Annotated in this window: 42 protein-coding genes (1 of these 42 running past the window's edge); 25 read left to right on the forward strand and 17 right to left on the reverse strand. The window is 46.0% G+C overall.

The window, feature by feature from the left end:
- Positions 1-288: 288 nt before the first annotated feature.
- On the reverse strand, positions 289-1404 hold the full coding sequence (locus tag JHD69_RS03645; protein WP_199137508.1) for a PD-(D/E)XK nuclease family protein: 1116 nt from the start codon (positions 1402-1404) through the stop codon (positions 289-291).
- Between the two features lie 144 nt (positions 1405-1548).
- On the opposite strand from JHD69_RS03645, the gene JHD69_RS03650 reads away from it, so the two are divergent.
- From JHD69_RS03650 to JHD69_RS03695, 10 genes are all read left to right on the forward strand, one after another.
- Positions 1549-2097: a helix-turn-helix domain-containing protein gene (locus JHD69_RS03650; RefSeq protein WP_199137510.1), complete on the forward strand. Its 549-nt coding sequence runs from the start codon at positions 1549-1551 to the stop codon at positions 2095-2097.
- Between the two features lie 105 nt (positions 2098-2202).
- Positions 2203-3363 (forward strand): serine hydrolase domain-containing protein, encoded by a 1161-nt coding sequence (locus JHD69_RS03655; RefSeq protein ID WP_199137512.1) that lies wholly within the window; start codon positions 2203-2205, stop codon positions 3361-3363.
- A gap of 420 nt (positions 3364-3783) precedes the next feature.
- Complete coding sequence (locus JHD69_RS03660; RefSeq protein WP_199137514.1) at positions 3784-4152, forward strand: hypothetical protein; 369 nt, start codon at positions 3784-3786, stop codon at positions 4150-4152.
- A 144-nt stretch (positions 4153-4296) separates the two neighbouring features.
- Positions 4297-4509 carry a hypothetical protein gene (locus tag JHD69_RS03665; RefSeq protein ID WP_199137516.1) on the forward strand — a complete coding sequence of 71 codons (213 nt, stop codon included), beginning with the start codon at positions 4297-4299 and terminating at the stop codon, positions 4507-4509.
- 174 nt (positions 4510-4683) lie between these two features.
- Complete coding sequence (locus JHD69_RS03670; protein ID WP_199137518.1) at positions 4684-6264, forward strand: Na+/H+ antiporter; 1581 nt, start codon at positions 4684-4686, stop codon at positions 6262-6264.
- 326 nt (positions 6265-6590) lie between these two features.
- Positions 6591-6818, forward strand: coding sequence for a hypothetical protein (locus JHD69_RS03675; protein ID WP_199137520.1), 228 nt, complete (start codon positions 6591-6593; stop codon positions 6816-6818).
- 242 nt (positions 6819-7060) lie between these two features.
- Positions 7061-8911, forward strand: coding sequence for a tetratricopeptide repeat-containing sensor histidine kinase (locus JHD69_RS03680; RefSeq protein ID WP_199137522.1), 1851 nt, complete (start codon positions 7061-7063; stop codon positions 8909-8911).
- Between the two features lie 137 nt (positions 8912-9048).
- The gene (locus JHD69_RS03685; RefSeq protein WP_199137524.1) at positions 9049-9951 is read left to right on the forward strand and encodes a winged helix-turn-helix domain-containing protein; all 903 of its coding nucleotides are present in this window, start codon (positions 9049-9051) and stop codon (positions 9949-9951) included.
- 200 nt (positions 9952-10151) lie between these two features.
- Positions 10152-11036: a PorP/SprF family type IX secretion system membrane protein gene (locus JHD69_RS03690; RefSeq protein WP_199137526.1), complete on the forward strand. Its 885-nt coding sequence runs from the start codon at positions 10152-10154 to the stop codon at positions 11034-11036.
- Positions 11037-11137: 101 nt separating this feature from the next.
- Positions 11138-11419 (forward strand): iron chaperone, encoded by a 282-nt coding sequence (locus JHD69_RS03695; protein ID WP_233165675.1) that lies wholly within the window; start codon positions 11138-11140, stop codon positions 11417-11419.
- Between the two features lie 89 nt (positions 11420-11508).
- Here the strand turns inward: JHD69_RS03695 and JHD69_RS03700 are convergent, their stop codons facing one another.
- From JHD69_RS03700 to JHD69_RS03710, 3 genes are all read right to left on the reverse strand, one after another.
- Positions 11509-12687 (reverse strand): MFS transporter, encoded by a 1179-nt coding sequence (locus JHD69_RS03700; protein ID WP_199137527.1) that lies wholly within the window; start codon positions 12685-12687, stop codon positions 11509-11511.
- A gap of 85 nt (positions 12688-12772) precedes the next feature.
- Complete coding sequence (locus tag JHD69_RS03705) at positions 12773-13486, reverse strand: LytR/AlgR family response regulator transcription factor (protein ID WP_199137528.1); 714 nt, start codon at positions 13484-13486, stop codon at positions 12773-12775.
- Positions 13483-14502 carry a sensor histidine kinase gene (locus tag JHD69_RS03710; protein WP_199137529.1) on the reverse strand — a complete coding sequence of 340 codons (1020 nt, stop codon included), beginning with the start codon at positions 14500-14502 and terminating at the stop codon, positions 13483-13485. Before JHD69_RS03710 ends, JHD69_RS03705 begins: the two co-directional genes overlap by 4 nt.
- A 183-nt stretch (positions 14503-14685) precedes the next feature.
- Here JHD69_RS03710 and JHD69_RS03715 point away from each other — a divergent pair, with 183 nt between their 5' ends.
- Together JHD69_RS03715 and JHD69_RS03720 are read left to right on the forward strand one after the other, a co-directional pair.
- Positions 14686-15483 carry a DUF3108 domain-containing protein gene (locus tag JHD69_RS03715; protein WP_199137530.1) on the forward strand — a complete coding sequence of 266 codons (798 nt, stop codon included), beginning with the start codon at positions 14686-14688 and terminating at the stop codon, positions 15481-15483.
- A gap of 6 nt (positions 15484-15489) precedes the next feature.
- Positions 15490-16908 carry a hypothetical protein gene (locus tag JHD69_RS03720; RefSeq protein WP_199137531.1) on the forward strand — a complete coding sequence of 473 codons (1419 nt, stop codon included), beginning with the start codon at positions 15490-15492 and terminating at the stop codon, positions 16906-16908.
- Positions 16909-17010: 102 nt separating this feature from the next.
- Here the strand turns inward: JHD69_RS03720 and JHD69_RS03725 are convergent, their stop codons facing one another.
- On the reverse strand, positions 17011-17763 hold the full coding sequence (locus tag JHD69_RS03725; protein ID WP_199137533.1) for a LolA family protein: 753 nt from the start codon (positions 17761-17763) through the stop codon (positions 17011-17013).
- A 208-nt stretch (positions 17764-17971) separates the two neighbouring features.
- Here JHD69_RS03725 and JHD69_RS03730 point away from each other — a divergent pair, with 208 nt between their 5' ends.
- The 7 genes from JHD69_RS03730 (at position 17972) to JHD69_RS03760 (ending at position 32524) form a co-directional block, all read left to right on the forward strand.
- Complete coding sequence (locus tag JHD69_RS03730; protein WP_199137534.1) at positions 17972-21133, forward strand: glycoside hydrolase family 2 TIM barrel-domain containing protein; 3162 nt, start codon at positions 17972-17974, stop codon at positions 21131-21133.
- 25 nt (positions 21134-21158) lie between these two features.
- Entirely contained in the window at positions 21159-22340 is a 1182-nt protein-coding gene (locus JHD69_RS03735) for a glycoside hydrolase family 27 protein (RefSeq protein WP_199137535.1), read from the forward strand.
- A gap of 143 nt (positions 22341-22483) precedes the next feature.
- Complete coding sequence (locus JHD69_RS03740) at positions 22484-23998, forward strand: M60 family metallopeptidase (protein ID WP_199137536.1); 1515 nt, start codon at positions 22484-22486, stop codon at positions 23996-23998.
- A gap of 6 nt (positions 23999-24004) precedes the next feature.
- Positions 24005-26275, forward strand: a complete 2271-nt coding sequence (locus tag JHD69_RS03745) for a glycosyl hydrolase family 95 catalytic domain-containing protein (protein WP_199137537.1) — start codon at positions 24005-24007, stop codon at positions 26273-26275.
- Between the two features lie 9 nt (positions 26276-26284).
- Positions 26285-28327, forward strand: a complete 2043-nt coding sequence (locus tag JHD69_RS03750; RefSeq protein ID WP_199137538.1) for a sulfatase-like hydrolase/transferase — start codon at positions 26285-26287, stop codon at positions 28325-28327.
- 107 nt (positions 28328-28434) lie between these two features.
- Entirely contained in the window at positions 28435-29679 is a 1245-nt protein-coding gene (locus JHD69_RS03755) for a 6-bladed beta-propeller (protein ID WP_199137539.1), read from the forward strand.
- Positions 29680-29686: 7 nt separating this feature from the next.
- Positions 29687-32524 (forward strand): outer membrane beta-barrel protein, encoded by a 2838-nt coding sequence (locus JHD69_RS03760; protein ID WP_199137541.1) that lies wholly within the window; start codon positions 29687-29689, stop codon positions 32522-32524.
- 195 nt (positions 32525-32719) lie between these two features.
- On the opposite strand, the gene JHD69_RS03765 is transcribed toward JHD69_RS03760, so the two are convergent.
- The 4 genes from JHD69_RS03765 to JHD69_RS03780 all read right to left on the reverse strand — a co-directional run bounded on the left by JHD69_RS03765 (position 32720) and on the right by JHD69_RS03780 (position 38558).
- Entirely contained in the window at positions 32720-34420 is a 1701-nt protein-coding gene (locus tag JHD69_RS03765; protein ID WP_199137543.1) for a sodium:solute symporter family transporter, read from the reverse strand.
- Between the two features lie 155 nt (positions 34421-34575).
- Positions 34576-35907: a xylose isomerase gene (gene xylA, locus JHD69_RS03770; RefSeq protein ID WP_233165677.1), complete on the reverse strand. Its 1332-nt coding sequence runs from the start codon at positions 35905-35907 to the stop codon at positions 34576-34578.
- 20 nt (positions 35908-35927) lie between these two features.
- The gene (locus JHD69_RS03775) at positions 35928-37409 is read right to left on the reverse strand and encodes a xylulokinase (protein ID WP_199137545.1); all 1482 of its coding nucleotides are present in this window, start codon (positions 37407-37409) and stop codon (positions 35928-35930) included.
- A 129-nt stretch (positions 37410-37538) separates the two neighbouring features.
- Entirely contained in the window at positions 37539-38558 is a 1020-nt protein-coding gene (locus JHD69_RS03780) for a LacI family DNA-binding transcriptional regulator (protein WP_199137547.1), read from the reverse strand.
- 191 nt (positions 38559-38749) lie between these two features.
- On the opposite strand from JHD69_RS03780, the gene JHD69_RS03785 reads away from it, so the two are divergent.
- Entirely contained in the window at positions 38750-40309 is a 1560-nt protein-coding gene (locus tag JHD69_RS03785) for a sulfatase family protein (RefSeq protein WP_233165679.1), read from the forward strand.
- Here the strand turns inward: JHD69_RS03785 and JHD69_RS03790 are convergent.
- Genes JHD69_RS03790 through JHD69_RS03825 form a run of 8 tightly spaced genes read right to left on the reverse strand, consistent with a single transcriptional unit; the run spans position 40306 to position 52671 of the window.
- Positions 40306-41511, reverse strand: coding sequence for an AGE family epimerase/isomerase (locus tag JHD69_RS03790; protein ID WP_199137549.1), 1206 nt, complete (start codon positions 41509-41511; stop codon positions 40306-40308). The genes JHD69_RS03785 and JHD69_RS03790 overlap by 4 nt on opposite strands.
- Before the next feature lie 3 nt (positions 41512-41514).
- Positions 41515-42732 carry a glycoside hydrolase family 130 protein gene (locus JHD69_RS03795; RefSeq protein ID WP_199137551.1) on the reverse strand — a complete coding sequence of 406 codons (1218 nt, stop codon included), beginning with the start codon at positions 42730-42732 and terminating at the stop codon, positions 41515-41517.
- Positions 42733-42740: 8 nt separating this feature from the next.
- Positions 42741-44567: a sodium:solute symporter family protein gene (locus JHD69_RS03800; protein ID WP_199137553.1), complete on the reverse strand. Its 1827-nt coding sequence runs from the start codon at positions 44565-44567 to the stop codon at positions 42741-42743.
- Positions 44564-45697, reverse strand: a complete 1134-nt coding sequence (locus tag JHD69_RS03805) for a glycoside hydrolase family 26 protein (protein WP_199137555.1) — start codon at positions 45695-45697, stop codon at positions 44564-44566. Before JHD69_RS03805 ends, JHD69_RS03800 begins: the two co-directional genes overlap by 4 nt.
- Positions 45698-45708: 11 nt before the next feature.
- Positions 45709-46794 (reverse strand): phosphoglyceromutase, encoded by a 1086-nt coding sequence (locus JHD69_RS03810; protein WP_199137557.1) that lies wholly within the window; start codon positions 46792-46794, stop codon positions 45709-45711.
- A gap of 7 nt (positions 46795-46801) precedes the next feature.
- Positions 46802-47827 (reverse strand): IPT/TIG domain-containing protein, encoded by a 1026-nt coding sequence (locus tag JHD69_RS03815; protein WP_199137559.1) that lies wholly within the window; start codon positions 47825-47827, stop codon positions 46802-46804.
- 35 nt (positions 47828-47862) lie between these two features.
- Positions 47863-49479: a RagB/SusD family nutrient uptake outer membrane protein gene (locus JHD69_RS03820; RefSeq protein WP_199137561.1), complete on the reverse strand. Its 1617-nt coding sequence runs from the start codon at positions 49477-49479 to the stop codon at positions 47863-47865.
- An 18-nt stretch (positions 49480-49497) separates the two neighbouring features.
- Complete coding sequence (locus JHD69_RS03825) at positions 49498-52671, reverse strand: SusC/RagA family TonB-linked outer membrane protein (protein ID WP_199137563.1); 3174 nt, start codon at positions 52669-52671, stop codon at positions 49498-49500.
- Between the two features lie 226 nt (positions 52672-52897).
- Between JHD69_RS03825 and JHD69_RS21440 the strand changes: the two genes are divergently transcribed.
- The 5 genes from JHD69_RS21440 to JHD69_RS03850 all read left to right on the forward strand — a co-directional run.
- Complete coding sequence (locus JHD69_RS21440) at positions 52898-53773, forward strand: AraC family transcriptional regulator (protein ID WP_370583449.1); 876 nt, start codon at positions 52898-52900, stop codon at positions 53771-53773.
- 1 nt (position 53774) lies between these two features.
- Positions 53775-54848: an SGNH/GDSL hydrolase family protein gene (locus JHD69_RS03835; RefSeq protein WP_199137566.1), complete on the forward strand. Its 1074-nt coding sequence runs from the start codon at positions 53775-53777 to the stop codon at positions 54846-54848.
- The gene (locus JHD69_RS03840; RefSeq protein WP_199137568.1) at positions 54842-56044 is read left to right on the forward strand and encodes a glycoside hydrolase family 172 protein; all 1203 of its coding nucleotides are present in this window, start codon (positions 54842-54844) and stop codon (positions 56042-56044) included. Before JHD69_RS03835 ends, JHD69_RS03840 begins: the two co-directional genes overlap by 7 nt.
- A 5-nt stretch (positions 56045-56049) precedes the next feature.
- The gene (locus JHD69_RS03845; RefSeq protein ID WP_199137569.1) at positions 56050-56703 is read left to right on the forward strand and encodes a GDSL-type esterase/lipase family protein; all 654 of its coding nucleotides are present in this window, start codon (positions 56050-56052) and stop codon (positions 56701-56703) included.
- A gap of 477 nt (positions 56704-57180) precedes the next feature.
- Positions 57181-57671: the 5' portion of a TetR/AcrR family transcriptional regulator gene (locus JHD69_RS03850; RefSeq protein ID WP_199137570.1), read on the forward strand. Its footprint extends 97 nt past the window's final position; 491 of the gene's 588 nt are visible here — the first part of the coding sequence; it begins with the start codon at positions 57181-57183; the stop codon falls past the right edge of the window.

A 57671-nucleotide genomic window follows, 5' to 3' on the forward strand; every position in this document is an offset into this window, starting at 1 on the left:
GATTGTGGGCGTTTTAGGCTGCATGGCCGAACGGTTGAAAGCCAAGTTTCTGGAAGAAGAAAAGCTGGTTGACGTGGTAGTAGGCCCCGATGCCTAATGCTGGCTCTTTCGTAAGCTTTGATCTGGTAACTTTTGTCGATGATGATGCCATCTAATACCCTTAGATAAGTTGTGTCATTTACATTGATGATGCCTGTTTGGGCTAATGCACGAGGGTGCTGAACTTGAGAGAAAGCATTCAGGTACATCGGGAGTAGCCATACAGCGAAAAGGATTCTTTTCATGTGCTCAAATGTTAACTTCGTTAACCATGGTGCGCAAAAGCTGATAATATTCTGCCAATTTTTCAATGATAAGGCCTTCGTCTTCTCCATCTATAACATTCATATGTAGATAAACTCGGTTGTCTTTTGTCTTGTCTAAAAAATGATTAGGGAAGTATTTAACCAAGTAGTCTTCATAAGGAGCAAAATCTTTGGTTTTCCATGTGGTAAAGTATATTCTAAATTTAGCCAATGGATTATTATTGGCCTGTTCATAAGATGCCTCTATGCCTATTTTAGGTTTTCTTGGGGCGATGTGTTCAGAATGAATGCCCAAATCCCATCCTTCCCAAGCCCACCAATCTTTATCATTTGTAATTAATTTAATCTTTTGCAAAATGGCCGCAATGCGATCCTTCTGAACAGTTAGAATACGTTGAGTGTACTGATTATAAAGTCGGATAAGGTTTTCAATTTTTTCAGAATTGTTGGCAAAGAAATTAGAAAGCTTATTGTTGTTGTAGGGATCACCGGTCATGTTTTCTATGGTTTGTATAAAGTCGTAAAGAAAAAGAAGGTATTTTTGGTTGGCTTGCGAAATGTATCGTCCAATGCGTTGTTTAACAACATTGAAGAAGTCGATGTATGAAATTATTACAAAATTGTTTTCTTGGATAAATCTTTTTTCACTAGCATCTGTAATAGCCCTAACCGTTAATATTACTTTAAAGATGTTAGTCTTGTGATATAGGGCAATTTGCCTACTATAGGCATCTAGAGGATTATAAACATTTGCGTAAATTTTGTTTTCAATGCCAATTACCATATCAGGACTTTTAATCAAGATATCCAATCTTTTGCCATCAGAATTAAGTTCTGGAATTACTTCGATCAGTCTGCTTTCGTAGCCTATTTCTTGCTCAGGTGCGATCAGCTCCAACAGCGCCTCCAAGAAGAGGTCGTTAAAGCCATGTTCGTTGTTTGGGTTAAAATAAAAGGAAAGTAGTCTGCTGCAAATTTCTTCAAATCGAGATCCAGGATATTTGCACAGTTCCAAATAGGTAGATTCGATAACAACTTTAGGAAGCCTGTCAAATTGGTCAATCAATTGTTCTAAATCAGGAAGTTGGGTGTCGTACATAAGTTGCCGTTTAGTAATGTCGCTCAAATGGAAAGAAGGCATGTGTTCTTTCTGTAAGAAAAATAGGCATAATATATCAAAATGAACATTTTGTCAAAAAAAGGAACTTTCGCTGGTAATCAACAACAACTACTATATTTGTGCATGCCCGCCTCTCTATTAGCTGCTTTTCGTCGCCAAAAAGGATTAAGCCAAGAACAGTTGGCTGCCCTTTCGGGTGTAAGTGCCAGAACTATCCAACGCATTGAAAAAGGTACGGTAGTTGCGCATCCGGCTACGCTTAAATTGCTGGCCGATTGTTTGGAAGTGGAACCCGAATTGCTTTTGGGAAAAGGGCCTGATATGGCCGCAACTGCCAGTACAAATAAGCTAGTGCCCTTGTTTCACGGCTTGGCCTTGGTCGGTTTGTTTTTTCCCATTCTCAACATCATCCTGCCTGGATTTTTGTGGTTGCTTAAAAAGGACGAACAGCCCGAATATGATCGCCAAGGCAAGCAGGCACTTAATTTTCAGCTCACGATGTCTTTTGCTTTCGTGCCTTCGGTTTTGCTGCTCATTTTCTTCTTTCCGGTAGGGTTTCCCTTAACGCTATTGATTTATTTTTACACCGTAGTGATGTGCCTGCTCAATCTCTTCAGGTCCATTAACCAACAGCCCGTTCGCTACCCCCTGTCTTTTGCATTTTTAAAATAAAACGCCTTTATGCCTTTAAAAAAGCAAAGTGTCGTGAAGGTGTCGGTAAGTTGTCGTTGAAAGGAATGGCCAAAGCCCCTAATTTTGGCCTAAACACTTTTCACGATGAAAACACAACTGCTGGCACTTGCCTTTATGCTTTACCTGCTTCCTGCTGTTGCCCAAGAAGCCAAGCAAATTCAACACCTCAACGGCCAATCGGTTAGTACGGTAGCCTTGCAAAAAAGACTGGCGCATTTGGTCGACAGTGCCAAACTTGCCGGTTTGCAGGTGGCCATTATTAACCACAACAAAATGGTGTTCGCCTCAAGCTTTGGTTATCAAGATTTGGAAAATCAAAAAGGCCTTAATGATAGTACGGTGATGTATGCCGCTTCTCTGACCAAGCCTGTAAGCGCCTATGTTTTTTTGCGTTTGGTTGATCGGGGGATATTTAATCTGGACAAACCCATACATTTTTACCTGAAAAAACCGATTGGCCAATATGAAAAATGGAAAGACCTGGCCGAAGATACCCCTGCGTTTAACCGCATTACGCCAAGGATGTTACTGGCCCACAGCGCTGGCTTGCCGGTGTTGCGCCAATTATATGGCAACAAAACCAACTTGATTGCCAGGCCGGGCGAGAGGTTCTACTACTCGAACGAAGGTCTTAACCTATTGGGCTTTATGATAGAGGAATATACCGGGAAGCCACTCGAAATAATTACCCGCGAAGAAGTTTTTGGGCCTTTGCAAATGTTGCATACCAGCATGGTCTGGGAAAAGCCGTTCGAGAGCAATTTTTCGTACGCCTATTTTAAGGATGGCAAAAAATATGGTTCGGAAAGAAGGCAAAGCAGCAGGGCTGCGGGCTCAATGTCGACAACGGCTACCGATTATGCCCATTTTGTGCTAAACCTGATGGCCCAAACAGGTCTAAGGAAAACTAGTTTTCGGCAAATGCTGTCACCCCAGATTTCGGTAACCAGCAAACGCGGGTTTGGTGTCTTAAAAGATAGCCTAACCCACGAAAACGATGCCATCAAACTGGCTTGGGGCTTGGGAATTGGTTTGTTTCAATCGCCTTATGGCAAAGCTTTTTTCCATACCGGACATGGCGAAGCCAATCAGAATTATGCGGTGGCTTTCCCTGAAAAAGGAATAGCGCTTATCCTGCTCAGCAATAGCGAAAATTTTGAAAGTGTTGGACCGGAAATTGTAAGGGCCTGCATCGGCGATAGCTATTCGCCATTTAGGTGGCTGGGCTATGGGGAAGATCACTAGACTGCCGGCCAAAAGCCACTGATTGGACTTATACATGTCGGTGGCTTTCGATGGTGAATCGAAATAAGCCCTAGCCGGGTAGTTGGTTATATGGGACCTCTCGCAGGCGACTGGCAATTTCGTGCCCTTCTTTTATCACGGTGATGTGCTGGCGAATTGCTGCAGAGGCTGTCAATCCCAGGCCTGCCAATGGCTGGCCTGGGAAAAATGCAGAGTTACAGGCTGTTGAGGTACTGCAATGCCAAGTTGCGGTATTACGGGGAAATATAGTGGCATGTGCTTTGGCTTCGTGTTTTTTACAGCCAATAGCAACCGACGCTAAAGTCTTTGTTTCGAGGTGATAAATGCATTTTTTACGATAAAATCTGTTTTTTTGCCCAGTTTGGTGACTATCGGTATGGGCTTTGAAAATGCTTATGGATGATAAAGCATTTAAAATCTATTGTATTGGGGTTCGTACTGATTGCGCTGACTAAGCCCGTATTGGCCGATATCCGCGTTTGCTATCATGGGGGCGAAAACATTTCTAGCACCAACGAAAATGGAACCGTTAGCTCGCGTCCCTTTTTTGATTCGCCTTACACCACGGGGTTTCCTTACGCTTGCAGTCCCGTGATCAGCTTGGTGTCTCAGGGTTGCGTGATGGATTTGCCGAGAGCCAGGGTTAGGGGAGATCTTTATACCTTTTCATCCTATGTGCCCTGCCCATTGGATGACTTTCATGGCTTAGGGCTGATGGCCATGCTGTTGATACTGGCTTTTTTTCGTATCAGGAAAGCCTGTTGCTGAGCGAGTCTGAAAGGTTAAGCTACAGGCTTTGGGCGCCACCTCGGATGTAAAAGATTTCGGGCTTGTTAAATTTTGTCGCCATGTGAAATTTTTGTTAACAAAATGATAATTTAAGGTTATCTTCATGTTTACTAATTTTGTGGCATGCAAATAGCAACCTATGTGATCTATGAACTATTGATCAGAATCAAGGAACTCAACCCCGATGTAGGCGACTTTGTTTCTTGCAGGAAAACCGAGCATGGTGTTTATGTCCAAACCACTGCAGGCCATGTAACCATACCCGATAGCCTTTACCACAAACAATTCGAAGAACCAACCGAAATTTCTACCGCCGAACTGCTTTCTTTGCTTTAAGCGCTTTACAAGCTCATTGAATTGCGGTTTGAAGCTCAGGCCGCCGATTGATAACGGGTTGCTGGCATTAAAATGTGCTCGGAATTATCTATTTTTATGAGGCTGGCAAGCATCGGCCTTGTTCATCTTTAGATGACCCGAAATGCCGAAGCGTAACGATAAACCAAAATTTTAATGCATACAGTTTTACCTTTTTTATTGGCCATGGTAGCAGGCATTGTACTGTTGGAAATATGGGCCACCAAATTGCGGATTGCCTATCCTATATTGCTGGTCGTAGCTGGCTTGCTCGTGAGCCTATTACCTGGCCTGCCTCACGTAAAAATCAATCCCGACCTTATTTTCTTTATATTTTTGCCACCCCTGTTGTTTGAAGCGGCCTGGTCTATTTCTTTTAAGGAAATGAAAAAGTGGTGGCGCATTATCGGAAGCTTTGCCTTTTTGGTGGTGTTTTTTACAGCTTTGTCGGTCGCGTTGGTTACCAATTACCTTATTCCAGGCTTTACCATTGCATTGGGCTTTTTGCTGGGTGGCATTGTTTCGCCACCGGATGCGGTAAGCACTGGCGCGATTATGAAATTCGTCAAAATTCCCAAATCAGCTTCGGCTATTTTGGAAGGAGAAAGCCTGCTTAACGATGCTTCTTCGCTCATTATTTTTCGCTTTGCACTGGTAGCGGTAGGTACCGGACAGTTTGTTTGGCAGGAGGCGTCGCTCGATTTTTTGTGGATGGTGCTTGGTGGCGCAGGCATTGGCTTGCTGTTGGGCTGGATATTTGTAATGGCTCATAAAAAACTGCCAACCGATGCGCCTTCCGATATTGCGCTTACCCTGATCGAACCCTATTTTATGTATTGGATAGCAGAACAACTGCACAGTTCGGGCGTATTGGCGGTAGTTTGTGGCGGCTTGTTTATGGCCAACCGGCGTCTGCTCTTTTTAAACAGTACCAGTCGCATTAGGGGCTACAGTGTGTGGGAAAGCTTTGTTTTTATTCTCAATGGCATTGTTTTTTTGTTGATCGGCTTGGGGCTTCCCGAAATTGTAGATGGTATCCGCGCTACGGGAATGCCATTGTCTACTGCCATCCGCTATGGTGTGATCGTAACCGGAGTGCTGATTGGCGCCCGAATGGTGAGTTCGTATGCGGCCATGGTGGCAACCCTTATTTTCAGGCCCAGTGTAGCGCCTCGGGCAAGCTCCAGGCGCCGACAGTTGCTGATGCCGCTAATGTTGGGCTGGACAGGCATGCGGGGTGTAGTATCGCTGGCGGCGGCCTTGTCTATACCCGTTAAATTAGATCATGGTGGATTTTTTCCTCATCGCGATCTTATCCTGTTCATTACTTTTGTGGTGATATTGCTTACCTTGGTGGTACAAGGCCTTACCTTGCCTTATCTCATTAAGTATGGCCGCATATTCGACGGTATGCGCGAAGAAGCGGAAGAAGAGGCTGTTAAAAAGCTCAAAAGAGGCCTAAAAGTACATGTGCATCAATTCCTCAAAAACAAATACGACCATGAACTGCAAGGCCATGTAGGCCTGCAACGTCTTTTGGCACATTGGGAAGAAAAACTGAAAGCCGCTGACGACGACTGGATGAACGACAAAACAAAAACCATCTATCTCGAAATGCTCGAATGCCAGCGCCAGTATCTGGTAGAACTTAACAAAGATGTAAACGTTAGCGAAGAAATCATCCGTAGCCAACTGTACCAAATCGATTTGGAGGAAGAACGCCTGAGGGTTATTTAAGCGGATATTTTTTTAATTAAGCAGTATGGCTGGTAGAAGCCAATTTCAAATCAGCAGATTCGGTTGGCTTTTATGCTACACAATTTTAGAGGTGGTACGCCTTCGAGTTGGGTTTTGAAGACGTATCTTGTTTTTCCAATTTTTTAAGAAAAATGTGGGTCTGACACTTCCGGTTTCAGGAATTAGCCTGCTTTAAACCGCTGATTTTAAATCAATCAAAACTTTTAGGGCCAATTGTTGCTTATTGAATAGGGAAATCGGAATAAGGCCGTAACTATGAATGGCAATTTTTCGAATCCTTTATGGTAAAACTAAATACAGGCATTATGAACAATCAAAATGAGCAACAAAGCAAGGGTAAAAATGCTTTAGAAGAACAGAAAAGGGAAAGAAACCAGGCCGATATAGATAGCACGACCCATCTGGAAGACGAGCGCACCAATGGAACCACCACTGCGCCTACGCCCAAAGCGGTAGAAGGTTCGCAACCAGAAACTGCCAAGCCTAGCGAAGGACATGGCAAAACCGTTGCGCCAAATGATGAAAACGGCTAAGCCTGGCATGTTCTTGTTCCAGCTTTAAATAAATAGGTACCTCGTGATTGCCCAAGTATAAGCTAAAAACCACTTCCCCTGAGGAGGTGGTTTTTAATTTATAGTTAAATATGTGTTGAAATCTCCGCAAATGCTTAAATTAGTCTGTAGCCAAAAGTCAATGACAACCGAGCATATAGACTGGATGAACGTGCTTTAGTAAGCTTCTGTTGCCAATTTATTTTAAAGCAAATATTAATCATATGAAAAAGAGGCTCTTGTTTTCCTGTTTGTTGCTGCTTGCCTCGAATTTTTGTCTTGCGCAAGCTACCGAGCTCAGAAATATCCAGGCTTCCTTGCCTAACATCCGCGATAGCCTCCGGTATGTAGATGCCTTAAACAGGATGGCCATGCTGCTGTATGAGAAAAATGTAGATAGTACCTTTTATTATACCAAAAAGGCCCGCGAAATTGCCGACCGCCATCATTACGCCAAGGGCAAAGCCGATGCCATGAACAACCTCGGCGTTTTCTTTGATATCAAAGGCAACTTTCAACTGGCCTTGCGCTATTATAATGAAGGCTATACGGTATACAAAAAACTGGCCGATTCGAGCAACTGCATACAGGCCATGATGAATATCGCCATGGTATACCAAGAAATGGGCAAAGACGATAAAGCCATTCAGCGGTTTAGCCAGACTTTTGAACAGGCCAAAAAACTGCAGCGAGACTCGATCAGGTCCCTGGTTATTTACAATTATTTATTGTCCTATCCTACACATTTCGACCGCTCAACTACCCTTAATTACATCAAGGTTGCCAAAAACATTGCCACCAAGTACAACGACAAGCGGTCGTTGTTGGCCATTGACCAATTAATTGCCGATGACCTGATTAGCCATGGCAAGCGCAGCGAAGGACTGGCCTTGCTGAACCAAACCATTACGGCCGCCATCGATAAAAAGCTCTATTACGTATCAATGGATATGCTCTTGGACATAGCCCAGCAATTGGAAGCCACTAGTCCCGATCAAACCGTAGCCTACTACAAACAGGCCATGGCTATTGCCGACCAAAACGAATACCAATACTATAGCGAGTTGCTGGCCAGAAAGCTATTCGATTTTTACGACACGCGTGGCGATCAGGCCACAGCCGCTATTTACAGTAAAAAGCTGATTAATATCCACGACATTGAGGCCAAGCGAAACAGCGAATCGGGGATAGACTACATCGATTATGCCCTTAAAGACGAGCAGGTAAAGTCGCTAGAAAACCGTTATGCCTATCAGGTAGCTTTATCGATATTGGCTGGTGTGGCTTTTTTGTTGGCTATTGCTACGGTAGTTTCGGTACGCAGGCATTTACGGCGCACCAGGCAACAGAACAGCCAGATGAAAGAAGCATTGAGTGCATTGGAGCAAAGTCAGGCAGACAATACCCGAATGATGCGGGTTGTAGCCCACGACTTGCGCAACCCGATAGGAGGGATGTATTCTATTGCCACATTGATGTTAGATGAGCCAGACCGCTCTGAAGAAGACCGGGTAATGCTCGATTTGATGAAAACATCGGGGCAGCACTCGCTTGAATTGGTTGATAACCTGTTGCAGCTGCAGTTTAGCAGCGAAGAGCTTAAGAAAGAACCTGTTGATATTGCAGAGATGTTGCAGTATTGCGTTTCCCTGTTGCACAGCAAAGCCGAGGCCAAAAAGCAGCAACTGAGCTTAGAAACCGTGCCCGCAACCTTGTCGGCCAGCAGGGAAAAGCTTTGGAGGGTAATCAGCAATCTCATTGCCAATGCCATTAAATTCAGTCCAAATGATGCCAAAATCAAGGTCAAGATGATTAAAAACGAACTGGGTATCCGCATTTTGGTAAAAGACGAAGGTATTGGCATCCCAGCCGAAATGGGTGAAAAGATATTCGATTTGTTTACCGAAGCTAAAAGGCCGGGCACTGCTGGCGAACAGCCTTTTGGTATGGGCCTGGCCATTTCAAAGCAGATTGTGGAGGCGCACAACGGCAAGATATGGTTCGAAAACAACGAGGCAAGCGGTACAACTTTCTTTGTAGAACTACCCACTAAGTTAGCTGAGGCTAAAGCTTAGCGAACCCCCAGGCTTAAAGCAACTGGAAACTCGTCGGCTTCAATTGGTTTTGGCAAGCCTAACCATCCGCGCAACGTAGGCCAGGCCAATTATTGTAAAATAAAATTGTAAACTTTGTAAAATCAAACAATCAGTTTATGGGTACCTTTCAAACCTTGGCAACTACCAGCAACAAATACATTTTAGGCTTGTTGGCGTTGTTGCTCACTACGGTAATCTGTACGGCTTTTAGCCTCGGCAAAAACGATGGCTTCGACCTAGCCAAACAAGAAATCCTGCTGCGCAAAATTGGGCATGAAGTATTGCTGCATGCTGGCGATGATACCTCGAGGGTATTGCCGGTAAAGAAAATAGGCTACAACGAATATGAGCTCAGGTTTGAGAACGAGTTTGCTTTTCAGCCTGATTCACTGATCAAAATTATTAGTCGAACATTGGCTAAAGATGAATTGGCAACTAATTATATGGTCAACGTACGTAGCTGCGTAGCCAGGGAGGTGATATTTGGATATATGGTTTTTAAGAACCAATCTAATAACATTGTGCCTTGCACAGGCCGGGTACAGCCCAAAGGTTGTTACCTTATTGATATTAAGTTTGAAAGCCCAATGATTTCTGTGGCGCAAAAGAGCTACCTGATTGGGGGTTTGCCCATGTTGGCTTTCATCGGGTTGCTGCTGTTTCGCGCCGCAAACACGAGGGGCAGGCAAAAGAATGTAAAAATTACAGGCGAAAATCATTTTAAAATAGGCGCTACCTTATTCGATGCGCAAAAACGGCAACTGGTTTTAGGCGAAACGCTAACCGAACTCACTATTAAAGAAAGCAAGCTGCTTGCCATTTTTGCCTCTTCTCCAAATACCATTGTAGCAAGAAGCAGGCTGCAAAAGGAAATATGGGAAGATGAAGGAGTTATTGTTGGCCGTAGTTTAGACGTCTTCATTTCCAAGCTGAGGAGAAAACTAGAAGACGATCCGGCTGTGAGTTTGGTGAACATCCATGGCAAGGGCTATAAGCTGGAAATTATCGATCCAGATTAATTAATTCTAGAGCTAAAAGTGCTACAGCGTCATTGTAATGGCTTTTTTACAAAAATAGGAAAGCAGAAATTCACGATCTTATAAATTAGCAGAATTGTAAAAACTGGTGATAATTTAAGAATCGATTTGAGGCAAACTGAAGAAAAAGGTTTCACCAAATTGTACGTGAAAGCAAATAAACAAACGACTAATTATTTCAGATGAAGAAATTACATATTTTAACCGCTCTGGCACTCATTTGCGCTGCTTTAACCAGCAAGGCGCAATTAGATCCCCTCTCATCGCAGTATTATTATAACCGTTATCAAACCAATTCGGCTTTTGCAGGGTTTGAGCACGGCATAAACCTGAATGTAGGCTTCAGAAGCATGTGGAACAATATTCCAGGTGCTCCCGTAACGCAGGCTGTTACCTTCGATTATGGCTTTCAACGTTCGGGCGTGGGCCTCAACGTTTACAACGACAAAGCCGGTTTGCAGCGTCAGACCAAGGTGTTGGCCAGTTACGCCTATCATTTGCCACTTAATGAAAAAAGCAAGCTGAATTTTGGCGTTTCGCTGGGCTTTACCAATCAGCGTTTGAGTACTTCCGATATTAACGGTAATCCGAACGATGTATTGGTGGGCCAGTACAACGACCGCGAAACCTATATCGATGGCGATTTTGGCGTGGCCTATACCAATGACCGTTTAACGGTAAGTGCCTCCTTGCCCAACCTGAACAAGCTGTTTAACCGTGATGGTTCGAAAGTGGCTGATATTTCGCGCTTCTACTCGGCGGTAAGCTATAAAATTCCATTGGCAGGTACAGGACTGGAGGGAGAACTGCTTGAACCTTTGGTAGCCTACCGAATGGTTGAGGGCTATAAGGACATTTGGGATGCGGGTGCACAGCTATCGGTGTTTGAGCAGCAGGTTTTGCTTTCGGCTATTTACCACAGTACCGAAAATGCAACTTTTGGCCTGGGTATGGACTACAAGAGAAAATACCTGATCAGTGGCTTGTACACCACCAATACTTCGCAGCTGAGCAATTATACCAATGGTAACTTTGAACTTTATCTCAGGATAAAATTTGGTAAATAAGCCTAGTTTAATTCAAGGGAGAAAGGCAAATCGTTTAACCCGGTTTGCCTTTTTTAATGGCCTGAGTTTGGCTGATAGCGGTGTGTTTGGTATATTTAGTCATGCTAAGCATAGCGAAAGACATAGACGAATACATTGCCGGTTTCCCTCAAGATGTGCAGGCCATATTGCAACAAGTACGCACAACGATAGCACAAGCCGCCCCAGAAGCCACCGAAGCTATTAAATATGCTATTCCAACTTTTGTGTTCCACGGCAACCTGGTGCATTTTGCAGGCTACAAAAATCACGTCGGCTTTTATGCCACACCGGGCGCGCATGAGGATTTTGCCCAAGAACTGGCGCCCTATAAACAGGGCAAAGGTTCGGTACAATTCCGATAGACCAACCCATGCCTTTGAGCCTCATCGCTCGGATGGTCAAATACCGGATGCAGAAAAACCTGGACAAGCTGGCGGGCAAAAAGAAATAGCTATTTTTTTCTGAAAAGGGCAATTAATCCCAAAATTGGTCCAATGGCCAACACCATATAAATGTATTGTGCATTTTGATTGGTTAGCAGGGCATTGATCAGTTGCACACTGGCAATAGTGGTGGCAAAGCCCATGCAGTTAACCATGGTCAAGGCTGTTCCTTTCCATTCTTCGTCGGCATTTTGAGCTACCAGTGTAGAAAACAAAGGCGAATCGGCAATTACAGCGATTCCCCAAACCAATAAAAAGAACAGCAGTAAGGGCAACGACGAATTTAACAATACCAAAGGCGAAAGCAAGGCACAGGTGCAGGAAATGCCCAAGGCCATGATGGCTGTTTTTTTCGTTCCCAGGCGCAAGGAGAGCAGGCCACTGCCTACGCAGGCCAAGCTGCCAATACCGATAATGCAAAAGGAAAGCCACGAAATAGGCAAGCGCAGTTGCGGATAATGTTGTTGGTAGTTAGCCAACATCAGCGGTACAAATACCCAAAAGGCATACAGTTCCCACATGTGTCCCAAATACCCCAAAACGGCCGACCTAAAATTTTGGTTTTTAAAGCCCCTTAAAAATGCCAGCCAGTTTAATTGTTGCGCAGGTTTGCGGTATGGTCCATCGGCAACGCAAAACCGGATGGACAAGCCACCGATAACAGCAAGTAGCGAAGTGGCATAAACCACATATTGCCATTTCAAGGCAGGCAAGCTTTTGAGCAGGTGCGGAAAAGCAGTGCCCAAAACCAGGGCGCCCACCAAAAAGCCTAAGGACTTGCCCAAGCTTTGCTGGTAATAATCGGAAGCAATTTTCATCCCCACCGGATAAATCCCCGCTAAAAAGAAACCTGTAAGAGCTCTTGATAAAATCAGGCCACTGGCACCTAATCCAGGCAGTACCATCATCAGGTTAGCCATCGCCGCAATAAGCGCACAAATAAAAAAGACTTTCGAGGGCGAAAAGCGGTCGGCAATACCGAGCAGGGCAAATACCAGCGTGCCTACAATGAAGCCTAGCTGCACCGCGCTGGCCAAATGACCCAAATAGCTGGTCTTAACTTCGTAGGCCTGGGCAATATCTGCTATAATTGCATTGCCTGCAAACCACAAAGAAGTACAAAAGAACTGCGCCGTTACAATCGTGGGCAAAATCCATTTGGGTACAGGTGGCTTGGCAAGAGGCATGATCGGGTGCTTGATTTGAACGCAATTTAGGGAAATCATGAAGTAAATACACTTTCCAGGTTTTAAAACTTCGCAAGTGCTTTTCCTAAAAAGTCCGCAGCTTGATCAGGGCCATAAAATGATCTCTGAACTTGTCGCTAATCGGAATTTGCTTGTTGCCCAGGTAAAGGTGGTTATCCTGTATTTTATCCACCTGCCTGATGTTCACGATGTACGAGTTGTGTACCCTTACAAAAGGAAGCTTTAACAGGCTCTCTACTTCTTTTAGCCGTTTGTAAACCAGCAATTGCTCGTTGGCTGTGGCCAAGCGCACATACTCTTTTTCGCCTTCAAAATAAAGGATGTTTTCGAGGTGGATTTTGTTTAGGGTTTTACCCGATTTGACAAAGAAATATTCGTCCTGCAACATTCCGTTTTCGGATGCCTTTGCAGGTTCTGGCTTGTCAAAATAGAATTCTATTTTCTGAATGGCAGATAGAAAGCGTTTCAGCGTAATGGGTTTAAGCAGGTAATCGATGGTTTGGTAGCTGTAGCTTTCGGCGGCGTGTTCAGAATAGGCGGTGGTGAATACAATTTTTACGCCAGGAGGCAATAAACCGGCCAATTCCATCCCGTTTAACATGGGCATGTTGATGTCGAGAAAGACAAAATCGACCCGATTTTCCTTCAAATAAGCCAAGGCCTCGAGCGCATTGTAGCAGATGGTAGCCAAGTTCCAGTCGGTGGTTTGCTTCACCAGCACTTCGAGCAGGTTCACTGCATTCGGCTCGTCGTCAATGATCATGCAGGTTAAACTCATTGTATCGGAATTTTAAAGTAAGCCATAAAATAGCCTTCGGCTTCGCCGGTACGCAACTCAAAATCGTCGTTGTATAAAATAGCCAAGCGCTTGCGCAGGTTTTCGATACCCGAACCCACGGTACGCTCGGGTTTTGCCGCTACCGTGTTGATGGTTTTGAAAATGAGGGTGTCGCCTTCTTGCAGCAACGAAATATCAACCTGATTGTTGGCGCTGGTTTTGTCTATGCCATGCTTAAAAATATTCTCTACAAAGGTCATCATCAACATGGGTGGTATTTGATAATCGTCAGCGTAGTCTTTTGTAAAATTCAGGGCAATCTGATGCCTGATCCTGATTTTTTCCAGCTCGATGTAATTCTCCAGAAAATTCAGTTCGGTGGAAATGAAGACTTTTGTTTTTGGGCTATCATCAACAAAGTAACGCATCATATCGGCCAAACGCTCAATCAATCCTGCGGTTCTCGGCGCCTCAATGTAAGCTTCGTAATAGATGTTGTTGAGGGTATTGAACAAAAAGTGGGGCTGCACCTGCGATTTGAGCAGGTTGAGTTCGGCCTGTGTTTTTTGCAACAGGATTTCTTCCGTCTGTTTTTTCAATCCGAAATAGGCCAGGGCAATCCTGAAGATGAAGCTGAGCAGAAAAATAAGCAAGCCACTGATGCTGATGTAGAGCAAGCGAAGAAAAGTGGTTTTCTCGGGCATGTCGTGGCCAAAAAAGGTATTGTACACATAATTGACCAAATAGCCCTTCGAAATGCCATAAGCCAGTAAAAAAACGATCACCAAAATTACATAAAGTGTTTTTTGGTTGCGTTCGTAAAAACGTGGAAAGAGCCAGTTGATGTTACCGTAAATAATGAGGGCATAAAATAGGGTATTGATGAGGTTGAATACAAAAGACTGGCCAATGGTGCTCAGCGGCAAAGTAGAGAAGAATGAAATCAGAAAGATGGCGGTCCACACCAACCATTGAAACTGTGTCGTATTTACCTTCTTGGGGTCTAGGAAATGCATTGCTAAATATACAAAGTTGCTACTTAAGCTGCACTGCGGCTTCAACCATTTGCCCCTAATTTTAAACCGATGTGCCAATACAACAAAACCGGGCTGTGGTTAAAAATATCTACCATATGGTTGAATGCATGCCATTAAAAAAACTTCAATTCCAACATTTGGTATTCAATTAAACGCAAAATGATGAAAAAGTTGATTTCCCTGGGTATGGCCCTTGCAATGGGCAGCCTGTGGTCTGTTGCCCATGCACAAAAAGTAGATACCATCCGCTTAAAAGACCAGCGCCTGCTTACCTCGGCCTTGAAACCTGGCCTCAAACAATACCTTGTTTATTTTCAGATGCCGAAAAGTCCAAAAGACCTGAAATATTGGCTTTGGCTACGCGACATTAAACGAGAAAACAAACATGGAGAAGACGTATTTGCCATCAGTCAGCATTGGTATGGCAGCGACAGTACGACTTACCGCGAAGTATATTCGCTAAACCGTGCCAAAGATTTTCTGCCGATTTACCATGCCGAAACCGTTGCAGGCAAGCGCAAAGCCTTTAACTGGAGCGCTGCCGGCATTACAGGAGCCGATACCGTTGCCCAAAATACCCAAAAGGCCTTCAAGCTCGATTTTAACCAACCGTGTTTCAATTGGAACCTGGATATCGAAACTTTCGAGATGTTGCCTTTGGCGGCGGGCAAGACCTTCGCCATTAATTTTTACGATGCTGGTTTTGATGTGCCTAAATATGTAAACTATACCGTAACCGGCAGCGAACTGCTGCATACTTTAGATGGCCAAAAAGTAGATTGCTGGCTGTTGCGCACCGAAAGCGAAAATAGGGGAGCCAAATACGTGCAGACTTTCTGGATCAGCAAAAAAGGGCACGAATTATTGAAAGAAGAAGATGCTTTTCCAAATGGCTATCGCTACAAAGTGAAATTGCCGGCACTGGCCCCTGATGTTTATGCACGTTTTCTCAAAAAATAGACAGCTATGAAATTAAATCCTTTTAAATATGCATTGTTGGTCCTGCTTTTTCCGTTTTTGGCCAACGCACAGCAAACGCCACAGGCTATTTTGCAAAAAGCGAAATCGGTTATGGGCCTTGATCGCTTAAAAAAACCAGTATTTCATTTTTACTATAATGAAGTCAGTTTGGGACGAGAACAATCCGACCGTACTTATGCGCCTTTCTTCACAACCGCTACCCAGGCCGAAGTTTGGTACAGTGCCCAGCATAATGTGCAGCGCATGGAGCAAAATACCATTCGCGTGGGTACGGGCCCGGGCAAAAACCCGGTTGTGGTGTACAATGGCGTCGGCAAAAATTATTTTGTGAGAGATACGGTTTATAAGCCCTTCCATTTTGAGTACGATAAGCTGAATGTTTGGATGGTGCTGCTCGATTGGTTGGCCGATCCGGAGGTAAAACAGGTCAAAAATGAGCGGTATCGTGATTTTGGCCGTTTGGTGCTGGCGCGCAAGGCTGCCGTTGGCGAAGAGCGTTTGTTTATAGATCCTAAAACTTATTTTCCAATCAAACTCGACTATTACGAACTGCATAGTCTTTGGGGGCAGCAACACATTGAAGTGGTTTACAGCAACTGGAAGCTAACCGATAACAGTTTTTATCCCAATTCGGCCTTTAGGCTGGAAGACGGCGAGCCAATGTTTTATCGTACGCTGGGCAAAAGCGACCTGTCTGATTCGCTTAGTCTGTTCAGCAAAATCGGAAGCCTGCCGGCAACAGGGCCTAAGCATGTTAGCCTGGAGTGGTATAGTTCTGAACAGCCAACGCTCATTAAAGTGAGCGAAAACACTTATTTGAGCAAAAACAGGATGTATACCGAAACATTTACCCGCGTTGGCGATACCATTTACCTGTTGGATGCCACGCTGAACGAAGAAAGAGCCAAACAAGACGAACAACTGATTAAAAAAATATTTCCGGGCATCAATAAGTTTGTACTGGTGGTTACCGATTTGGCCTGGCCTCATATTGGGGGCATGCGCTATTGGGTGAGCAAGGGAGCAGCCGTAATCTCGCATCCGGCATCGAAGCAGTTTATAGCAAAGGTGGTTGCTCGCAAATGGATTTTTCAGCCAGACGAACTACAAAAACATCCGGTAAAACTGAAATTCGTAGCCGTAGAGCAGCTTAGGGCGCTGGCCAACAACCAACTGCAAATATTTCCGATAAACGGTATCGGCAGTGAGGGCGCTTTGGCTTGTTACCTGCCTGCCGATCAATTGCTTTGGGCCAGCGACTATATCCAAACGGTATCGTCGGCTTCGGCCTATGCCAAAGAGGTGGTTGATGCAGTAAACCGCGAAAAACTCAAACCGTTAAAAATGGTAGCCCAGCATGTAGGGCTAACCGATTGGCAACAGGTTTTGAAGATAAACCCATAGCGGTGAGGTTGGGTAACCATTAAGGGGTTGAGTAAATCGTGTTTAACTTTCATTCTCTTAATTCCTTAATGGTTAAATGAATAATGCTTTATCTTTTTGAGACTAATTCTTTAACCAATGCCAATTGCCATACTTTGCGGGCTCAAAAAAAGCTTCGGGCAAGGGTACATTGGTCTTAAAATCGTGGTAGGCCTCGGTTTGGATCAACTGGTTGTTGGCAAAAATCTTGATTTCGGTTTCATGCCATATCTTGTTGATGAGCTGATGCTTAGCAAAATGGCACTCCAGCCGGCTTTTTTCCTTTTGTTGGATCATCCTAACCAAATAATGGTCCTTGGCGTCGAACCATAACTGGCTTTTGCTGCTGTCGGCACTGGCGGTGCCAAAAACAACGGCAGCGCGTCCGTTCCAGGTGGTTTTGTAGCTTTTGCTAAGGTCAAAGCCATCGGCACCCAATTTTTTGAATACTTCATCGGCTTTATCGTAGTACATGCCTCCCAACAAATAAATCAGGATGTTGGGGTTAACCACTGGCTGACTGGCCTTGGCTTGCCTAAAGTTGTAGGCCGTGTCGCCTCGGTAGATAACGGCATTTCCCGCTTTCGGATCTCCAAAATCAATGCGGAACAAGCGTGGAAAAATACCTGCTTCGTACCAGGTTTGCGTACGACTTAACGTATCGGCCTTGTAAAACCCTGTTTGTTGCGTAAACGTGATGGTCTTTGGCCATTTCCCGTAAAATTTTTGATGGATTTCCCTAAAATCCTTGCTCAAAGTTTGGGCACCTGCATTTAATGCCCCAAAAATTAGTGCCGTAATTACACAGAACAAACGTGTGCGTTGAAGTTTTGACATGTTGAGTGCTTGTTTAGCTTTAAATTACGAAATAAACTGAACGGTTGTGTATTTATTGAAGAATGATGAACTTGACCCCTCTAGCTATCAAAAACCTACATCATGAAAAACAGTCGGCCCGCTTAGGCTTTATTCGCCTGTGGCCATGCGCTGGGCATGCCTCCAAATCGAGAACAACACAAATAACCTAAATATATCATCAAAATTTATGAAAAAAAGTCTCCTTATTTTTTGTTTATCCCTGCTTTTTGTACACTTGGCCAAAGCACAGGAACTGCCTTCCGAACTGCAAACGCCAGAAGTGGTGTCGCTTAACCGCATGCCCATGCGCGCTTCGGCATTTGCCTACGAAAACAAGGAATTGGCCAGCAAAAGAAACAAAGAAAAATCAGCTTATTTTATCTCCTTAAACGGTACCTGGAAATTCAATTGGGTACAAGATCCACGCAAACGCCCCTTGGATTTCTACAAACCCGATTTCAACGACTCGAAATGGGATAATTTTAAAGTGCCTGCCAACTGGGAGGTAAACGGCTATGGTTTACCTATTTATGTGAACCAGCCCTACGAGTTTGCCGGTCGCAAGCTAACTGGCAACAGGATGAATCCTCCTTTCGATATTCCTGAAGACAACAATCCGGTGGGTTCGTACCGCAGGAAAATCACCATCCCTGAAAACTGGAAAAACAGACAGGTATTTATCAGTCTGGGTGCCGTAAAATCGGCCTTCTTTATTTGGGTAAACGGCAAAAAAGTGGGCTATAGCGAAGACAGCAAGCTGGCTGCCGAATTTGATATCACCAATTATGTAAAACCAGGCGAAAACACCATCGCCTTACAGGTTTACCGTTGGAGCGATGGCAGCTACCTCGAGTGCCAGGATATGTGGCGCATTTCGGGTATCGAACGCGATGTTTACCTCTACTCGACCCCAAAAATAGACGTACGTGATTTCAAGGTCATCGGCAATTTAGACCCAACCTACACCAACGGCTTGTTGGATGTAAACCTGACCGTAGAAAACTACAAAATAGATCAACGCACCAACCACAGCAGGCCCGACAGCTTTTATGTAGCCCTCGATTTGCAGGATGCCAAAGGCAATACGGTTTGGAAAGATGCTACAGGCGCCAAAGCGGTTTTGGGCAATTACAAGAGCAATGTGGCTTTTAAAACCCAAATCAGCAACATCAAAACCTGGTCGGCCGAAATCCCTTACCTCTATACTTTATACATTACCTTGAAAGACAAAAGTGGCGAAGTGCTCGAAGTAATTCCGCAGCGCGTGGGCTTCCGCTCGGTAGAAATTAAAGGCAGCGATTTGCTGGTAAACGGCAAGCGTATCTTCCTAAAAGGCGTAAACCGGCACGAACACAATGCCACGCAAGGGCATACGCTTACCCACGACGATATGCGCAAAGACATGGAAATGATGAAAAAGCTCAACGTCAATGCCGTTCGCCACTCGCATTATCCGCCAGATCCTTATTGGATGGAACTTTGCGACGAGTATGGTTTATACGTAATTGACGAAGCCAACATCGAATCGCATGGCCGTTACTATAGCTTGGAAACCACTTTCGCCAACGATAAAAAATGGCGCATACCGCATTTGGAGCGCATTACCAGGATGTACGAGCGCGACAAGAACCACGCTTCGGTAATTACCTGGTCGCTGGGCAACGAAGCAGGCAATGGCGTCAACTTTTACGAAGGCTACGAATGGCTGAAACAAAAAGACGGCAGACCGGTACAGTATGAGCGTGCCGAAAACGACTTCAATACCGATATGATCGTACCGCAATACCCTGACCCGAATTGGTTGGTCAGGTACTCGAACGGCAAGAGCGAGCGCCCAATGATCATGAGCGAATACGCACACATCATGGGCAACAGCTTGGGTAATTTTAAAGAATACTGGGATGCTATTGAGAGCCACCCGAAACTACAAGGCGGTTTTATCTGGGAGTGGATAGACCAAGGCATTGATACCGTTAAAAACGGCAAACGCATTTTGGCCTATGGTGGCGATTTCCCTTTGCAGGGCCCGGTTAACGAAGATTTTAGCGACAACAACTTCTGCGTAAAAGGCGTGGTAACCGCTTACCGTGGCTTAACTCCGATGGCTATCGAAGCCAAAAAGGTTTATCAGTTTATCAAGACCAGCTATTTGGGCAATAACCAAATCAGCATAAACAACAGCTATTTCTTCCGCGATATTGCCAACATGCAATTGGATTGGCAGTTGTTGGAAGATGGCAAGCTCATTGAAACAGGCACCTTGCCAACGCTCAATATTGGTCCGCGTCAATCTACAACCTTTACCTTACCTATTAAAGCTAAAGCCAAAACAGGCAAGGAATATTTCCTAACCGTACGCTATCGCTTAAAAACCGAGGAACCATTTTTAGAAAAAGGCTACGAAATAGCTACCGACCAATTTGTTTGGGCGGGTGCGCCAAAAACGGCCACTTATGCCGAAGTGAAGAAAGCACTTAAAGTGGAGCAAACCGCCGATCAGGCCATCGTCAAAGGCAGCGATTTTACGCTCACCTTCGACCTGAAAAAAGGCACGTTGAGTAGCTATGTCTCCAAAGGAAAAGAATTGTTGGTGGAAGGTCCGCAACCAGGGTTTTACCGTGCCCCAACCGATAACGACATCGGTGCCGGCCTAAACAAATCGTTGCGCATGTGGCGCAATGTGTACCAAACTACCGATCCAGCGCAGAAAAAAGCGACGGTAAATGCTACCGCAGATAAATTTGTCTTGACCGTTCAATCCACCTTGTTAAACGGCGACGCGGTAACCACACAGGTTTTTGAAGTATTGGCTGATGGCAGCATTTTGGTTAAAAACAAGTTCGATGCGGTTAAAGGAAAATATAGAACCATGATGCGTATCGGCAACGATTTGCAACTGAACAAGGCTTACAGCAATATCGAATGGTATGGCCGCGGACCGGGAGAAAACTATTGGGACAGAAAAACCGCTTCGCTGATTGGGACCTACAAACAAACCGTTGACGAGCAGTATTTCCCTTATGCCCGTCCGCAGGAAAGCGGCAACAAAACCGATGTGCGCTGGGTAAGCTTTACCGATAAACAAGGCAAAGGCCTTCGTTTTGAAGTGGCCGATAGCCTGTTGAGTTTTGGTGCTTTGCCTTATGCCGTTGAAGATTTGGATCCGGAAGCCGAAAAGAAACAATACCACTCTGGCGAATTGGTTAAACGCAACCAGATTTATGTACACATGGACATGAAACAGCTGGGTGTTCAGGGAATTGACAGTTGGGGTTCGTTGCCCTTGAAAGAATATCAAATTCCTTATCAAAATCAGGAGTATAGCTATTGGATTAAACCTATTAAATAAAATGAAAGCCAAATTATTTCTTATCATGGCATTATTTGTTGGTGTTCAGGCCTTTGCTCAAGAAGCAAAACTGGCACCAACGCCACCCATGGGCTGGATGAGCTGGAACCTTTTGGCCGATAAGGTTAACGAAAAAGACCTGCGCGAAATGGCTGATGCGATGGTGGCCAATGGCCTGGTCAAAGCGGGGTATCAGTATATCTTTATCGACGATTGCTGGCAGGGCGGACGCGATTACAAAAACAACATCATTGCCGACCCTAAAAAGTTTCCCTCGGGCATTAAAGCCCTGGCCGATTACCTGCATGCCAAAGGCATGAAATTGGGCATTTATTCGGATGCCGCGCCTCTAACCTGCGCAGGCTATACCGGTAGCCTGAATTTTGAAGAACAAGATGCCAAAACCTTCGCTTCTTGGGGCGTCGATTATTTGAAATACGATTATTGCGGGGCACCCGAGGATGTAGAAACCGCCAAAAAGCGCTACACTAAAATGGCCAATGCCCTACGCAAATCGGGTAGGGACATTGTATTGGGCGTTTGCGAATGGGGCCCGCGCAAACCCTGGGAATGGGCCGCACAAGCCGGCGGACAAAGCTGGCGTGCTACTTTTGATCTGCGCGACAAATGGAAAGATAAAGGCAACGGCATTGATGCGGTTGGCGTAATGGACGTAGTTGATCGTATTGCCGAGCTGGGCCAATATTCTGGGCCGGGCCATTGGAACGACGGAGATATGCTCATTATCGGGCTCAAAGGCCATAAAGGGCCATCGGGCGATTTGGGAGGCAAAGGCTGTACCGATACCGAGTACCAGAGCCAAATGAGCTTGTGGTGTATGCTCAACTCGCCCTTGTATATGAGCAACGATTTGCGCAACATGAGCAGTGCTACTCAAAAAATCCTATCCAATGAAGAAGTGCTGGCCCTTAACCAAGATGTATTGGGCAAGCAGGCCGAACGCAAAATCAAGAATGAAACCTGGAATATTTTCGTAAAACCCCTAGCCAACGGCGATGTTGCTGTGGCGATTTTGAACCGGTCGGAAACTGCCCAAAATGCACAGGTTAGCTTTGCCGATTTGGGCCTGATGGGCAAATACGAAATCAGGGATTTGTGGCAGCACCAGGTATTGGGCAAAGACAAACAATGGAAAGGAAAAGTTGATACGCACGAAACCAAAGTGTTCAGACTGAAGAAGATTTAAGCATGCTCGATTGATCGTTTGCAGTTCCTTTTCGGCAAAGGATGCCCAAAGGAAGGGTTGGTTCAAAAGTAACCTTTAATCGCGATCAGCTAAACCCATAAGCCAATAAACAAATGAACCAAAAATAAACAAGTTACATCCACATGAAAAAACAACTCACCTTAACCTTTTTTGCTTGTGCGCTCGCCTGGGGGGCAAGTGCGCAAACTACAACCAAAGATCCGGCTACCGTGCTTATTTCGCCACAGCATACCTTGTCTAAAGACGATGTCGAGTTTAGAAAAGCCATTAGCGAATGGAGCGACAATACGTTAAAAAGCACCGACTATAAAAATATCAAAGCCCATCCATCGGCCGCCATATTTCCAGGCGCACCTAAAGCGGGCTATAAATTTATCGACCGCGAAGTGGCCATCAGCCATCAAAAAATAGCCGATAGCTTGGTCGATATTGTTTCCACCCTGGGCTACTCGAGCCCTTGGGCCAATAACCTGTACAGTACCGGCCTGTATGCCGTTGCCGGCGAATACATCGAAGTGGTTTTGCCAAAAGACATTGATGCCAAGGAAGTGAGCGTGCAGATTGGTTCGCAGTCAGACCGCCTCAACACTTGGGTAGCCGGTAAAGAAGACTGGCGCCGCATGCCGATTATTACCAAAAGACAGGAACTCAAAAACGGCAGCAATAAATTGGCTTCGCCTTTTGGTGGCTTGATTTACATTTCCATTTCGCCAAAGAGCGCGAACAAAAGTTTTAAGGTAACCATCAAGCATGCCATCACTTCGCCTTTGTTTGTATTGGGCAAAACCAGCGACCAGGAGTGGGCCGAGCAGCTTAAAAACAACAAGGCTCCATGGGGCGAAATGGCAACCGAAAGCGTGATTTTAACTTTGCCCGATTCGGTATTGCAAACTGTTAAAAATCCTTCAGAAGTGATGAAGCTCTGGAATTTGATCGTAGCCGGAGAAATGGAACTGGCACAGATCAATCAGCCTTTTTACAGGGCACAGCGACTGGTGGTCGACGAGCACATCGGTGGCGGCTATATGCACAGTGGCTATCCGATTATGATTCACCATTCGCCAAGCAAACGAATGCTGTCTAACGAAATCATGGCCAATCCGGCATTGTTGATGAAGCCGAGCAAAGGTGGTGCAAACTGGGGCTTTTTTCACGAAATCGGCCATAACATGCAAAACCTCAACTGGGTATTTGGCGGCACTACCGAAGTGAGCAACAACTTCTTTTCGCTGTACATGTTCGATCGGTTGATGGGCGGACACGACGATTCGCACTCGGGTGTTTCGAGCGAGAACACACAGAAGCAGATGAAAAAGTACTTTGCCGATGCGCCTAGCTACGAAAAGTGGAAGAAAGATCCATTCCTGGGCCTCATCATGTTCCGCCAGATGCAGGAAGGATTTGGATGGGAAAGCTTTAAATCCTTTTTCAGGGAATACCAAAAACTGGGACCAACCATTGGCCGCATGAACGACCAGCAGAAAATAGACCTTTGGGTAAAAACCTATTCCAATATTGTGAAAAGAAACCTGGTGCCATTCTGGAAAACCTGGGGTATTCCGGTAAGCGATTCGGTAGACAAGGAATTGTCGGTTTATCCAAAATGGATGCCTTTTAACTTCCCGCCACAGAATTAAATCCTTATGAAAGCACTATTGATCAAGAAGATTGCGTGCCTGGGCTTGTTGTGTGGCGTGTTGCAGGTTGCCTGGGCGCAAAACGAAACCAAGCACAACCTTGTTTTTAACAAATTGGCCAATAAGTGGGATGAGGCCATGCCTTTGGGCAATGGCATGCTGGGCGCCTTGGTTTGGCAAAAGGGCGACAAACTACGACTTTCTTTAGACCGCGCCGACTTGTGGGACGAACGGAAAGCGCTCGACATGAGCAAGCTCAACTTCAAGTGGGTAAAAGAGCAAGTGCTCAAAAAAGATTACCGTCCGGTGCAAAAAATCGGCGATGAGCCTTACGATAATGTGCCTTACCCGACCAAGCTCCCTGCGGCGGCTATCGAGTTCGACATCAGTGCCTTGGGCAAGGTAAAATCTAACGTGCTCAGCATCAAAGAGGCACTCAATACCATCAAATTTGAAAACGGAACGGTATTTAACTGTTATATTCATGCCACTAAACCAGAAGGCTATTTTAGTTTCGAAAACCTCAAATCAGCCGCTATTTTGCCTCAGCTTATGGTACACAACTATAACACCAGCGCAAATGGTACCAATGATAATAGCCATGCGGGCCAGGGATTGGGCAAACTGGGCTATGCCAAAGGCACGGTAAAGCAAACTGCCAATAGCATTGTCTACCATCAGCCTACAGCCGATGGCCATTATTTTGAAGTGCTCATCAAATGGCAGCAGCAGCCAGGCCATAAAATCATTGGTTCATGGACCATCAGCAGCAATAAGCCTGCGGTAATGGCCAACCTGTCTACCCAAGTAAAAGAACCAACCGGCTGGGATACGCACTTGGCGTGGTGGAAAAACTACTGGAAGCAATCGTCGGTTAGCTTGCCAGATACCTTGCTCGAAAAACAGTATTACCTCGAGCTGTATAAATTAGGTTGCGTATCGAGAAAAGGAGCGCCAGCCATTACCCTGCAAGCCATTTGGACAGCCGATAACGGAAGCTTGCCTCCTTGGAAGGGCGATTTTCACAACGACCTGAATACCCAACTCAGCTATTGGCCGGCCTATACCGGCAACCGCTTGGTCGAAGCCGCCACCTTTACCGATTGGCTGTGGAAAATCAGGGATAAGAATTTGGCCTACACCAAACAGTATTTTGGGGTAGAAGGCTTAAATGTACCCGGTGTGGTTACCTTAAATGGCGATCCCATGGGTGGTTGGATCCAATATTCGATGTCGCCAACGGTAAGTGCCTGGGCATCGCAGCATTTTTATTGGCAATGGAAGTACTCGATGGACAAAACCTTCCTGAAAACAAGGGCCTATCCTTACATCCACGATGCCGCTACTTATTTGGAAAATATTACTTACGTTGAAAACGGCGTACGCAAACTGCCGTTAAGCTCAAGTCCAGAGTATAACGACAACAGCATTAATGCCTGGTTTCTAAACTGGAGCAATTTTGATTTGGGCCTGAGCAAATTCCTGTTCAAGGTCGCCGCCGAAGTAAGCCAAGCCAACGGGCAAGCGGCCGAAAGCCAACATTGGCTGTCGATATTAAAGCAACTGCCTGATTTCGAAGTGAACGAGACGGGCTTTACCGTTGCCCCAGGCCAGAACCTGAACAGCTCACATCGCCATTTTTCGCAGTACATGGCTATTTATCCGCTGGCCTTGCTTGATGTAAACCGCGGGGAAGACAAGTTGCGCATCAGCAATTCGCTAAAACGCATTGAAGAAAAGGGCACCCGTGGCTGGTGTGGCTATTCGTTCAGCTGGATGGCTTCATTGTATGCCCGTGCCTACGAAGCCGATAAAGCCGTAAAACAGTTACAGATTTTTGCCAACAACTTCTGTTCGCCTAACAGCTTTCACCTAAACGGCGACCAAAAAGGCGGCCAATATTCGGGCTTTACCTACCGGCCCTTTACCCTGGAAGGCAATTTTGCCTTTGCGCAGGGTGTAAACGAACTCTTGCTGCAAAGCAGGGAAGGCTATATTGAGGTTTTTCCTGCCGTGCCACGCGATTGGAAAAACGCTTCGTTCGAAAACCTGAGGGCAGAAGGCGCCTTTTTGGTTAGTGCCCAAAAGCAGAACGGCGTTCCGGCAAAAGTTAGTATTAAGGCAGAAAAGGGTGGTTTATTGGCCATCAAACTGCCTTTTAAAATAGCTGTCGTAAAGGAAATAGACGCCAAAAGAGTAAAATTTGGACAAGACGGTTTGGCGCGGGTAAGCCTAAACAAAGGCGAAAGCATTAGCTTCGAAAATGGTTACGAATAAGAAACAACGATGAAAAAAAACATGCCTATCCTGCTTGGTCTTTTTGTGCTTCTGGCATGGCCAACCTATGCACAGCAAAAAACGAAAAAACCAAATATCATCTTTATTTTAACCGACGATTTGGGCTATGGCGACGTCGGGGTTTTCTTTCAAAACCAGCGGGCCCAGCAAAATAACAAGGCCTTGCCTTTTGCCCTAACGCCAAGTTTGGATCAAATGGCAGCCAACGGAGCCATTTTAACGCAGAGCTATTGCGCCGCACCGGTTTGTGCGCCGTCTAGGGCATCGATCCTTTTGGGCCAAAGCCAAGGGCATGCCAACGTGCGCGACAACCAGTTCGACAAGGCCTTGGCCAACAACCATACGCTGGGTACCGTGCTGCAAAAAGCAGGCTATAAAACGGTAGCCATTGGCAAATGGGGTTTGCAGGGAACGGGCAAAGACTGGCCAGCACATCCGCTAAATCGGGGCTTCGATTACTTTTATGGCTACATGCGCCATTCGGATGGGCACGAACATTATCCCAAAGAGGGCATTTACAGAGGCAAAAAGGAAGTTTGGGAAAACCGAACCGAAGTCTCGGCCGCACTCGACAAATGCTATACCGGCGATTTATGGACGGCAAAGGCCAAAGATTGGATCATCCAGCAGGCCAAAAGAAGTGCCGACCAGCCCTTTTTTATGTATTTGGCTTATGATACGCCCCATGCAGTTTTGGAACAGCCAACGGGTTCCTATCCGCAAGGCGGGGGCTTAAACGGTGGATTGCAATGGTTGGGCAAACCTGGCGAAATGATCAATACCGCGCATGGAACACCCGATAGCTGGACCGACCCGTTGTATGCCCATGCCACTTATGATGACGATAAAAATCCGGCCACACCCGAAAAGCCATGGCCCGACACCTATAAACGTTTTGCCACCACCACCAAACGCCTCGACGATGAAATTGGCGATTTGTTGAAGCTGCTGAGCGACCTAAAGATAGACGATCATACTTTGGTGATTTTCAGCTCAGACAACGGCCCTTCTATCGAAGCCTACTTGCCTAAGCCCAACGTACCTTACGAAGCCAATTTCTTCGACAGTTTTGGCCCTTTTGATGGCATTAAAAGAGATGTGCTGGAAGGTGGCATGCGCATGCCGGTCATTGCCCAATGGACCAAACACATTGCACCGAACACTGTAGTGGCTTCGCCCAATATTTCGTACGATTGGATGCCGACCTTTGTGGAGGCGGCGGGTTTAAGCGCACCGGCGGTTACCGATGGCGTTTCACTGTTGCCTTCGTTGTTGCAAAAAGGCAAGCAAGCCCCTAGTTTAATCTATTCAGAGTATTTCGAATCGGGCAAAACGCCAAACTACAGCGAGTATGCACCCAACAACCGTGGCAAGCTGCGCAACCAGATGCAAATGATCCGCATTGGCGATATCGTGGGGCTGCGTTACAACGTCAAATCGGCCAATGATGATTTTCAGTTGTTCAACGTGGTTAGCGATACCCATCAAGCTACCGATTTGGCCAAGGACAATGCCCAGTTGCAAGCACAAATGAAAGCCAAGGTGTTGCAGCTGAGAAGAAGCGATGCAGAGGCCAAACGTCCCTACGACGAGGAGCTTGTACCTGCCATAACGCTGGCTGCACCCCAAGCAGGAGCAGTACTGAAGGCCTTTAACGACAAAGCTGCTTGGGTGCCCAAAACCGGAGGCCTATCGGCCCTGCGTACAGTTACAACCAACGAAATTGCCATTAAGCCGGTAGCCAAAGCTAATGTTTACGAGTTTTCGGGCTATATCAAAGTTGCCAGTGATGGTTTATACACTTTTGCTTTAAGCACCAATGGCAAAGCCTTTTTGCGATTGCACGAAGCGGTAATCATAGATGCTGATTATGGCTATGTGGCCAATAAACAATTGCAGAACAGCATCAGGCTCAAGGCAGGCTACCATCCGTTTACCCTTACCGTTAAGGATGCCAAAACCATCAAGCTTTTATGGGCCGAAGATGGTGCAAGTGCCAAAGCAATCGGCGTTGGTAGTTTATACCATTAATCCATTGAAAAAGAAATTAATTAAAATAGGTTAAAACAGTTAACCGAGCTTTGTTTAATCAGATCAGAACAATAGCTTTACATACAGAATAAGGACCATCTAACCAAATGAAAACTAAATTAACCGCTGTTGCAGGGCTATGGTGCTGTGCATTGTTTGGCCATTACGCTCTGGCCCAAACTGCCAAGGTTGACAGCTCGCACGTACAAACATTGCGCATCGACCCGAACGCCGCCATGGGTGCGCCAGTCTCCGAAATTTTCGATGAGGTAAGCTTTACGCCCCTAGAAACCACTAAAGAAAGCCTGTTCGGCGCTATTGCCCAACTCGAAATCTTAAACGATCATTACGTCATATTCGATTACGACACCAGGGCTGTTTTAATCTTTACCAAGTCCGGCAAGTACAAAACCAAAATCGATGCATCCAAATTGCCATTCGATGCCGATTCGAAGGAACAAGGTATTTGGGGCTTCAACCTGCAGGAAGAGAATGGGGTAGGCTATATCCAGATTAATTCGAACAAGTTCTTTTTTTACTATGATATCAATGGGAAATTGGTTAAAAAGGTCAAGCCCGAAGATATGCCCGATAACAGGAAATATTTTAATGATAAGGTCAATTATGTTCGGGTTAACTATATCGCCAAAAAAGACGATTCGATATCGTATGATGTAGGCATCTACAATAAAAACAAAGGAATTTTAACCTATTTCCCTTTCAAGACCAACCGCTACAACGATGACGATTTTATCGGGGCAGGCGAAAATTTTTGGCTCAGCGAGCAAAGAGACCGGTTTTGGTTTACCCGCTTTTACGATTATTCTATCTTTGAGGGCAACGCCAATGGCCTTTCGCTCGCTTACAGGCTGATCTTTCCGATGAACATGTCGTTGCCCAATGATTTTGTTACCAATCCCATCTACAAGAAAAAACGCACAAAGTACTTCCAAGACAACAGTGGCAAGGTTTACAGTCTTGGCAATGTGATGTTTATTGGCGATAACCTGCTCTTTAGGTTAGGCGTTTGGAATGGTGCAAAAAAGAATATGCTGGCCTACAATGTTAAATCGGGTGCCTTGTTGTCTATGAATGATATCGAACCCGACGAAAAGAGCTTCTATTTGCCTATCAATGATTCTGGAGTGGGCTATGATTTTCTAAATAGGGGCTTTCTCTTGTACAAAGACAGCTATTTGTACACCAGTTATTCCTCACTCGCCATGTTTGCCTTTAAGGAACAAAGTGCCAGCAAAAACCCGAAGTATAATGCGGTTTTAACCGATTATTTTAAAACGCAGAATAGAAAGAGCAATCCCGTAATCATCCAGTTAAAACCTAAGAAAAACTAAGGTCTATATGCGTTTGTATAACGTTCTCCTTATGGCCATGCTATTGGCCTTTACCTCTCATTTTTGCGTCGCCCAACAAGCCAAGCCAGTGGCGCCTGGAAGCGTAAAGGGCATTTTAAGAGACACGGTGCATAAATATGTGGTTAAAACAGCCACCATTTCTGTTTACCGCGAAAAAGACAGCACTTTGCTCAATTACCAGTTGAGCAATAATTATGGCGAATTTAATGTAAAAAACCTGCCCGTTGGCATTCCGCTAAGGCTGGAAGTAAGCCATTTGGGCTATACAACCCTCGACCAAAAGTTTACCGTTGGGGCCAGCACCAATGTACACGATTTTGGTACCCTGATTTTGAAGGTACGCGATTTTACCCTCAAGGAAGTTGTGGTGAAAGTGCCACCCATCAGCATGAACGGCGATACCCTCGAAATCAATCCGGCTGCCTTTAAGCTTGATTCGAATGCCGTTATAGAGGATGTACTCCGTCGCACGCCAGGCATTACCCTTTGGGGCGATGGTGCCATTACCGTTAATGGCAAGGCGGTTACGAGTGTTTTTGTGGATGGAAAGGAATTTTTTGGAAACGATCCTAAAATCGCTCTGCAGAACATCAGCAAGCAGGCAATCCAAAAAGTACAGGTATATAATCAAAAGAACGAACAAAATCCGCTCGATTCGAACCTCATCATGAACCTCAAGCTCAAGACCAGCAAGAAATTCGGCATGTTTGGCAAAATAGGGGCGGGTTTAGGCACCAACAAACGATATGAAGCCGATGGCAACCTGAACATCTATACCTCAAAAATGCAGGTGGGCATAGTGGGCGCCAGCAACAATGTAAACAAGACTGCCAGTAGTGCATCTACATTATTGTCTAACAGCACTTTTAAGGGTATAGGGGCGAATATCAGCTACCAACCCGATTTTAGGGCTACAGGCATTGCCAAGCCCAGTACCGGTGGCTTGATATTCAAATATGATTTTAAGGAAAACCCCGACTACAACAAAAGAAGTAGCTTGTCTGTGAATTACTTTGGCCAAAACCGCGATTTCCAGAATGAGTCGCAGAATGAAAGCATCACCACCATTGCCAATGCCGACCAGCTGTACGGCAGCTCCAGCAGCAAGAGCCATTCCGATTATAACATCCAAAACTTGGATGCCATGTACCAATATGCCAATAAAAACCACACGGTAGACTTTACACAGCGCTTAACCAAAAACAATTCGCAAAGCAACAGCCAGTCGCTAAGCAGTTCGTTTGATAACCAGCGGGTATTGGTGAGCCAGAACGCCGCGGTAAACACCAGCGAAAGCCAAACGACCAATTTTCATTTTGCCGCTAATTACCGAAAAAGCAAATTCGATTTTACGCCGAAGGCATTTAGGCTGTTCAACTATATCAACGTTAACTATGCCTTAGATGCCAATTCGAACCAGAACCAGAGCAACAGCCAGTCCGATTTCAGGTCTTTCGTCAATACATCGACCAGCAGAAAACTAGAAAGGCGCTATGATAACCAAGTCGATAATACCCAGCAGAGCCTGGTCTTGGAGCTCCCTCAAATGACCAACATTTTTAAACTGAGCCGGTTTACTAGCCGTCTGGGCATGAGTTTGAAAAATTCGCTTAAACTGGGCAATACCAAGAGCATTAACCTGGCCGAAGACTTGGATGCCCTTACGGGTACCTATAAAAACAACAATTACCTGAGCAGCCGTTTAACCACCAATCAGCTAGAAGAACAGCCCGAACTGAATATACAACGGAGCTTTGGAAAAAGCCTGGCCAACCGCTTTTCTAAGAACCTGAGGTTTTCCGTTGGGTTGAGCCAAAGTATTATTGTGCAGGACAATAAATCGACGAAGAGTTTCCAGAACATCCGCAAAACCTATAGCCGGTTTTTGCCTAATGCCAATATCAGCTACTCTAACTTCCAATATGGCGATTTTTTTGAATCGATCAACATCACTTACCAGCAGAATATGCGTATTCCCAACATCAACCAATTGGCGCCGCTAACCGACAGCATTAACCTTTATAGTATTCGCCTTGGCAACCTTGGCCTGCGCGAGGCTCAAGTACATGGTTTTAGGTTTTCTTATAGCCATACCGACCAAAAAAAGAAGAACACCTTTAATTATAATGCCAGTGTCAATGCCGAAATGGTCAACAACGGCTTTGCCGACAGCCTTTTTGTGGATGCGCAGAACCGGCAGGCCAGCTATACCGTAAACGTTAATGGAACACGCACACTCAATGGGTCTATCAGTGTTAATAAGGCCTATAAGCTTAAAAAAGGCGAAATACAGCTGAGGCTGAATTCGAATATCGACTTTTCGAAAAATCCAGGCTACGTTAACGGCGTGCTCAATTTTTCCAACTTGCTGCGAAGCAATAATGCGCTCAATGTTTTTTATACGCTCAACGATAAGCTGGCTGTAGAAGCCAGTACCAGCTTTAGCCCTTCGCGTTCAAAGCAACGCAACTTTAATACCGAATATAGAGGAGCCAATTATATGAACAGTTTGAGTGCCAGCTACAATATCACCAAAAAGCTGACGCTGAGCAGCAACATTAATTTCAACAAGACTACGTCTAACAATACCGACGCCATCAATTTTACCATCTGGAATGCCAATGTTACTTACCGCTTCTTCAAAAATAACAGCGCAGAGTTTAAATTGGCCGCGTTAGACCTGTTGCACCAGAATACCAGCGCGATCATTTTTGCCAGGGCCAATGGGTTAACCACGGGCACGCAAACTGTTTTGCAACAATATTTTATGACTACTTTGTCTTATTACCCACGTATTTTCGGTACGCCTGATAAGAAAAAATAATAGAATGGCAGGCCGGAGAAGCCAGTTTTGTTTTTTTGAAAAGCCAAGACCGCATTTCATGGCAAAGCTCGCCCTGCTGTCCGCTTTACTTCGTGCCCGCTGCCATCAGGTTTAAGCAACAATGGCTGTGCTGCCCACAAAAAAAATCCCCGATCGAATTAACGGTCGGGGATTTTTTTTGCGAATAAACTTGGCTTACCAGTAAATGGTATAAAGTGCGGTTAGCAAGGCAATGATCACTAATGCGCCGATGGTAAAGCTTTTCGAAGTCTTGAACATGCTCGTGTCAACCTCGAGGCCTTTAGGAGTAACGCCCTTTCTGTTTTCGATATTGGTAATAATGCTCATGCCTATGATACAGAGGATAAACACAATGCCCATTCTGTCGATAAAAGGAATTTCGTAAATGCCTTTGTTGTCATAATTAGGCTGGAACAAGCCATAAGGAGTTAAGAAGCTGAGGTTTGCCCAGTTTGGCAGGAATTTCAAGACGATAGAGAAAATAAAACCTCCAATGGTCGCGAATAAGGCTGCGTTTGAAGTCGTTCTCTTCCAGAAGAAACCCAAAATAAACATGGCAAAAATACCCGGAGAAACGAAACCGGTGTATTCTTGGATATAGTTAAAGCCCTGTTTGCCTTCACCCATGAGCTGTTCGCCTATAATGACAGAAAGCACAACTGCAATTAAAATGGACACAATTACCGTAATCTTTCCAATGCCAACCAGGTTCTTTTCGGTTGCCTCTTTGTTGATGGCTTTTTTATAAATGTCTAAGGTAAAAATAGTGGCAATACTGTTGGCCTTGCCGGCCAACGAAGCTACTATGGCTGCGATAAGTGCAGCAAAGGCCAAGCCTTTAATGCCTATTGGAAGCAGGTTCAGCAAGTTTGGATAGGCTTTGTTTACGTCTACAACGCCTTTCGAATCCAGCATTTCGGTATGGAACATGCCGTATTTGGTGTAAAGCACATAGGCCGCGATGCCTGGCAATACTACAATTACGGGCATGAGCAGCTTTAAAAAGGCCGCAAATAGAATGCCTCCACGGGCTGTTTTCAAATCGGCGCCCAAGGCACGTTGCGTGATGTATTGGTTACAGCCCCAATAGTTAAGGTTTACGATCCACATACCGCCAATTAATACCGAAAGGCCCGGTAGGCTTACATAGTTTTTGTTATCCTTGCTAAAAATCATATGAAAATGGTCGTTGGCCTCGCTTTTCAGTATGTTTAAGCCATTTAATAGGCCGCTTGTGCCAGATTTGGTGGCAAGTAGCTCAAGCGCAATATAAGTGGCCACCAAGCCGCCCAAAATAAGGAAGAAGACTTGGATAACGTCGGTGTAGCCAATTACCTTCATGCCTCCAAGGGTAATGATGATGGCAAATACGGCAAGTAGGATAATACACAAAAAGATATGCAGGCCAGAAATATTGCTGATGGCTAAGGCACCAAGGTATAAAATCGACATGAGGTTAACCACAATATACAACATCAGCCAAAACACCGCCATAATCATAGCCACCGTGCCGTTGTAGCGCTGGTGCAGGAATTGGGGCATGGTAAAGATCTTGTTTTTGAGGTAAACCGGAATAAAGAACACAGCGACAACAATGAGGGTGGCGGCAGCCATCCACTCGTAGGTGGCAATGGCCAGGCCCATTTTAAAGCCCGAACCGCTCATGCCGATAAACTGCTCGGCCGAGATGTTGGAGGCGATTAACGAGGCGCCAATAGCCCACCAGGTTAATGAGCCTTCTGCCAAAAAATAGTCTTTCGAGTCGCCGGTTTTTGATTTCTTTTTGTAGTAGATGTAAAAGCCGTAAGCTGCTACAACGATGAAATAGATTAAGATTACAATATAATCCTTAAAGTCCAACAGGTTGTTTTTCATTAAAAAATATTTGGTTTAAAGTTTAGGTTTTCTAAATGTACAAAATCAGCATTTATCATTTTTAATTCTAACAAGATTATTAATGAACAAACGTTTGCGTTTGAGCGGATTGTCTTTTTCAACCGCAACTTTGCTACCCATATCCATCCTATGGATCAGATATATCGGTTAATCAGGTTTTCTAAATACTCCTGCCTGCCGCTGCGCTTTTCTGGTTCGCCGTGGGTTGCGGCATGGTTCCTTAAATCTTCCAAACTCAATTTGCCTTGTTCAAAAGCTGCGCCATGGCCGCCATCAAAAGAGGCATAACGTTCTTCCCTTATTTTGGGGTAATCCGATTTTTGCAAAATGGCATCGGCAGTAAGCAGCGCCCGGGCAAAAATATCCATGCCTCCAATGTGCGCATAAAACAGATCGGCAGGATCAGTAGAATTGCGGCGGATTTTGGCATCGAAATTTACGCCTCCGCCCTGCAAGCCTCCACCTTCCAAAATGATCAACATGGCTTCGGTCAGTTCGTTAATATCATTCGGAAACTGGTCGGTATCCCAGCCGTTTTGGTAATCGCCACGATTGGCATCTATCGAGCCCAGTAAGCCACTATCCACAGCTACCTGCAATTCGTGCTGAAAACTGTGTCCAGCCAAGGTAGCATGGTTTACTTCGAGGTTAAGCTTAAAGTCTTTTAACAGGTCGTATTGTTGCAAAAAGCCTTTTACGGTAGCCGCATCATAATCATACTGGTGTTTAGACGGTTCGCAGGGTTTAGGCTCGATCAAGAAAGTACCTTTAAAGCCTTGCTTTCGAGCGTAGTCTTTGGCTACATGTAAAAATTGGGCTAAATGTTCCTGTTCGCGCTTCATGTTGGTGTTGAGCAGGCTCATGTAGCCCTCGCGGCCACCCCAAAAAACATAGTTTTCACCACCCAAAGCAATGGTGGCATCTAAAGCGGCTTTTACCTGCGCGCCGGCATGGGCCAACACATTGAAATCGGGGTTGGTGGCTGCGCCATTCATATAACGTTCGTGGCTAAACAGGTTGGCCGTGCCCCAAAGCAGCTTTACGCCACTTTCGGCCTGCTTTTGTTGGGCATAGGTTACAAGTTCCTGCAGGCGGCTTTCGTTGAGCGCCACATCGTTGGTGTAATCTACCACATCTACGTCGTGAAAACAGTAATAGGGCAGCTGCATCTTGGTCATGAACTCAAAAGCCGCGTCCATTTTGTCTTTGGCGCGTGCAATGACATCTTTTTGCTCGTCCCAGGGAAAAATATGCGTTGGGCCTCCAAAGGGATCTGCCCCGCTGCCGTTAAAAGAATGCCAATAGGCACAGGCAAATTTGAAATGCTGGGCCATTGTTTTGCCGGCCACAACACGGTTGGCGTCGTACCATCTAAATGCCAGCGGATTATCGCTTTGCAGGCCTTCGAATTGGATCTGGCCAATCCCCTTAAAAAATTCCTTTGCTCCTTTTGTTACTTTAATCATGTTTAAGTGTTTTGTGCTGGTTATGATGACAAGGCTTTATTGAGCAGCACTTTCCAGTCTTGGTAAATGCTTTCGTAGGCTTGCGCATTTTGAGGTTCAATGTATTGAAGCGGTTGATGGTGTGTAAAGGCATCGGCCGGACTGGCAAAAATTCCGGCGCCAATTCCGGCACCTAAAGCCGCACCTACGCTACCGTTGCTATCGTAAAGCGCTACTGGAATTCCGGTAACGTCGACAAAGGTTTGGGTAAATACTTCGCTCAAAAACAAGTTGGCCATGCCGGCCCTGATGACTTGGGGCTGCATGCCATTTTCGCGCAAAATATCCAGTCCGTACCTAAAGGCAAAGGCAATGCCTTCTTGTACGGCCCTAAAAATACAGGCTTGGTTGTGCAGGTTCAGGTCTATGCCCAATAACTGTGCGCCGGTATATTGGTTGTTCAGCATGCGCTCTGCGCCATTGCCAAAAGGCAGTACCCTTAAGCCCCGGCTGCCGATGGGAGCCTGCGCGGCCAGTTCGTTAAGTTGTGCATAGCTAAGCTGGGGCGCAAAGTTGTGTTTGGCCCAGCGGTATAGGCTGCCCGTTCCATTAATGCAGAGCAACACACCGATATGCTTTTGGGCAGGGGTGTAGGTTACATGGGCAAAACTGTTTACCCGCGATTGCAGGTCGTAGGTAAGCCGATCGCTAATGCCATAAATAACACCAGAGGTGCCTGCTGTGGCGGCTACTTCGCCGGGTTGAAGTACATGGAGCGAAAGGGCGTTGTTGGGCTGGTCGCCCGATTTATAGGCTACCGGAATATGCGGACTTAGGCCCAAAAGTTGTGCAATGTCTTCCTTCACATAGCCGTGTATGCCAAATAAGGGTTTAATAGGAGGGATGAGCTCGGTTGAAAAGCCGTAATAATCCATTACTTCGCTGGAGATTTCGTCTCGTTCAAAATCCCAAAAAACACCTTCCGACAGGGCGGCTATGCTGGTGGTGCTTTCGCCAGTGAGCTGTAGGGCAATGAAATCGCCGGGAAGCATGATTTTGTCGATTTGCCTGTAGATTTCGGGTTCGTGTTGTTTTACCCAGGCCAGTTTAGCCGCAGTAAAATTGCCGGGCGAATTGAGCAGGTGCTGCAGGCAATATGCCTGGCCGATGCTATTGAAGGCCTGTTCGCCCAGTTCAACGGCACGGCTGTCGCACCAAATGATGCTGCTGCGCAAAGGCCGCTGCTGTTGGTCAACCACCACCAAGCCATGCATTTGATAGGCAATGCCGATAGCTTTAATGGCTTTCGGGTCGAATAAGCCCGAAGCATTGAGCCTGAGGATAGCTTGTTGCGTATGTTGCCACCAATCCAAAGGCGATTGTTCGGCCCAGCCCGGTTCGCGCGATTGGATAGGCATTTCTTCATCGGGATATTGGGCCATGGCCACGGTTTTTTGGCTGCCTATCTCCACAACTGCTACTTTAATAGACGAAGTGCCTATGTCGATCCCTAATAAATACATGAAAGCTGAGTTTTTATATTTGGTTATGCAAACGGTTGCATAAATATAGGTGCGCTATTCTTTATTGTCAAGTATTTTTAAAGAAAGTTTTGATAATAAGGGTTTTCTGGTGCAGAAAGCGGGTCGGAATTAGTTCCTGATTTCGGTCGATTGCCTTTCTATAAGCGCAGGTTCCAATATAATATGGTCAATCTGTTTGTAAGGATTTTCCTGTTGGATCATTTTCAGGAAAAGCTGGGCGCACTCGTGGCCCATTTGGTTGGCATGTTGGTCTATGGTTGATAGCGTAGGCGTGATGTAGGCCGAAAAAGCCTCGTTGGCAAAGCCAATCACCCCGATTTTCGGTGGGGTTTCGTTAATTTCGATCAGCTTCTTGATGACCCCGAGGGCGGTAAAATCGTCGCCAGCAATAATGGCATCGGGTTTTTGATGGTTACGCATCAACTTGCCCGCTCCAAATCTGCCGTCTTTGATGGATAAGCCTCCCAAAATGATATGCTCTTCGATCAGTGGCAACTGGTTGTCTTTTAAAGCCGCTTTGTAGCCGTTTAAACGATCATTGAATATTTTTACCCGATGGCTGGTCGTTACAAAGGCGATGGTTTTGTAGCCCCGGTCTATCAGGTGCTGGGTAGCCAGGTAGCCTGCCCTAAAGTCGTTGAGCGTTACGGTGGGTACTTTCAACTCGTCGTGCACCCGGTCGAACAGAATAAGGGGCTTGTGCTGGGCAATGACTTCGGCGAAATGCGACACATCTTCGGTTTCGAGCGACATAGAGGCGATAATGCCATCAACCTGCGCCTCCAATAAGGTTTTAACGCCATTGATTTCGTTTTCAACCGACTCGTTCGATTGATAGAGGATTACCCGATAGCCCATACCTTTCAAGCCTTCTTCAATGCTGTGGATAACAGAGGCGAAAAAATGGGCCTGCACGCTGGGTACAATGACCCCAATGATGTGGGTTTTGCCCGACTTTAAAGCAGAAGCTAGCCGGTTGGGACTATAATTGAGGCGTTTGGCAGTGGCAATCACTGCATTGCGGGTAGTCTCGCTAATTGCCGGAAAACCACTAAGTGCCCTCGATACGGTAGATACCGTAATGTTAAGCGCTTTGGCAATGTCGTATATGGTGGTTTTCTTTTTCAACAAGTTAAAGTAAAGTAAAATCCACGAAACTTTTTAGCAATCCAGTTAAAAAAATAAAGACCCCTTTCGTCTTCTTGTACACGCTGCGCCGGGTTTATGCAATCGATTGTATTTTTCTGTTTGTGCAAGATCTTGTGCGAAAACAAGTGATGTTCGTCAATTTGTGCTAAATTGGATGAAAATCTATCTCTATGAATACCAAACTTAATCTAAAAGGCATCAGCTGTATGCTGGCCTGCTTTCTATTCGGCTTTTTTGCCAATCCGCTTTGGGCGCAAAAACAAAACAGGCCCAATATTGTGATCATTATTTCAGACGACCATGCCTTGTCTACCATTGGCGCTTATGGCGCAAAATATGGGGCAAGTCCTCATATCGATCAATTGGCTAAACAAGGGGTAACTTTCACCAATGCCTTTGTCAACAATTCGCTGTGTGCACCAAGCCGAGCAACCTTGCTTACCGGTAAATACAGCCATGTAAATGGGTTGCGCGATAACCGAGACCAGTTTGATGCGGCACAAGATGTTTTTCCGAGACGCTTGCAGCAAGCGGGTTTTCAAACGGCATGGATAGGCAAGTGGCATCTGAAGAACTATCCGCAAGGTTTTGATTATTGGAGCATTTTGCCGGATCAAGGTCAATATTATAACCCAGATTTGATCGGCATGCAGGGAGATACGGTTAGGAAAGAAGGTTATTGTACGGACATCATTACCAACCTGACGGTTGATTGGCTCGACAAGCGCGATAAGACCAAGCCTTTTTGCGTCATTATTGGCCAAAAGGCGCCACACCGGCCGTGGATGCCTGATGCGAGGGATTTGAGGCGTTTTGAGCAGGTTAAATTTGCCTTGCCTCCAAATTTCTACGACGATTATCAAGACCGTATCGCCGCGCAAACCCAAGACATGAGCATAGCCAAAACCATGCAGCTGGGTTATGACCTGAAGATGAAAAATGATCCCGCAGATCCTAAAAGCGCCATGAATGCTACCAAACGGATGAACGCCGTGCAACAAAGAGCGTGGAATGCATATTATGACTCGGTGCAAAACGACATGGTTAAACAACAGCTGAGCGGAAAGGCCCTGATCGAATGGAAGTACCAGCGCTACATGAAAGACTATTTGGCCACTACGGTTTCGCTGGATCGAAATATTGGCGAGATTATGGACTACCTGGACAAAAACAAACTGTCTGAAAATACCATTGTGGTGTATACTTCCGATCAAGGCTTTTACATGGGCGAGCACGGCTGGTTCGACAAGCGCTTTATGTATGAAGAATCGATGCATGCCCCTTTTATCATGCGTTACCCGAAAGTGGTGAAACCCCATTCGAAAGTATCGCAATTGGTGTCGAATGTAGATTTTGCGCCTACTTTCCTAGATTTGGCGGGGGTGTCTGTTCCGAAGGAAATCCAGGGCAAATCATTTGTGCAGGTATTGAAAAACGGCAAAGAGAAAATCAGGGAGTCGGTGTATTACCATTACTACGAATTTCCGGCCGAGCATAGCGTGCGTAAACATTTCGGAATCCGTACCGATCGTTATAAGCTGATCAGGTTTTATGGACAACAGGATTTTTGGGAGTTTTACGACCTGAAAACAGATCCGCACGAAATGAAGAACCTGTACAATGACAAGTCGAAACAAGCATTGATTGCCACCTTAAAAGCAAAACTGCTGGCTTTGACCATCGAAAACAAAGACCAATTGGCCGAGGGGATCTTGAAAAAAGAAAATTAGTCTCCCAAGCTGTCAATTCTTTTGATCAGTTCCATGCAGGCGCGTCCGTTGTGGTAGGGACACTTCCAAAAACCGGCCTTGTCTTCGCCCAGCATCACGCTGTAATCGCTGCGGAGGCCCCAAAACCATTCGCCGTTTTTTTGGTCTTTCAGGTGTTTTTTTACAAAATCCCATATTTGCAGGGTGTGGCGCAAAAAGTGCTCGTGCCCGCTGATTTGCCAGGCATTAAAAAAACCGACCATGGCTTCGGCTTGTGGCCACCAATGTAGCTCTTTGACCCAGTGTTTATGGGCGGGATCGTATTCGTACCAGAGGGCTCCATTTTCATCAAGTCCTTTTAAACTGGCGTTGGCCATTTGCAAGGCCAGTTGTCTGTAATGAACGATGGTCGTTTCGTTTTTTAAGGCATGCGCGGCTTCTTCGAGCAGCCAGGAGGCTTCAATGTCATGCCCGAAAGAAATCGGGGTCGATTTTACTTTCCAGTCGTTGTCAAAAAACAGCTGGAGATGAAAGGTATGAGGATGAATAATGTGTTCGCTAAAATTCTGCAGCAGCAACTCGATGGCTTTTTTCAGGATTTCGTTGGGCCAAATGCCGTACAGGTTGGCGTAAGCCTCGATGATGTGCAAATGGGTATTCATGGTCTTCTTTTCGTTCTGGTCTTTGGCGCTTAGCCTTTGGTCGGCGATGTTGGTCCATGCTCTGGTAAATGCTTCAAAATAGCCCAATTGGGTGGGGTCAAAACTGTAGAGCTCGATGAGCCTGAACGTGGCTTTGGCCAAGTCCAAGGCTTTTGGATTTGCCGTGGCCTTGTAATATTCGGCGAGCGCATAAATGGCAAAGGCCTGCCCATAGATTTGCTTTTTGCCGTCGAGTAGCTGGCCTTTGGCATCGACCGACCAATAAAAACCGCCATCAACCTCATCTGTAAAATGCTGTACCAGGTAATCAAATGCACGATGGGCGAGTTCCAAATGGACCGCTTTTTTTTGAAGCAGATAGGCTGAAGAAAAGGTGTAAAGTATTCTGGCATTAAGCACAAGGCCTTTGGGCGCCTCGGCATTGACTTGGTTCTGATTATCGATTTGCCCATAAAAACCACCATTTTCTTGGTCTACCGTATACTTGGCCCACCAGGTGAGCAAATCTTCCAGTTCGGCATTCATTTCCGATTTAAACTGATGCAATGTGGCGGTATTCATGTATTAATAGGTGGCTTTTCCGTTTAAATTGGCTATAGTTTGAGTGCCGTGCAGGCTTTGATTTGCTTCAATGATGTCGATAATTGTGCGTACAGAAGTGGCCGAACGCAAGCCATCGGCAGGGTTGTTCATCACGTAATCGGTAAGCTGTTGTATCGTGCTGGTGGCTACATGCATGCGAGTATCTGAAGAAGCGTAGTAAATATACACCGTTCCGTCTTCATCGGCAATCCAGCCATTGCTAAAGGCTACGTTCGATACATCGCCCACGCGCTCATTACCTTCCGGAGCCAAAAAGTAGCCGGCAGGCTTGTGCGTAACCTTGGTCAAGTCGTTCAGGTCGGTCATGAACATATAAAGTACATAGCGTAGTCCAGCGGCGGTATTTCTTACGCCATGCGCCAAATGTAACCAACCTTGCGGCGTTTTGATCGGTGCTGGTCCCAAGCCGTTTTTGGCTTCGTAAACCGTGTGGTAAATTTTTCTGTCGATTACAGTTTCTTCCTCAATGATGGCGTTTTCGATATTGGCCGCCAAACCAAAGCCAATGCCGCCACCGTTGCCGGCCTCTACAAAGCCATCCTGCGGCCGGGTGTAAAAAGCATATTTGCCATTCACAAATTCTGGATGCAGCACGACGTTTCTTTGCTGTGGCGACGGCGTTTTCAAATCGGCCAGTCTTTCCCACTTTACCAGATCCTTGCTCCGGGCGATGCCACATTGGGCGATGGCCGCCGATTGATCGCCTGCTGGAGCCGACTGATCTCTGCGCTCGGTGCAAAAAAGGCCGTAAATCCAACCGTCTTCGTGTTCAACCAGCCTGATGTCGTACACATTGGTGTCGGGCTCGTCGGTTTCCGGCATTATTACCGGGTAATCCCAAAAGCGGAAATGGTCTATTCCGTTAGGGCTTTCGGCAATGGCGAAAAACGATTTGCGGTCGGTTCCCTCCACACGGGCCATCAAGATATATCTGCCTTGCCATTTCATGGCGCCGGCATTGAGCACGGCGTTGATGCCAAATCTTTCGATCAGGTAGGGATTGCTTAGCGGATTGAGGTCGTATTTCCAGTTGAAAGGAACGTGCGCGGCGGTAAGTACCGGATGCTGATAGCGGTTAAAAATGCCATTTGCCGTTTCCAGTTTAACATTAGGAGTATTGATCAGTACTTCTTGATCGTGGGCTAATTTTGCAATGCGTTGTTCGAAATTTGTATTCATGGTATGTGTTAGTCTTCTAGTTTGTTCCACCAGGTTCTTTTTAAAATGAAAATAATAACCACCAGCACGGCAATGGTGAAGCCCAGGGGCTGGTACATGCCGGTAATGAGGTACATCGGAAATATGGTAAGGCATAATTGGGCAACAATGCCCAGCGCTACGTTAAACATGTCAAGTCCGAAGTTTTTGTTGGCCTTGAAATTGGGGTCTTGGGCAGCTACCAACTGGTGTATGGGTTGCCAAAAGCCCCAGGGCCTTACGGTTCTGTAAAATGATTGGAGTACTTGCGTGTCTGTTGCAGGGGCGGTGTAGGTACCAATTAGGCAACCGATCAGCGAAAGTACAAACAGCAACGGCCACCAGTATAACGGCAATCCGGTGGTTACATAAGGCATCAGCAAGGCGGCGCCAACGCCAACGGCCATACCCCAGAAAAAACCATTGGCATTAAAACGCCACCAGTACCATTTGAGGCAGTTGGCGGCTACGTAGCCACCGTACAGGCCGCCTACAATCCATTGCAGAATATCATTGACGTTATGGGCCAAAAAGCCAAAAAATACGCCTACTACCACCACCGCAATGCCAACCATATAGTTCATCGACATGATTTTTTTGGTGCTGGCCTGCGGGTTAAGGTATTTCAGGTAAATATCGTTTACAATGTAGGCCTGTGCAGCATTGAGTGTGCCACTAAAAGTACCCATAAAAGCACCGAGCAAGCCGGTAAGTACCAGGCCCAAAACGCCAACCGGCAAGAAGTTGTTGATGGTAGCCGGCAAGATGCGTTCAAAATCGGTAACGCCATCGGGGCCTTTCAGGTAAAGCTGGTTGTAGTAAAGCAGGGCCAGCACGGTTAAGCCGGTAATCATAGAGTAGCGAATGGGCAAAAGTACAATGCTCACAAAACCGGTCATTTTGCTGGCTTCCTTGGGGCTGCGCGTACTCAGTACTTTTTGCATGTCGTAGTTGGGAGCCGGGCCAGCCAGCGAAGCGAAAATGCCCTTCATGAGCATCATCATAAAGAAAATGCCAAACAGACTGAAGCCATCGTCGGCTATTTTTTTGTTGGCCTCAGCGGCGATCTTGCTCCAGTCGAGGTTTAAATGCCAGCCAAAGAAGGGGTTGTTCCAGCCTTTGGGTACGTTGAGCGATTGATGCTGCAAATGCTGTACGGCAATAACGCCAATAGCAATGCAGGCCAAGGTCATGATCAAATATTTAATGGCATCGCCCAGCACAATGCTATGCATGCCTCCCAAAATTGAATAGAACATGGCAAAGAGCGTAAAAACGATACCATAGAAATGGGGTACATATTTGTCGGCTACCTGAAAAGGCACATAGTCCTTAATCAAATCCCAAGGCACAAAAACCTGTACAAACTTGCCCAAGCCCACAAATCCATAGGCCAAAAAGCCCAGACAGCTGATCAGCGCAAAGGCGATAACCACGATATGCGAACTTTTGACGCCCTTGCCTTGCAGGCCGAAGCGGGTTTTGAGCCATTCGGCACCGGTTGTTGCGTTCGATCTCCGGAGCCATTTTGACAGGAACATCATCATAAACACTTGGTTAAAAACCGGCCATAACCAAGGAATCCAGATACTTTTGAAGCCGTAAACGAAACAAAGAGCTACCATCCACATGGTGCCGCTAATGTCGAACATGTCGCTGGCATCGCTGAGACCCAACATGTACCAAGGCAGTTTTTTGCCACCCATTAGATAGCTTTCCTTGTCTTGCTTGGCTTTGTTTTTCATGTAAAAGCCAATGAGGATCATGGTAGCCAGATAGGCGAGGAGAATAAGAATGTCGAGGAGATGGAGTTTCATTTTTTGGCTTGGTATATTTTTAGGGTGCTCAATTTTTTCTCGAACAAAATTTTAGGGTTCTGGTAAAATCTTTGAAAGTCGTTGGCCGATGCCTGGCCAGGGTAAGGTGCGTAGTAGTGCATTTTTTTCATGCTGGGCGAATAGCCGGCGTTGCGCCAAACCAATACATAAGCCACCGGAAAATCTTTGATAACGGGCCATAAAGTTTGGGTCCACCAGTTGGTGTCGGGTATGGCCTCGTAACCCGTTTCGGCAAAGGCCATGGGTTTGTGCTTGGCCTTTGCTATTTGGGTGAGCAGCGTCATTTCGTGCCGAACGGCCTTGATGAAGTCTTTTTGAGGCTGGGTGTCGAATTGATAATGGTCAAAGCTGAGCAGGTCTACCACGTCGTCGCCAGGATAACGTTCCAGGTAAGCCGTCTCGGTAGTAAAATCGTTGGTGTTGTAAACCACGATAAGGTTATGCAATTGCTTTTCGGCTCTTAAATAGTTGATGGTAAAGCGCCAGGCTGCCTTGAGTTGTGCAGGGGTTGACGTTTTGCTGCCCCACCAAAACCAATCGCCAGTGAGTTCGTGGAATGGCCTGAACAGGATAGGGATGGCTTCGCCTTTGGGACCTTGGAGACTGTGCATGAAGCGGGCTGCTTTATCGAGCCACGATTTGTAAAGCTCGTGTTTGGCGCCTCCCGGCAAGATAGAGGCCACTGCATTTTGGGTAGTATCCCAAGATGAACCACCGCTTAACGGATTGTTGAAATGCCAGCTTAGGGTAATGATGCCCCCACGTTGATAGCCTTCTTTAATGTATTTCCGCATCTTTTCGAATGGCACACCATCAATGTTATTGGCCGAATCGAGTTCAATGCGGGCCATGTCCCAGCCGTATACTGCAGGATAATCGTTTACAACGGCTTTGATATCGCTTTTGCCGTTAACGTATTTCCAGTTTACGCCGTAGGCCAAGTCATCCTGATGGCCAAACAAGGTATGTTTTTGGCTGAGCCGATAGAGGTTTTTATACAGTATTTGGGTAGTTGCCGTGGCTCGCGCATCGCTCAGTTGCTGGGCTTTTGCCCACCACGAAAGCAGGCAAAGGGCAAGGGTAGCTAAATAGGATCGGTGTATCTTCATGTAAGGGGCATTTATTTGGGGGAGAGTACTTCTTTGATGGGTTTTCCTATTTCGTGGCCATTCTCGAATTTGACTCCTAAAAACGAAGCAATGGTTTGGGCAAGTTGGTTTTGGTACAGTTGGCCTTTTTGCTTCACTTCGCCCAGGGGCTTGGTATCGGGGCCCATCACGGCCAAAAATATTTCGTTAGAGTGGGGTACGCTATAATAATGGTGTTGCCAGTTGTCTTCGTAGCCTCGGCCATGGTCTTCGGTAATGATAAAGGTGGTTTGGTCTTTGTAAAACGGATCGCTCTGCATGTAGTTCCATAAATCGGCAATCATGGCATCGTTGTAATTGGCGGCATCTAAATAATAATCGTATTTGCCACTGTGGGCCAAAGCATCGGTTTCGATAAAGCTCAGTTGCAAAACCCTCGGATGGTTCAATTTTACGTATTCCTTGGCCAAAGCATAGGTAATGCCGTCGTGTCGCTCACCACCTCCATAATCTTTGGGCAACCAATGCTGCAGGTCGTTCAGTGCCTTTTGTACCTCGCTTAACTTGTCGCCTTTTACATTGTTGAAACCCGAGTTGATGGGGAAGCCCGAACGTTCAGCGTTCAGGATTTTATAAAAAGCATCCCACGAGGTAAAAGTAGCCACTTTGCCTTTAAACTCGGGTAATTTGTTCAGAAACTCCAGCACATTGATGTTGTGGTTGGCCGGATGCGAATTGGAATTGATCAGCGTATCGGGATAGCCCGTAAATATTTCGTTGTAGCCAGGGTACGAAAACCAATAGCGGTTGGTTACATTAACCATGTTACCGTAGTTGCGGTCACCATAAATCTGTCCATGCTTGGCCAGGTAATTCCAAAAGAAGGGCATGAGTTTTGCCCTTCTTTGGTTGAGGTCTGTGCTCCAGTACTTGCGTACGCGCCAAGCTGAGTCCTGCGAGGTGAATTTCTTGCCAAACAGGTTGCTCGAATCGGCACCATTAAACAAATCCTTCCAGCGGTAGCCATCAAAAGTAATGACCACCACGTTTCGGGTTCGTTGTGCAAAGCTGGTTTGCAAGCCCAGCAATAGGCAAATGGTAACTAAAACTAAACGCATCTGTTTCTTAATAAAAGCCTACGTCGTCGATATAAATCTGCGAGGCTAGGCCACTGAATTCCTGAAAAGTAATATAATCTATGGCAGTAGGGCTGCCGATGTTGATCAAGGGAATTTGGTAGTCTGTCCAGGCGCCTTCGGTTAATACCAGATCGTAAGTGCTCTTTGCCGGGGTTACCGAAATCCTTACTTTTTTGCCGGCAGTGCCCGGACCTCCGTAAATGGAGATTTTCAAAGTGGTATAGCCGGTAGTGCTGAAAGTTGGGATGCACCTGAACCTGGCCGCGCCGAAGCCCACGGTAAATTTATGCCCGATGGCGATGGTGCCACGTCTTACGATAACATTTTGGGTCATGTCGTAAGTGCTGCTGTACGAGGTATTGCTCCAGCCACCACGCAAGGCATCATCAAAAATGATATGCTTAAGGCCAAAGGTTTTGCTGGCGGTAACCGATCCGACAGGCGTGGTTACCACTACTTGTCCGTAAGAAACACCAGTTGGTACTTTGATCTTGATTTCGGTTTGCGTGCTCGAAACTACGGTAGCAGCAACGCCATTGATGGTTACCCCGGTTAAGCCTTTAAAGTAATTGCCTTTAATGGTGACCTGGTCGTCGGGATTGCCAGCCGGCGGATCAAAGCTGGAAATAACCGGTGCGGGTTGCATGATCTTGAAGTTGAGCGTGGCCGAGCCGTATTTGGTGGTTACTGTTATCGGGTTGTTGATCGGGTCGGTTAGGTTAGCCGGAATTTTGACCGTAATGCTGGTTTCGTCGGCATAGGTGAGCGAATCGGCAGCCAAGGTGCCATTGAAATCTACCTTTGAGGTGGTGCTCAGGTTGGTGCCTTTAATGATAATCCACTCGCCATAGCCTACCGAAGCCAGTGGCGTAGTGCGGGCGCTCAGGTTGGTTACCTCACTTAAAGTGGGAGGCGCCGTATTTTCAGACTTGTCTTTTTTGCATGAGCCCACCAATAGCATCAGCACGGCTGTTAGCATGCCAAAACCAAGTGTTAATCGAGTTCTTTTCATCATGTTTTGATTTAAATTTATGACTAAAAACTATTTTACCAGCCGGGATTGTTACCCTTGATGGCCGTATTGGAGTTCAATTCGTTTAATGGCAAAGGCAGGAGGAGGTTTTTCAGCGAACGCACTTTGGAAATGTTGTTCTGCCCCGAACTGATTTTGTTCATCACCTGCAGGTAGATGCCCCAGCGCATCAGGTCGAAACGTCTGATGCCTTCGAGGTTGAACTCGCGGGCGCGCTCGGCCAGCACAAAGCTGCGGAACTGCTCTGGGGTCATGTTGGCCGGTGCATTAGTGGCATTGGCCCTGCCTCTTACGGCATTTAAGGCGTTATAGGCTGCCAAGGTAGCGCCGTTTACCTCGTTTTCGGCTTCGGCATACATCAGCAATACTTCCGAATAACGCAGGAGCGGATAAAACGCATCGCTATTGGCTACGTTAGGGTCGGCAACGCTGCTGTATTTGATCACATAAGCTCTTTCGGCGGTAGTACTGCCGGTGTTGTTGTAGGTAATGCCGTTTACTACTTTGTACTGGGCGGCCTGCCACGATGGGTAGAAAATATAAGTGCCCTGCAAGGTTTGATAGTTGTGGAATACGCCCTCTAACACACGTTTGTCGGCATCTTCATAATCGTTATAGTGGTTGTTGGTGGTCCAAACCGCACCTTGGCCAAAGGTAGATCTGGCCGAAAAATAGGCGCAAAGGTTGTTTACAAAGGCAGTTCCAGCTAGCGACTGCAGTTCCCACATCTGCTCTTTCGAGTTGCGGCCTGCAATGCTCCATAGGTCTTTCCAGCTGGTAGTTAGCGAGTAAAGCCCACTGGTAATCACCTCATTGGCTTTGTCTCTGGCCAAGGTGTAATAAGCTTTGGCATCTAATCCTTCCAATCCCTTCACTACATCTTTGGCATAAGTGTAATAGCCATTGTCGGTGCCACCACGTACGGTTACATTGCCCGTTGAGGCGCCCGAGGCCATGGTGAGGTAGGTTTTGGCTAAAAAGGCCTTGGCTACGCCTTGGTTTACGCGACCAGCTTCGCCAGCTTTGGCATGGCCCAGAGGTAATAACATGCTTTCGGCGGCTTTAAAGTCGCTGATAATAACATCGTAGGTTGCTTTAACCGTGGCACGTGGCACACTGGTTTCCGGGTTTTCGGCCGACAGCGATTTTAAGCGCAAAGGAACGCCTCCATACAGCTGTACCAGTTGAAAATAGGCCCAACCTCTTAAAAAGTAAGCTTCGCCCAAAATCCTGTTTTTAATATCCGGATCGATGTTGGTAATGTTAACCACATTTTCTAAAACCGTGTTGGCGCGGGCAATAATGGCGTAGCAGCCTACCCAAGGCCTGTCCCAGCCAAAATAGGCCTGCGGATTGCCGGCTCCGGTAGTGCCCAGAAACCAATCGGCCCCCGATACATGGTCGTCGTCTAAAATGGTCATGTTCCAGAAAGGCTGCAGGTACAAATCGTAGGTATACAGCTCGTTGTATACCCCGTTGATGGCCGCCTTGGCATCGCTCTCGTTGCGGTAAAAATTTTCCGGCGAGTAGAAGGAATAGGGCTTTTCTTCGAGTGCCTTTTTGCAAGAGCTCATGCTGGCTACCCCCATGAGGCCGGCCAGTGCAATTATATAAGTTGAAATCGCTTTCATAATGCTAGGTTGAATAGGTTAAAAACTGCAGCGTAGCGACAGGTTATAGGTTCTTGAATTAGGGTAGCCGCCGAGGTCGACGCCAAACAGCGCAGGATTATCGCCATAGCTGTTGATTTCAGGATCATAGCCAGAATAGTTGGTGAAAGTAAACAGGTTGTTTACACCAAAGGCCACCCTGAGCGACTTCACCGTTTTTGAAGTAATAGGCACATTGTAGCCCAGTGTGACGTTTTTGATGCGTACAAAGCTGCCATCCTCAATAAATCTTCTGCTAAACAACTGGTTCCTGAAAAACTGGCGCATGATTTTAGGGCCGGTAGCTTGGCTGTTGTCTTTGCCCTGTGCCCAGGCGCCATCAAACATATCCTGGGTGATGTTTTTGTTGGTGCCCAGGTTGCCGTTAAAACGGGTGTTCATGTTGATGATGTCGTTGCCCTGCACCCCATTGATAAAGATGCTCAGGTCAAAGCGCTTGTAGCGGAAATTGTTCGTAAAGCCAAAGGTGTAATCCGGATTGACGTCGCCAATAAAGGTGCGATCGGTTTGCGAAATGCTGGTTGGATCGTTGTCCAGATTCTTATACTTGATTTCGCCAATGGTTCGCAAAATAATGGCGTCGCTTTGGTTCGCATAAGCCGGATCGTTTCTTACCTCGGCTTCATTGTCGTAATAGCCATCTTCTACATAGCCATAAAGTGCGCCGATGGGTTTGCCTACGGTTTGGATAAATGGCGCATCGCCGGTAGAAATGTTGCGGCCATACTGCTCGGTTACATCTTTGCTCAGGCTCAGGATCTTGTTACGGTTAAACGAGACGTTAAAGTTCGAGCTCCATTCGAAATCTTTTTTCTTGATGATAGCGCCCTCTAAAATTACTTCCAGACCCCTGTTTTGGATCGAGCCCGAGTTAACCAGCTTGGTTTGAAAACCTGTTGAAGAAGGGATAATCAGGTTCTGCAACAGGTCGTTGGTAATTTTTTTATACAAGTCTACATGCAGGTTCAGCCTGCTTTTGAACATGCTTAAATCCAAGCCGAGGTTGTAGGCTGTGGTGGTTTCCCATTTCAGTTTTTCGTTGGCCGGTCCGGCATACAGATCATTGGCCAAGCCTGTTTGTACGGCGCCGCCAAAAGGATAGTTGTATACGCTCAGCTTAGCCAGCGAGGCATAAGAGCCAATGCCTTGGTTACCGGTTTGCCCGTAGCTGAAGCGTGCCTTAAGCTCGTTGATGACCTTGAGGTTTTTCATGAAATCTTCGTTAGAGACTTTCCAGGCCACACCAGCCGATGGAAAACCCGCCCATTTGTTGTCTTTGCCAAACTTGCTCGAACCATCCTGGCGATAAGAAACGGTTAGGAGGTAACGGTCGTCATAGCTGTAGTTGGCACGGCCCAAAAACGAAATCAGCGTAGATTGATACCTGTTGGTGATAACCGGCAACACGGTTTCGCCCGCGGCCAGGTTTTCGTTTTCCAAGGCATCGTTAGGGAACGTTTTAGCTTCGGCCCTTTTGCTTTGGCCGTTGGTGCGCTCGAAGGTGCCGGCACCCATTACATTAAGGCTATGCTTGTTGAGCTGTTTGTTGTAGGTCAAAATACTTTCGGCAACGCCACTGTTCCATAAATTGTCTGATTTGAGGCCCCAGCCTTTCACGGCAAAGCCTTCGTAAACGCTTCGTGGGTAATATTGGTCCCTATTGCTCGAAGCATAGTTGAAGCCAATGTTCTGCCTAAACTTGAAGTCTTTGAGGAAAGTAGCTTCCAGGTAGTTGGAAGAAAAGATATTTAATCCCTTGACGCGGTTCAGCACATCGTTTACATAGATTTGCGGATTGGTAATAAAGGCATCGCCTACACCATCGTAAGCCAAAGCATCGGTTAGCGTAGAAGGAAAAGTGATGGCCGCACGGATTACACCCGCACTGGCGGCATCAGATTTGTCGGTGCCTGTTTTAACGCCGTTGGTTGTAGAACTGGCAATAGACGTGCTGGTGCCTATTTTAATCGTTTTACTGATGTTCCGGGTCAGGTTCATGCTCAAGCCGAAACGGTTGTAGTCTGAGTTGGAAATGGTGCCTTCCTGGTTAAGGTAGCTGAAAGTTAGGCTGTGGCTGCCTGCATCGGTGCCTCCCGAAACGTTGATCGAGTAGTTTTGGTAAAGGCCTTTGCGAAAAATACGGTCCTGCCAAGAATTGTTGTCGCCAACAAAATCCTGTGGACCTCTGGCATAATAAGTATGGCCAGGATTTAAAGGATCGGGCAGTTGCGTGCCTGGATAGGGCAAGGTATAATTGGTGCCGGTGTATTTGTTGGAGTTGGCATAGGCCAGGTTTTGGTAAGTGGCATATTCAGCAGGATTCAAAACATCGAGGGTTTTTGAAACTTCGGCCTGTCCCACCGTAAAATTGGCTTCGATCCTGTCTTTGCCGCTTTTGCCTTTTCTGGTGGTAATGAGCACTACGCCATTGGCGCCACGCGATCCGTAAATGGCTGTGGCCGAAGCATCTTTCAGGATGTCGATGGTTTCGATGTCGTTGGGGTTGAGGAAAGACATGGCATTCAAGGTCTGTTTTTCATCATCGCCGATTGAAGCCGGCGTAGAACCGCTGCTCGAATTGTTGAAAGGTACGCCGTCGATTACATAAAGTGGCTCGGTTCCCCCTAAAAAGGAGTTGGACCCCCTAATTCGGAGGCTTAATCCGGCACCAGGCGCGCCGTCGTTTTGGGTTACATTAACACCCGCTACTTTCCCCTGCAGCGCCTGCAACACATTGGTTGGCGCATCGGTAAGCAGCTGATCTCTCCCAATTCGGGTAACCGAACCGGTAAGATCGGTTTTTTTCACGGTGCCATAGCCTACAATCACCACATCGGAAAGCATGGTGCTTTTGGTTTTTAATACCATGTTGAATGTGGTTCTGGTGCCGATGGTGGCTTCTTGCTCTTCCATTCCTAAAAAGGTGAAAACAAGCGTTTGGGCATTGGCGGGCACATTGATCGCAAAGTTTCCTTCTGCATCGGTGCTTACCGAAGTTTTGCTTCCCTTTACGCTTACCGAAACGCCCGGAAGCGTTAGCCCGTTTTCGTCGCTTACCTTTCCGCTAAGCCTTCTGTCTTGTGCGAAACAGGTGGCGAAAGCTAGGAAACATACAAGTGCAGCCAATAAATGTTTGGTTACTTTATTCAGCATAAGTCGTTTTATTTGGTTTACTCAAAAGTAGGGCGCAATATAACGCAATGAATAATACTATTTTATCCATTTATAGTATTTTTATCGCTATGTTATACCCCGTTTTAAAATTTGAATTACTTTAGTGGTTGTAATCAGGTTTTTATTGATGATTTACGGCAGGTTGCCTTATATTTGATTGTGATATTATTTTATCCATATAGTTGATGTTATTTATTCATTTATCGTGCAGAACAATATAATCAAAGAAATAACCCCGCTAACCAATAGCGATTGTTTCACCATTTTCGAGCGGACAAAAAAGGATTTCGATTTCCCTTTGCATTACCACGAAGAAATGGAATTGAACTTTATTTCGAATGCCGGCGGCGCCCGTAGGGTAGTTGGCGACCATATTGAAGAAATAACCGATATCGAACTCGTGCTCATTGGCTCAAACCTGCCCCATGTTTGGGAAACCCATAAACTGGCCGGCAAGGAAATACATGAGGTAACCATCCAGTTTCATAAGGATCTTTTTGACGAAAAGCTGTTGCGCCGAAACCAATTGAGGGTGATTAGGGAAATGTTCGAAAAATCGAAATGCGGTATTTTGTTTTCGGCCGCCACGGCACAGCAGATCGGTCCGCGTTTAGTCCAGTTGAATAAAAAACATGGTTTTGACTCGGTACTCGAGCTCATGTCTATCCTGCACGACCTTTCTACTTCTCGAAACATGCGCACCCTGTCTGACTCGACCTTTAGCCAGGCCGAATTTTCGTACAGCAGCCGCAGGGTAGAAAAGGTAATGGAATACATCAATTTCAATTTCGATAAACAGGTAACCTTAGGAGAGGTGGCACGCATTGCCAACATGACCGAGGTATCGTTCAGCCGGTTTTTCAAAAGTAGAACGGGCGTAAGCTTCATCGATAGCCTCATCGAAATCAGGCTGGGTCATGCTTCCCGCAAGCTGATCGATACCACCGAGGCAGTTGCCGAAGTGGCTTATAACTGCGGTTTTAACAACATCTCTAACTTTAACCGCATTTTTAAAAAGAAAAAAGGCTGTACGCCAAAAGAATTTAGAGAGAACCTGTCTGGCAACCGAATTTTTGTATAAGATGAAAAACTTTTTTTTGATACTGGCTTTAGGGATGATGGCCTTGGCTGGTCGGGCCAATCCTGCAGGAAACAAATTTTATACGGCCGATCACCAATATATCCAATACACGGGCCGGTTCGACTTTTCCAATCAGCTGCGGCCAAAGGTTTGGGCCTCGGGTGCCTACGTGGTGATCCGGTTCAAAGGACCCTCGTGTATGGTGCAGCTCAACGACGAAATGCTATGGGGCACGGTGCATAATTACATCGAAGTAATTGTTGATGGTCAGCCGGCCCGTAGGTTACAGCTCAAAGGGAGAGAAAATACACTGGAATTGGCCAAAGATCTTTCGCCTGGCGTGCATACGCTACTCATTTGCAAAGATACGGAGGCCGAAAATGGTTATATCGAACTCCTGGGCTTTTCTTGCCGCGAATTGTTGCCTCCACCAACCAAGGCCAAGCGCAAGCTTGAATTTATCGGCGATTCGATTACCTGTGGCTTTGGTGCCGACGAAAGCGCAATCAAATGTGGTGCACCTCATGCGCAGTGGTACGACCAGCACAATGCCTGGATGGCTTATGGGCCTACCACCGCACGCAGCCTTAATGCGCAATGGCACTTGTCGTCGGTTTCGGGCATAGGTTTGATCCATAGTTGCTGCGATAAGCAAATACTGATGCCCCAGGTGTTTGACAAGGTCAGCATGGCTAAAGATAGCCTGAAATGGAACTTTGCCAATTACCAACCCGATGTGGTAACGGTGTGTTTGGGCCAAAACGATGGCATACAAGATTCGGCCAAGTTCTGCAATGCCTATGTCGGTTTTGCCAAAACCCTGCGCAGCTATTACCCTCAAGCCAAATTGGTGTTTTTAACTAGCCCAATGGCCGACCAGGCACTCAAAACGGCATTAATAAAGTACATTACGGCTGTTCGGGCCACTTTAAACAGCCAAGGCGAACGCAATACAGGGTCTTATTTTTTTGTAAAGCGATCTATAAAAGGCTGTAGCAGCCACCCTTCGATGGCCGAACAGCAAGAAATAGCCCAAGAACTCACCACTTACCTTAAAAAGGAGATGAAATGGTAAGGTTTATGCTATTGCTTTGTTTGGCTTGCTGTGCAAATTCCCTGCAGGGGCAGGAATTGTTCAGGATGAAAAGTGGCGTAAATTCTCGCTTAATCAGCTTCGAAAATATGAGCGGAGCCAAAGGCAGTGGAGGCAAGGAAAATAATGGCGCTAAAGGCCATGCTACCGAGACAATTTTTCCTGGAAAGAGCAGGACTATTGTCGACTACCTGGGGACGGGAATTGTGCAACGTATTTGGTGCACCATTAGCGAGCGTAGTCCAGAAGTGTTGCGTTCTATCCGTATCCAAATGTATTGGGATGGAGATGCCAAACCAGCAGTGGATGTGCCTATTGGCGACTTTTTTGGATTGGGTTTGGGGCAGAAGCGGCCTTTCGAATCGGTTTTTTTTAGCGATGCAGAGGGTAAATCCTTCAATTGCTTTATTCCGATGCCTTTTCGCAAGCAGGCCAAAATCATTTTTGTAAACGAGAGTCGGCTTCAAGTGAACCTTTTTTATGATGTTGCCATTTTAGAAACGGCACCACATCAGGATGATGTTCTTTATTTTCATGCTTATTGGAGTAGAAAAATCAAAGCCGATCTGGGTGAAGATTTTGAGATATTGCCAAAAATTACTGGGAAGGGACGCTTTTTAGGGACTAATATTGGCGTTATTGCCGATTCGCTATATCAAGGTACTTGGTGGGGCGAGGGCGAAGTAAAAATGTATATCGACGAAGATGGTCCCTACCCAACTATCAATGGAACAGGTACTGAAGATTATGTAGGCGCAGCCTGGGGCTTAGGAACATTTAACCATCAATATCAAGGCTGTTTAATTGCCGATAATAAAATGGGCTATTTTGCATTTTATAGGTATCACGTACCAGACGAGATCTACTTTACCCAGAGCATGCGGGTCACCATTCAAGAATTAGGCGGTTCGAGTTTAGAAACCGCGAGGGCTTTGCTGAGCAAAGGGGTAAAAATGAAACCGGTAATTGCCAATTCTAAAATTGGTTATTTGAAACTGAATGCCATGAATCCCGCTCCGCATTTAAGTGATGAACAATTTCGTCCAGGTGGCGTTTTATTCTATCGCATTGACGATTATTCGGCCACGAGTTATTTTTATCTTAACCAAACCAGTAACAATTTACCAGCTCTACAGCCATTAGCTATACGTACACAACAATTAAAAACCATAAAATAATCCCGATGAAAAGATTTCTTTTATTCTTCTTGCTGATCAGTTCGTTTGTAACGGTAAATGCTCAAAACGATCCTTTCTTAAACGAAATTAAGTACTTTAAAAAACAGGATAGCCTGCATTTTCCGCCTAAAAAAGCCATTTTGTTTATTGGCAGCTCTACTTTTACCAAATGGAAAGATGTACAGGACTATTTTCCGGGCCATACCATCATTAACCGTGGTTTTGGAGGCTCTTCCTTGCCCAATGTGATCCAACATGCCAACGATATCATTTTTCCTTACCAGCCTAAGCAGATTGTAATTTATTGTGGCGAGAACGATTTTACAGGTGGCGACCATATCACGGCCGACACCGTAACAACGCGTGTCAAACAACTCATTGAACTGATCAGAACCAAATATCCGAGGGTGCCAATCGCTTATATTTCGATTAAGCCAAGTCCTTCAAGGCTCAAATACCAGGCTAAAATGATTGAAGCCAATGGCATGATAGCCAAAATGGCTAAAAAAATGAGAAGGGTAACCTTTATCAATACCTACAATTCGATGTTCAATGCTGATGGAAGTATAATGCAGGACATCTTCTTGTCGGATAACCTGCACATGAACGCCAAAGGTTATGCCATCTGGCAAAAAATTATAGAACCTTATTTGAAATAAACACCTTCGAGCGTTTGTTTTAAAATTCTTAGTACCTTAATGGTTGGTCTTAGTCTTTCACCGCCTTAGACACCTCAGAATCATTTGCTTGGCTACCTGCTTTCTCTTTTAACATGAAGGAATTAAGGGCAATAAGCTGATGGTGTTTTCGGTAGAGGTGACTTTTAACTTCTTAATGGTTGGCACCTAGGCTACCTGCTTTCTCTTTTAACAGGAAGGAATTAAGGGCGATAAGTTCATGGTGTTTTGCATCTGGCTGAAATCCTAGCTTCTTAATGGTTAAGCTATAAGCTGCATGTTTCTATGCCCATTTTGTCTTAGTCATTATTTGCTCAAGCCGTTCATCTTAGCCTAACTGGGGTGTCTTCGGTGGTGAATAAAAAACTGTTGGTTTGTCTTCTAAAAATCACAAAACGCAACAATGCTTTGCAGATTATACCAAACGGTATATATTTGTTTAGTCAATTGAAAATAAACATGTCGAAAGCAGAACGGACAAAAGCTTACATCATCGAAAAAACTGCGCCAATCTTTAACAAAAAAGGATTTGCCGGTACTTCTTTGGCCGACATGACAACTGCCACCGGGCTAACCAAAGGAAGTATCTATGGCAACTTTGCCAATAAAGACGAAGTGGCTCTTGCCGTTTTCGACTATAATTTCAAACGTGTAAGCTCGGCTATTGGTAAAGAAATGGCCAAAAGAACCAAGGCAAAAGACAAGCTCCTGGTATTTGCCGAGTTTTATTCGCAGGTTTTTGAGCCACCCCTAGATGCTGGAGGCTGTGCCGTGCTCAATACCGCTGTTGAGGCCGACGACACGCATGACGCCTTGAAAAAGAGAGCCGCACAGGCGGTTTTATCCTGGAAAGCAAATATTATCCAAGTTGTAGAACAGGGCATCGCCCATAAGGAACTAAACGAAACAATCATACCCGAGCAGGTGGCGCTAACCATAATTGCCTTGTT

The sequence above is a fragment of the Pedobacter sp. ASV12 genome, from assembly GCF_016429155.1.
In the GTDB taxonomy this organism is placed as follows: Bacteria; Bacteroidota; Bacteroidia; order Sphingobacteriales; family Sphingobacteriaceae; genus Pedobacter.

What these genes read in the sequence shown, in the direction of transcription:
- JHD69_RS03645 (WP_199137508.1), bottom strand. Translation starts at nt 1,404, where the DNA reads ATGTACGACACCCAACTTCCTGATTTAGAACAATTGATTGACCAATTT.
- JHD69_RS03705 (WP_199137528.1), bottom strand. Translation starts at nt 13,486, where the DNA reads ATGAGTTTAACCTGCATGATCATTGACGACGAGCCGAATGCAGTGAAC.
- JHD69_RS03670 (WP_199137518.1), top strand. Translation starts at nt 4,684, where the DNA reads ATGCATACAGTTTTACCTTTTTTATTGGCCATGGTAGCAGGCATTGTA.
- JHD69_RS03690 (WP_199137526.1), top strand. Translation starts at nt 10,152, where the DNA reads ATGAAGAAATTACATATTTTAACCGCTCTGGCACTCATTTGCGCTGCT.
- JHD69_RS03675 (WP_199137520.1), top strand. Translation starts at nt 6,591, where the DNA reads ATGAACAATCAAAATGAGCAACAAAGCAAGGGTAAAAATGCTTTAGAA.
- JHD69_RS03665 (WP_199137516.1), top strand. Translation starts at nt 4,297, where the DNA reads ATGCAAATAGCAACCTATGTGATCTATGAACTATTGATCAGAATCAAG.
- JHD69_RS03720 (WP_199137531.1), top strand. Translation starts at nt 15,490, where the DNA reads ATGAAATTAAATCCTTTTAAATATGCATTGTTGGTCCTGCTTTTTCCG.
- JHD69_RS03790 (WP_199137549.1), bottom strand. Translation starts at nt 41,511, where the DNA reads ATGAATACCGCCACATTGCATCAGTTTAAATCGGAAATGAATGCCGAA.
- JHD69_RS03845 (WP_199137569.1), top strand. Translation starts at nt 56,050, where the DNA reads ATGAAAAGATTTCTTTTATTCTTCTTGCTGATCAGTTCGTTTGTAACG.
- JHD69_RS03750 (WP_199137538.1), top strand. Translation starts at nt 26,285, where the DNA reads ATGAAAAAAAACATGCCTATCCTGCTTGGTCTTTTTGTGCTTCTGGCA.
- JHD69_RS03655 (WP_199137512.1), top strand. Translation starts at nt 2,203, where the DNA reads ATGAAAACACAACTGCTGGCACTTGCCTTTATGCTTTACCTGCTTCCT.
- JHD69_RS03800 (WP_199137553.1), bottom strand. Translation starts at nt 44,567, where the DNA reads ATGAAACTCCATCTCCTCGACATTCTTATTCTCCTCGCCTATCTGGCT.
- JHD69_RS03765 (WP_199137543.1), bottom strand. Translation starts at nt 34,420, where the DNA reads ATGAAAAACAACCTGTTGGACTTTAAGGATTATATTGTAATCTTAATC.
- JHD69_RS03840 (WP_199137568.1), top strand. Translation starts at nt 54,842, where the DNA reads ATGGTAAGGTTTATGCTATTGCTTTGTTTGGCTTGCTGTGCAAATTCC.
- JHD69_RS03815 (WP_199137559.1), bottom strand. Translation starts at nt 47,827, where the DNA reads ATGAAAAGAACTCGATTAACACTTGGTTTTGGCATGCTAACAGCCGTG.
- JHD69_RS03835 (WP_199137566.1), top strand. Translation starts at nt 53,775, where the DNA reads ATGAAAAACTTTTTTTTGATACTGGCTTTAGGGATGATGGCCTTGGCT.
- JHD69_RS03685 (WP_199137524.1), top strand. Translation starts at nt 9,049, where the DNA reads ATGGGTACCTTTCAAACCTTGGCAACTACCAGCAACAAATACATTTTA.
- JHD69_RS03725 (WP_199137533.1), bottom strand. Translation starts at nt 17,763, where the DNA reads ATGTCAAAACTTCAACGCACACGTTTGTTCTGTGTAATTACGGCACTA.
- JHD69_RS03775 (WP_199137545.1), bottom strand. Translation starts at nt 37,409, where the DNA reads ATGTATTTATTAGGGATCGACATAGGCACTTCGTCTATTAAAGTAGCA.
- JHD69_RS03715 (WP_199137530.1), top strand. Translation starts at nt 14,686, where the DNA reads ATGAAAAAGTTGATTTCCCTGGGTATGGCCCTTGCAATGGGCAGCCTG.
- JHD69_RS03785 (WP_233165679.1), top strand. Translation starts at nt 38,750, where the DNA reads ATGAATACCAAACTTAATCTAAAAGGCATCAGCTGTATGCTGGCCTGC.
- JHD69_RS03700 (WP_199137527.1), bottom strand. Translation starts at nt 12,687, where the DNA reads ATGCCTCTTGCCAAGCCACCTGTACCCAAATGGATTTTGCCCACGATT.
- JHD69_RS03820 (WP_199137561.1), bottom strand. Translation starts at nt 49,479, where the DNA reads ATGAAAGCGATTTCAACTTATATAATTGCACTGGCCGGCCTCATGGGG.
- JHD69_RS03710 (WP_199137529.1), bottom strand. Translation starts at nt 14,502, where the DNA reads ATGCATTTCCTAGACCCCAAGAAGGTAAATACGACACAGTTTCAATGG.
- JHD69_RS03755 (WP_199137539.1), top strand. Translation starts at nt 28,435, where the DNA reads ATGAAAACTAAATTAACCGCTGTTGCAGGGCTATGGTGCTGTGCATTG.
- JHD69_RS03810 (WP_199137557.1), bottom strand. Translation starts at nt 46,794, where the DNA reads ATGCGTTTAGTTTTAGTTACCATTTGCCTATTGCTGGGCTTGCAAACC.
- JHD69_RS03660 (WP_199137514.1), top strand. Translation starts at nt 3,784, where the DNA reads ATGATAAAGCATTTAAAATCTATTGTATTGGGGTTCGTACTGATTGCG.
- JHD69_RS03740 (WP_199137536.1), top strand. Translation starts at nt 22,484, where the DNA reads ATGAAAAAACAACTCACCTTAACCTTTTTTGCTTGTGCGCTCGCCTGG.
- JHD69_RS03745 (WP_199137537.1), top strand. Translation starts at nt 24,005, where the DNA reads ATGAAAGCACTATTGATCAAGAAGATTGCGTGCCTGGGCTTGTTGTGT.
- JHD69_RS03730 (WP_199137534.1), top strand. Translation starts at nt 17,972, where the DNA reads ATGAAAAAAAGTCTCCTTATTTTTTGTTTATCCCTGCTTTTTGTACAC.
- JHD69_RS03680 (WP_199137522.1), top strand. Translation starts at nt 7,061, where the DNA reads ATGAAAAAGAGGCTCTTGTTTTCCTGTTTGTTGCTGCTTGCCTCGAAT.
- JHD69_RS03735 (WP_199137535.1), top strand. Translation starts at nt 21,159, where the DNA reads ATGGCATTATTTGTTGGTGTTCAGGCCTTTGCTCAAGAAGCAAAACTG.
- JHD69_RS03825 (WP_199137563.1), bottom strand. Translation starts at nt 52,671, where the DNA reads ATGCTGAATAAAGTAACCAAACATTTATTGGCTGCACTTGTATGTTTC.
- JHD69_RS03760 (WP_199137541.1), top strand. Translation starts at nt 29,687, where the DNA reads ATGCGTTTGTATAACGTTCTCCTTATGGCCATGCTATTGGCCTTTACC.
- xylA (WP_233165677.1), bottom strand. Translation starts at nt 35,907, where the DNA reads ATGATTAAAGTAACAAAAGGAGCAAAGGAATTTTTTAAGGGGATTGGC.
- JHD69_RS03805 (WP_199137555.1), bottom strand. Translation starts at nt 45,697, where the DNA reads ATGAAGATACACCGATCCTATTTAGCTACCCTTGCCCTTTGCCTGCTT.
- JHD69_RS03650 (WP_199137510.1), top strand. Translation starts at nt 1,549, where the DNA reads ATGCCCGCCTCTCTATTAGCTGCTTTTCGTCGCCAAAAAGGATTAAGC.
- JHD69_RS03695 (WP_233165675.1), top strand. Translation starts at nt 11,138, where the DNA reads ATGCTAAGCATAGCGAAAGACATAGACGAATACATTGCCGGTTTCCCT.
- JHD69_RS03795 (WP_199137551.1), bottom strand. Translation starts at nt 42,732, where the DNA reads ATGAATACAAATTTCGAACAACGCATTGCAAAATTAGCCCACGATCAA.